We start from the raw sequence: 57,137 nt of genomic DNA, 5'->3' as shown, positions 1-57,137 counted from the left end.
CAGCGCCCAGCGCAGGCCTTCGGAGCCGTGGGTCCGGGCAAAGTAGTCCGACAGAATGCCGGTTACCAGCGGCCCCAGGCCCACGCCCAGCAAGGTCATGAAAAGATTGAGAAGTGCCGAGGCGACGCTGCGTTCGGCTGCAGTCACCATCTGGCTGACGGCGCTGTATGAGAGCGTGGCAAACCAGCTCGCAAAAAAGCCGAACAGCAGGGCAAATGCCATGGCATAGGGGACCTTGATGCCGGCAACCGTCCAGAAGTCGGATACGGGCCAGAAAAACACGGCGACGCCTGCAGGCACGGCGCACAAGGTGCCCATGGCAGCCAGGCGCAGCTGCCAGCGCGAGTCGCGCTGGGTCAATCTGTCGCTGAGCCAGCCGCAGAACATGGCGCCGAACACGGCACCCAGGCCGCTGGCCAGGCCGAACACCAGGCCGGCGTGAGAGATGCTCATGCCGTGAATGCGCATGAAAAAGCTCGGCGCCCAGACACCGTAGCCATAACCTGCAATACCGGCCACGCCGCATGCGATGCAGATATAGCGCAGCGACGCCATGCCCAGCAGGCGCCTGAGCTGGCGAAACATGGATTCGCGCGGAGCGCTGTCTTGAGCGGCGGGCTTGATGCTTTCATAGGCGCCACGTGCCGGCTCCTTGACAAAGAAATACACCAGCAGCGCAAGAATCACGCCCGGAATGCCAAAGGCGAGAAACACGGAGCGCCAGCCGTAATGCTGGGCCACCATGCCGCCTATGACCAGTCCCAGCAGCGTTCCCAGGTTGGGGCCCATCATGAAAAGACTGATGGCAAACGAACGCATCTTGGGAGGATACAGGTCCGAGACTATGGACACCGAGGGCGCCATGCCGCCGGCTTCGCCCACGGCCACACTCATGCGGGCCAGCAGCATGTGCCAGTACTGGGTGGCCACGCCGCAGGCAGCGGTGGCAAGGCTCCAGATCCCGCAGCACAGGGCCACGATGTTGCGGCGGTTGCGGGTGTCGGCCAGACGCCCCACAGGCACACCCAGCATGGCATAGATCAGACCGAAGGCCAGCCCCGTGAGCAAACCCATCTCGGTATCGGAGGCGCCGAATTCCTGTTTGACGGGCTCCAGCAAAATAGACAGAACCTGTCGGTCAATGAAGGAGAAAATATAGACCAGCGCCAGCAGGGCGAGGCTGAGATGAGTGCGCCAGCTGACGGCGGGAGGCGGGGTTTGATGGGTGTGCATGCGCTGCATCGTGCGAGGGGCCTAGGGTTATGCCATCGTCTTTTTGGACGACGACCACGAAATCCGGAGGTCTGAGCATGTGCCTTCCGTTCATGGCTTTCAAGAGAAATATCGAGGAGACAAAATGACCCAGACGAATTCGTCCATCGGCATTCGCCAGCTGCTGGACATGCAAAAACAGGCCTTTATCGAAGAGGCTGCGGTCGGCGCCGATGTGCGCATGCAGCGCATTCAGCAAGTCATCGACATGCTGGTGGAGCACAAGGAGGAACTTTGCCAGGCCATGGGCGAAGACTTTGGTGGCCGCCCCGCCGTGTTCTCGCTGGCCAATGACATTCTTGGCTCGCTCTCCTCGCTCAAGCATGCACGCGATCACCTCAGGGACTGGCTGGGTGACTCCGAACGCCCCAGCGTCAAACCCTTTGACATGTTTGGCGCCACGGCCTGGGTCAAATACCAGCCCAAGGGCGTGATCGGCATCATCGGCACCTGGAATGCACCTCTGTTCACCTTGCTGTCGCCGCTGGCCTGCGCGTTCGCGGCGGGCAACCGGGCCGTGCTCAAGCCCTCCGAAATTGCGCCGCGTACGGCCCAGGTGCTGGCCGAGGCCGTGGCCAAGCGCTTTGATCCCCAGGTGCTGGCCGTGGTGCAGGGAGGCCCCGAAGTGGCTGCGGCATTTGCCGAGCAGCCCTGGAATCATATGGTCTTCACGGGCTCCACCAGCGTGGGCAAGCTCATCATGGCTGCCGCCGCCAGAAACCTGGTGCCCGTGACGCTGGAGCTGGGTGGCAAGTCTCCCGTGCTGGTGGGTGATTCCGCCGACATCGCCAATGCGGCCGAACGCATCGCCGTAGGCAAATCGCTCAACTCCGGCCAGCTTTGCGTGTCACCCGATGTGGTCTGGGTCCATGAATCGCGCCTGCAGGCGCTGGCCGATGGCATTGCCTCGCAATACCAGGCGCTGTATCCCTCGGTGACAGGCAACGCAGACATGACGCCCGTGATCAACGAGCGCCACCACGCTCGTGTGAAAGCCTATGTCGATGATGCCAAGGCGCGCGGTCTGACCGTGCTGGAAGTCGGCGCCGCGCAAGCCGGCGCAGACCGCCGCCTGCCGCTGGCGCTGGTCGTCAACCCGCCAGCCGAAGCCGAAATCTCTCAGCACGAAATCTTTGGCCCGGCCGTGGTACTGCGCAGCTTCCTGAACATCCGCGACGCCGTGGCCGCGATCAATGCCGGTGAGCGCCCGCTGGCCCTGTACTACTTCGGCAGCGACGAGACGGAGCAGAACTGGGTGCTGGACAACACGCTGTCCGGCGGTGTCTCCATCAATGATGTGGTCATGCATCCGGCGCTGGAGGATGCGCCGTTTGGCGGCGTGGGCGCTTCGGGCATGGGCCACTATCATGGCCGCGAGGGTTTTCTCGAGTTCAGCCATGCCCGCTCCGTCTACAAGGCCGGCAACCACGACCCGCGCCGCGAGTGGGGCATGCTGCCGCCCTACAACCCGCAGTTCGAACAGATGCTGCAGGCCGCAGTCACCCCCTGAGCCGCTGTGCTTCGCTGAGGAAGACGACAGCCTCGCTGCGGGGCAGCTTTGGCCCTTGCTCGCTGTCCCTGATCTGGACTTTGCCTGATTCGCGGCTCTGCCCTGGTGCAGCGCTATCCATTTCAAGGGCTCAATTCTTGCGTGTTGACGCAAGCTGCAGGGGCTGGCCATGGGGCTTGTCCCATGGTCTGTTTGGCTGATGCCCTGAAAGCGTTTCGTACAGAGCATGGGCGGGTCTGAACGCAATCATAGGAAGAGACATGAACGAGATTTTTCGCCAGTTTTCGCTGGAGGGGAAGGTGGCCGTGGTGACCGGCGCGGGCAAGGGTATCGGTCGTGCATGCGCTGTCACGCTGGCGAAGGCCGGTGCCGATGTGGCGCTGTTTGCGCGCACCGAGGCGGATCTGCAGGCCGTCAAGGCCGAAATTGAAGCGCTGGGCCGCCGCGCCATTGCCGTGCAGGGCGATGTGAACAAAGAGGAAGATCTGGACAAGCTCATCGTCCGCACTGTGGAGGAGCTGGGCAAGATCAATGTGCTCATCAACAATGTGGGCGGTGGCGGCCCCAACGACCCGCGCAAGGTGGCGGGCAAGGCCGTGGGCGACATGCTGGCCTTCAATGTGGTGCCTGCATACACGCTGATCCAGAAGGCGGCTGCGGCCATGGAAGCTGCGGGCGGCGGAGCCGTGGTCAATATCTCGTCGACGGCGGCACGCTACTCGCAAAAGTACTTCAGCGCCTATGGTGCAGCCAAGGCCGCTCTCAACCAGATGACATGCTGCCTGGCGCAGGACTTCGGTCCCTGGGTGCGTATCAACGCCATCGAGCCCGGCACCATCATGACCGATGCACTGGCACCGTTTCTCACGCCGGATCGCAAGGAGCGCATGGAGAAAACCACACCCATGGCACGCATGGGCCAGCCCGAAGACATTGCCAATGCCGCGCTGTTTCTGGCCAGCCCCGCATCGAGCTGGGTGACTGGCAAAGTGCTGGGGGTGGACGGAGGTGTGGAAGCTCCCAACTTCTGAGTCTGATGGCATCGCTCAGGCGGGGCCGACCGCTTCGCGCAGAAAAAGGGAGCTTGGGCTCCCTTTTTTATGCACGCCTGACGATGTCGCTTGAGCCGAGCCGCAGCATGAGTCGAGCCTTTGCGTTTCCGGTCAAGAGCAATTGCAAGGTCTGCAAGCTGCTGCCCTCCGGATGACGTGGCTGCTGTGCGACGGCGCTCTGGTGTGGCTTCAGCTTGTCGTCGCCTGAGGGCCGGCCTCGGTCATGCCCTGGAGCGGATTTGCTCCTGCATCAGGTCCACGAAGGCTTTGACCTTTGCCGGTCGGAATCGTGCAGTCGGGAACACGGCATGAACGCCCCCCGATGGCAGCGACCAACTGGGCAGCACCTGTATCAGCGCGCCGCTCTTCAAATCATCGGCCACGGCGAAGTCGGGCAGTACCGACAAGCCCGCCCCATGACGCACGGCTTCGCGCACGGCCAGTGTCGCATCAAGCGAGATCGCAGGGTGTACCGTCACGCTCTGGCACTCCAGCTCGCTGCGCGAGAAGCTCCAGTTGCAGGGTTCACGCAAGGCCGTGTTCGCGACAAAGGGCAGCTCGCTGATGTGCTGTGGCTGTTTGAGCTGCGTCACTTGCCGGCGCAATGAGGGAGCGGCGACCAGCAATTGCCTGAAGCTCCCGATCTGACGGGCCTGCACATTCAAGTGGGAAAGCCAGCCGACGCGGATTGCCAGCTCGACCTGCCCCGACATCAGATCAAGCGGCTGGTCGCTGAACACTGCGTCCACCTTGCATTGGGGATAGTGCCGCGTGAACTCGGTGATGGCTGGCACCACTGCCGTGATGCCATAGTCCAGCGGGGCGGTCAGACGCAAGGTTCCCGAAGGCTCGGCCGCCACTTCCCCCAGCTCGTCGAAAGCATCGCCCGCTTCCTTGAGGATGGATGCGCAGCGTTGATAAAAGATCCGGCCTGCATCGGTGGGAACGACCTTGCGGGTGGTGCGGGTCAGAAGCGTCGTGTGGAATTCGCGCTCCAGCCTTGCGACCTGCTGGCTGACCACGGCCTTGGTGATGCCCAGCCGGTCCGCAGCAGCCGTGAAACTGCCGGTTTCCACCACGGCCGCGAAGTAGGCCAGGCGCTTGAGATTGGCAAGCCTGCCGGCGACGGATTCTTCTAAATTGTTTGCCATTGACATACAGTTTATCTATTCGATCAGGCTTTTTCTGTCAATGCTTTGTTCCTACGATCACGGTATTGAAGCAACGGAGCCCTCGGTGACCAAGACCCTGCATTACGTATTCGACCCTCTGTGCGGCTGGTGCTACGGTGCCGCCGCAGCGGTGGCGGCTCTGGGTAAAGTGCCTGAGGTCGAACTGCGGCTGCTGCCCAGCGGCCTTTTCGCAGGCGCGGGTGCACGTCTCATGGACGATGGCTTTGCCGCCTATGCCTGGAGCAACGATCAGCGCATCGAGCGTCTGACGGGCCAGCGCTTTAGCGAGCGCTACCGCAGCCATGTGCTGTCGGATCGTCAGCAACTGTTCGACAGCGGCCCGGCCACTCTGGCGCTGAGCGCTGTCAGTCTGTTCACCCCAGAGCGTGAGCTTGACGCCCTTGAGGCCATTCAGCATGCCCGCTACGTCAATGGCGAGGACATCACGCAACCGGACACGTTGAGGGCCGTTCTGCAGGCCCTGGGGCTGGAGCAGGCTGCTGCAAGCCTGCTCCGGTCCGATGGCGAACTGCTGGCTGCCAATCGCGCCCGCATCGAAGGCGCAAAGGCGCTGCAGAGCCAGCTTGGCGCGCGTGGCGTTCCAAGCTTCATCCTGGAAACCAATGGCCAGCGCCAATTGCTGAACTCCAGTGCCGCTTACTCCAGCCCGCAGGCCTTTGCCGAGCAACTCAGCGCGGCCTGAACCTTTCGCGTCTGACCCCTGCCATTCTTGAAATTCACTGAAGGACCATCATGATGAATCGCCGAGACTTTGTTCAAACCGCCGCCGCTGCCGGCATCGCCACGGGCCTGGCTGGTTGCGCCGCAGCTGTGAGCGGCCATTCCAGGCTGCAATGGAAGCACTTTCCCGCAGGCGACAAGGGCTTTTTCCGTGCGCCCGTGCTGCTATCGGGCGACAGGGAGGCCATGCTCATCGACGGCGGCTTTTCCCTGCCGGACGGCCGTGCCGTGGCCGAAGTCATCAAGGCATCGGGCAAGCAGCTGACCACCATCTACGTTAGCCAGAGCGACCCGGACTATTACTTCAGCCTGGGCCCGATCAAGGCAGCCTTCCCCGCTGCCAGGGTGCTGGCCGCCTCCGACACCATTGCCGCCATCCGCGCCAACGTGCAAAAGAAGATAGCTACCTGGGCGCCCCAGCTCAAGGAGAACGGTCCGCAGAAGCTCGTCGACATCGTCTTTCCTGAAGCCTATGACGGCCCTGCGCTGATGCTGGAAGGCAACACCATCGAAATCGTCAAGGCACAAGGACTGGAGAACCGCCGCTACCTGTGGGTTCCCTCGCTGAATGCGGTCTTCGGTGGTGTGCTGGTCTTCTCGGGACTGCACGTGTGGACGGCCGATACCCCGACGCCTGCCTCCCGCGCCGCCTGGGTAAAGAACCTGGAAGCAATCGCCGCGCGCAATCCGTCCGTGGTCGTTCCGGGCCACCTGGGCGCCCATGGAGCGCTGGATGTTTCGGCCGTGAACTATACCCGCGAGTATCTGCTGGCCTTCGAGCAGGAGCTGGCCAAGGCGGCCAACGGCGACGCGCTGATTGCAGCCATGAACAGGCGCTACCCTGACGCCGGCCTGGCCGCCGCGCTGCAGATCGGCGCCAAGGTGGCCATGGGTGAGATGAAGTGGGGCTGAAGCCCGGGACGCACACCATGACCACCAATCTGGATATCGTCCGCGCGACCTACGAAGGTTCGTCCGAAGAGAACGCCAGGAATCTGCTGGCGGCACTGGCGCCCGATGCCAGATGGACCGAGGCCGCCGGCTTTCCCTATGCTGGCACTTATGTCGGCCCGCAGCAGATCGTCGCGGGCGTGTTCCAGCGGCTGGCGACGGAGTGGGACGGCTACAGCGCCAAGGTCCATACCTATCTGGCCGATGGCGATCGTGTGGCAGCCTTTGGCGTCTATTCGGGAACCTACCGCAAGACGGGCAAGGCGATGACGGCGAGCTTCGCTCACCTGTACCGGCTTAACGACGGCAGGATCACGAGCATGGAGCAGTATGTGGACAGCCACCTGGTGCAGCAGGCGTTGCTGGCCTGAGCGCGACGGAGTCCTGTCATGAGCGAAGTCAATGCCAAGTTGCAAGCCATTCTGTTGCTGATGCAGGCCGGGCAATGGAATGCCGCGCACGATGCCGTGCAGCGGCATGAAGGCCTGCTCGCAGCCTGGCTGCACGGGCTGCTGCATCTGCAGGAAGGCGATCTGGAGGACGCCGAGAACTGGTATGAGCGGGCCGGCCTGCGCTTCAGGCAGCGCGGCACACTGCAGCAGGAGCTGGCCCGGTTCGAAGCGGCGCTGCGCGCTCGGTCCGGCGCGTGAACCCGAGGCCGGCCGTCCGAGAGCCGGCCTTTTGGCGGCAGAGCTGGAAGCCTCATCCCAGTGCCTGCCTCGCAAGATGCGCAACGGCCAGCTGCCTGTTGGCCCTGGTGCGCTCTCCGTCCTCCAGGAACCAGGCTGCCGACAAAGCGGCGTGAGCCATAACCCATTTGAGTAAACGCCGACGTTCCAGCCCCGTGACATTGATGACTACTGCAAGCTGCCGCGCGAAGCGCCCCGGGTCGGTGCAAGTCTCCAGGTCGGGGTTGCACAGCACGCTAACGTAGTCGTAGTACCGCTCACCTGTGACGCGCTTTGGATCTATCGCCAGCCATCCACGTCTGTCGAAATCGAGTATGTTGCCATGGTGCGCATCGCCATGCAGGACGACAGGCTCGCGCTGCTCATTCAGCAACTCAGCTGCCACCGTTGCGCATTCGGCCATCAAGCCGCCTTCCTGCTGCGCCATCAACGCGAGTGACCTAAAAAAATCCGTCAGCGTCAGCAGTTCTTCAGGTGGTGCGGAGGATCTCTTTGAATGCAGTTGCTCGATGGTGTGGCAGATACAGCTTGTCGCTGCATCATCTTCGCCTTCTCTAGCCATGTGCAGCAAATGCTTGGAGCCGGTTGCGCGCTCCATCAGTAGCGCTCCTGAATCTTGGTCGCAAGCATAGACTCGCGCTGCTCCATTGCCGTCCCACCATTGAAGCACTCTGCCGCCGATGCGCTCGTCAAGGTTTCGCGTGATCTTGATCATCGCTGGAAGATCTGCCAAGTTCCTTGCAAGGATGACTGGCAGAAGGTCACTTGTATGAGTTGTGAAGGGGTCACCAGCCGCCTTCGCACTCCAGCGGTGGAGATGGATATCAAACAGGTCGAGGTTGGGCATCTGGCTGATTTTCGAGCTAACTCATGCAATCCGAAGGTGTGGTGCGGTATCCAATGTCCGCTGACGACTGTGGCTTCAACTGCTCAATGCAGCTCCTTGACCGGGGCTCCGGAGTGTCGGGCATGCCTATCAAGGCTGGCTGGGTGGTGTGCTCAATTTCTCCGGCATTACTTTCTTCCGGTGCTCAAGCCAGCTTCCGCAAGCAGCCAAGGCCATGCTACGGACATTGGTTGCCCTGAAAGGTCCCCTCGACTTCTGAGCAAGGGTCTTGTCCAGAGGTTTAGTCCTCGCTCTCACGCGGGTAGCCTGCGTCTGCCCAGCGCTGTGCAGAGGCACGGGTGAGACTATGGTCCGGCCGGACTCGTACCCTGGCCAATTCGCTGCCGTCCGCCGCGGTGGCAGTGAGAGTCGCCGTGGGATTGTCCTCATCGGGCTCAATATCGAGAGCTACCGTCACGCGCAATCCGCGCACTTCAATCTGTATGGCTTTGTGCAACAGCGCCGCCTGGTGCTGCTCATGGCGACGTATCACTTCGCTGGCAGTCTTTACCAGCGTGTTGAAGGCCGACACGTCAAGAGGCTTGGGATTCTTCTTGTCGCGCCCCATGGTCCATGGGCCGACCAGAGCGGGTTCCGCCTGGCCGTCTTGGGTCATTGACACTGCCCAGCCATCGTCGTCTTCATTCTTGATGACGCGGGCTTCCCAGCCCTTGTGGTGCCAAAGGCGGTCTTCGAAGATGGATACGTCTTCTGGTTCGAGTTCTGCTGGCATGTCTGGACTTTTCCTGGAGCTATCAAGTCCAAAGTCTACTGTTTCTTTATACAGTTTGTGAGGCTGGGTTTATCTCAAGCTTGGGCGCTGTGGGCCATGCCTGCCCTGACCAGGTCGATGCGGAGGCCGGCATTGGGCAAGACCGTCCAGGTTGAAAGCAGCGGCTGCATTCGAGCATCGAGTCAACCCAAAGCCACCATCAATTGACGAACCTCATTCGTCCATTTGGAGTGAGAGACTACAGTTCATGGCTATACACGATGAAACCGCTATGTTTGGCTAATTTGTCGTAGAGCGCTCGGCCGGCTTCATTGGTTGCTTGTGTTTGCCAATAGACGCGATTTGAGCCAGCCAGTATTGCTTGCTTATAGACGCTGCTGATCAGGGCCTTGCCAACTCCAAGCTGACGCCTTTTCGGGGCCGTGAAAAGATCCTGCAGATAGCAGACCGGACCAAGTCTCGTAGTACTACGGTGAAATATGTAATGAGCTAGGCCAACCACTTCTCCTGCATCTTCAGCGACCAGCGCAAATACAGGTTCGATGGGATTGAAGAATCGCTCCCAGGTCTTTTGGGTAATTTCCTTCGCCAGTCCGGTAGCTCCGGACCTTCCATAGAAAGCGTTATAGCCATCCCAGAGCGAAAGCCAGGCTTCAAAGTCATGTGGTTGGACTTCTCTTACTACTACAGTTGTTGCAGCGTCACTTTTAGACATGGGAAAGACTTTTCATAGTACGAGCCGTGAGTAAATTGAACGGTCTGCACCGAAGTGTAAGGTCTGCTCGTGGCCGCTAGGCCACCGTCCCGGCAGGATCCAGGGCGGACATGCATGCACACATCAGCGTGCATCAATTCTCTGAGGCTGATGACCCTGGGCAACGATTCGCAGCCATGGCCAACGCGCTTGGTAAGACTCGGCCTTTTGTTGGAAAAGCTCACGATGCGGCGTCAATGGATTGAGTGCCAAAACTCCGTCATAGATCAGATCCAGGCTGTTCGGTGCATAGAGGCCGCCTGGGCGAAGACCCACGCAGGTAGCTGGGATCAGGAACCGGTCTATTCCCTCGCAAGAGCTTCGCAGTGCCTCATATGGGCGACCGAAATATGACTCGTACCACAGGTGAACCCGAGCTTGGTTCGTGACTTCAATCCTGATGCCAAGGTCGTGTAAAACGCGATCGGCATGTGCTTGCATCTTCTGCTCCGCAGCGTCAGTGGTGCTCGATGGATCAAAGTAGAAGAGATCGTAGTCTTTGATGGAATCCTCTGGATTCCGCTGCGCCTGCAAATTCCAAACTGTCTGAAATAAGCAGCCTGCAACAAGCCAGCCGTCTGGAAGATTCAAATCATCCCAGCGTTCAAGAATCGTACGATTGTTGCTATTTTGGAGGACATCCGCAACGAAGCGCTCAGGCGTAGGCATCGGGACAGTCAATCCTTGGTGGAGCAAAAGTGAGAGGCAGGTTCGAGCCTATTTTGCTTCGGTTGCGAAAACCCGCTTCCGGCCAAAGGAAGCCTCTCGCTCCGGCTGGCTGCATGCCGGCAATCGGCAAAGGGCCTGGTGCTGCCGAAATACTGTGATGCCAATGGAAAACCGCCTGTGCGCTCCATGCACGCAGGCGGTTTCAGCTATCAAGGAGTATCTTCAGACTTCGCGCCCGGCCTGATGGCCTGAATGCATGGCGCCTTCGATATAGCCCAGATCCTGGCAGTCGCCGATACGGCGCACGGGAGTCCGGGTAAGGGATTGCAGCTGGTCGGCAACGGCGGAGTCGGCCTCGGCTCCAATGGCCAGCACCACGGAGTCGGCTGGCGTGCGGTATTCCTCGCCTTTTTTGTCCGTCCAGACGACTTCCTTGCGCTCGATGCGCGTGACGTTGGACTGCATCAGCAGCTTGCCGTGCTTCTTCACGGCGTCGTACACGCGCCAGCGGCGCACGATGGCCAGTTCGGTACCGGGATGGGTGCCAGGGTCCAGCACGGTGACTTCGCGGCCGCGATCGAGCAGGAACTCGGCCAGTTCCAGGCCGACCAGGCCTGCGCCGATGATGACCACGCGCTTGCCCAGGGGCATCCACAGCTTGGACAGGTTCTGGATCGCTGCCGTGCTGTCCGTCACCTTGAACATGCCGCCGGCCTTGAACAGCGCGCGCTCGGCCAGATTCAGCTTGGCCTTGGCAATTTCTTCGGCGCGATCGCCCGTCATCAGACGGCGCAGTTCGTCGCCGCTCCAGACATGGCTTTGCTGCGCGCCTTCGATGGCGGGCGCGGCACGCCTGGCGCCGGTGCCCACCAGAATTTCGTCAGGCTGCAGCTCGGCCAGCAGCCCGGCATCGACTGTGGTGTTCAAGCGCAGCTGGATGTTCGGGTGGTCCATCTGCCGCACCAGATAGTCGAGCAGGCGGCCGTTCTCGGGATAGGCCAGTGCGGCAAAGAACAGCGTGCCGCCCAGGCGGTCGCTGCGCTCGACCAGCGTCACGCGATGGCCGCGCAGGGCGGCGACGCGGGCGGCTTCCATACCCGAAGGGCCGCCACCGACGATCAGTACATGCTTGGGCTTTTCGGCAAAGGTGATGGTCTTGGTCGCCTCGTGGCCGGTCTGTGCGTTGACCGCGCACTTGATGCCCTTGTTGATGAAAATCTCGCTCACGCAGGCATAGCAATAAATGCAGGGGCGCACGCTCTGGGCGGCGTTGGCTTGCAGTTTGTTGGCCAGGTCGGGGTCGGCCAGCAGCTTGCGGCCCATGGCCACAAAGTCAATCTCGCCATTGCTGATGGCGGCGGCGGCGGCATCCAGCTCCCAGCGGCCGGCCGAGATGATGGGAATGCCGACGGCCTTTTTGATGCCGGTGGCAAATTCGCGATAGGCATTCTGCTTTTGCGGAATCGGTGCATCGGTGAAGGCCGTGCCTGTGGGCAGGCGCGCATAGGCCGAGACGTTGATGGCATCCACGCCCAGCTCTTCGCAGAGCTTGGCGGTCTTGAGCGCCTCGTCCATGGTGATGCCGCCGGGCGTGTGCATTTCTTCTGCGTCGATGCGGACCCAGATGGGGAAGTCAGCGCCGACGCGCTCGCGCACGGCAGTCAGCACCTCGCGCAGCAGGCGGCTGCGGTTTTCATAGCTGCCGCCGTATTCATCGCTGCGGCTGTTGAAAAAGGGAGAGAGGAAGTTGGCGATCATGTAGTTGTGCGCGCAGTGCACTTCCACAGCATCGAAGTTGGCCTGCTTGGCGCGCAGGGCGGCCGCAGCAAACCATTCCACCATCTGTGCAATATCGGCCTTGTCCATCACGCGGTAGCGGTCGGGGTAGGGGCCAACCCCCACAAAGGTCGAGAACTCCTTGGGCGTGACGGTGCGCATGGCTTCGGCCACAGGGCCGTCGGGCGGAATCGAGGACACCCACATCTCGCGCCCGTGGGTGCGGTCATTGGCAGCGACCTTGCCGCTGTGATTGATCTGGATGGCGACTTTGCCGCCGTGCGAGTGAACGCGGCGCGTGACTTCAGCCAGACCGGGGATGAAGCTGTCGTTGGAGATGCCCAGTTGGTGCGGCTCGCTGGTGCCGGTGGGCCAGGAGATGGCGGCCGTGCCCATGATGATGAGGCCGGTGCCGCCCTTGGCACGCTCTTCGTAATAGTCCTGGGCGCGTTCGCCGCAGATACCGTCGGTGCCGCCGTAGTTCTCGCCCATGGGGGCCATGATGATGCGGTTCTTCAGCTCCATGGTGCCGATACGGCCCGGCTCCAGCATTGATGCGTGGGGATTGCTCATTTTGTTTCGCTGTCTCCTATAGTTTTCGGCCGAGTTCGGCCCCTTCTTCGATGGCGCGCGCTGCATCAATTTTGTGGGCATTGCGCGCGCCCCCAATCACTGTGTGCGCAATGTTTTGTGCTTGAAGTCTTGATGACCAGGGGTCATGTGATTCCTGGCCGGCGCAGACCACGATGTTGTCCACGCTCAGGCAGCGCTGCTCGCCGCGTATGCGCAGGTGCAGGCCGTTGTCGTCGATGTGGATGTACTCCACATCGTTGAACATGCGTGCGCTTTTGTTCTTGAGCCGGGCGCGGCGAATCCAGCCCGTGGTGGTTGGCAGGCTGCTGCCCATGGCCGCCTTGCTGCGCTGAAGCAGCCAGATCTGACGCGGCGAATCGGCTTTCTCGCTGGCCTTGATGCCGCCGCGTTGCTCGCGTTCGGGGTCGATACCCCATTCGCGGCCAAAGGCGGCCACGCTGCCGTCGTCGGCCTTGTGATGGGTCAGCAATTCGGCCATGTCAAAGCTCAGCGGCCCCGCGCCCACGATGGCCACGCGTTCGCCGACAAAGCGGGGGCTGCGCAAGGCCTCGATATAGTCCACCACCTTGGAGCTGTTCTCGCCCTCGATGCCGCTGCGTCGCGGTGTCACTCCCGTGGCCACGACCACGTGATCAAAGACGCTCAGGGTTTTGATGTCCGGTGTGGTGTTGAGTCGCAGTTCTATGCCCAGGCGCTGGATTTCATGCTCGAAGTAGCGCAGCGTCTCGCCCAGCTCCTGCTTGCCGGGCACCTTCTGCGCCAGAAAGAACTGGCCGCCGATGCGGATGCCGGGCTCGAACAGCGTCACCTTGTGGCCTCGGTCGGCCGCCTCGCGCGCGCAGGCCAGTCCTGCAGGTCCAGCACCGAGTACGGCGATCTTGCGCGGAACTGCGGCTTTTTCCTGCGGCCATTCCCATTCGCGGCAGGCTCTGGGGTTGACCAGGCAGCTCACCTGCTGGCGCGTGAAGATGCGATCCAGACAGGACTGATTGCAGGCAATGCAGGTGTTGATGGCGCTGCTCTGGCCCGCCTGCGCCTTGCGCACAAAGGCCGGGTCGGCCAGAAAGGGGCGAGCCATGGCCACCATGTCGGCATGACCCTGGGCAATCAGGTCATCGGCCACTTCGGGGGTGTTGATGCGGTTGCTGGCCGCCACGGGGACACTGACTGCCTGCCTGAGTTGTTCGGCAGCCCAGCTGAATGCAGCGCGCGGCACCATCATGGCGATGGTGGGAATGCGCGCCTCATGCCAGCCCACGCTGGTGTTGAACAAGTCCACGCCAGCGGCTTCCAGCTGGCGGGCCAGGTCCAGCACTTCCTTCCAGTGGCTGCCATGCTCGACCAGGTCCATCAGAGACAGGCGAAAGCTGATGACGAAGTTCTCGGGCACAGCCGCGCGTATGCCCTGCACGATGCGCAGCGCAAAGCGGCTGCGACCGGCGGCATCGCCGCCCCATTCGTCGGTGCGGAAGTTGGTCAGCGGCGCCAGAAACTGGTTGATCAGATAGCCCTCGCCGCCCATGACTTCCACGCCGTCATAGCCGGCTTCGCGGGCCAGGCAGGCGCAGCGCACATAGTCGGCAATGATCTGCTCGATCTGGGTCGCGCTGAGTTCGCGCGAGCTGCGGTTGCTGAGCCTGGACAGCACGCTGCTGGGCGAGACGCCGCCGCTGCCGTGATCGTAGCGGCCCACATGCAGTACCTGCATGAGAATATGGCTGCCTTCGGCATGCACGGCGTCGGTGATGAGGCGGTGCCGGGCCGCCTGCTCTGGCGTGCACAGCGTGGAGAACTCGGCATGCTCGGGCATTCCCAGTGCGTACTCGTTGACGCCGAAGCCCCCGGTGACTATGAGCTGCAGCCCTTCCCGTGCACGTTCGGTGTAGAAGACCGCCAGCTTTTCAAAACCCTGCGCCTGATCCTCCAGTCCGGTATGCATGGAGCCCATCAGAATCCGGTTCTTGAGGGTGATATGGCCGATGGTGATGGGCTGGAAGAGATGGGGGTACATGGCTGAATTTCCTCACGCGCAGATGTTGTGCCAGTGTAGGAAGGGCCACGGTAAATTTTCCCTAGGGGAATTACATCGTCCGTTTGCATGTAGTCTGGTTGTTCATGATGGGCTTTGATGTGCGCCATCACCACACAGACAAAAGGAAACAAGACATGTCCATCATCGTGATGAGCGGCTGCGCCACCGGCATTGGTGCCGCTACGCGCAAGGTCCTGGAAGCGGCCGGTCACCAGATCGTAGGCATCGATATACGCGATGCGGAAGTGATTGCCGATCTCTCGACGGCCGAAGGTCGAAAGCAGGCGATTGCCGATGTACTGGCGAAGTGCAGCAAGGGCATGGACGGCCTGGTGCTGTGCGCCGGCCTGGGACCGCAGACCAAGGTGCTCGGCAATGTGGTTTCGGTCAATTATTTTGGCGCGACCGAGCTGATGGATGCTTTTCTGCCGCTGCTGAAACAGGGCCGGCAGCCCGCAGCCGTCGTCATCTCGTCCGTGGCTTCCGCTCATCTGGCTTTTGACAAGAACCCACTGGCACCGGCACTGGAGGCCGGCGAGGAAGCCAAGGCCCGTGCCATTGTCGAACAAGCGGGAGAGCAGGGCGGCAATCTGGCCTATGCGGGCAGCAAGAATGCCTTGACGGTGGCTGTGCGCAAACGCACCGCAGCCTGGGGCCAGGCCGGCGTGCGTCTGAATACCATCGCCCCCGGCGCGACCGAGACTCCCTTGCTGCAGGCGGGCCTGCAGGATCCTCGCTATGGCGAATCCATTGCCAAGTTTGTGCCTCCCATGGGCCGCCGAGCCGAGCCGTCCGAGATGGCGTCGGTCATCGCCTTTTTGATGAGCCCGGCCGCAAGCTATGTGCATGGCGCGCAGATCGTCATTGATGGCGGCATTGATGCTGTGATGCGTCCGACACAGTTCTGACATCTCCTGAGGCGCTTTGCCTTGGTGCTCCTGCGCCTTTCCTCTCTCTGCAGGAGGGCAACGACGGCCTCGCCGCAAGGCGGTTTTTTTGCTTGCTGCCCCCGTTTGGGCATTGCCGGTTTTCAACGGCACTTGCTAAAAGGATGATTTGAGATGAATACTCCAGAACATATGACAGCCGTGGTGCAGCACTATGTGGCTGCGCTCAATGCCGGCGATCTGGACGGCATCGTCGCGCTGTTTGCCGATGACGCCACGGTGGAAGACCCCGTGGGCTCCGAACCCAGGCGTGGCACGGCTGCGATTCGTGCGTTTTACGCCAACTCGCTCAAGCTGCCGCTAGCGGTGGAGCTGACGCAGGAGGTGCGCGCGGTTGCCGACGAGGCGGCCTTCGCTTTCACCGTCAGCTTCGAGTATCAGGGCCGCAAGACCGTGATTGCGCCCATCGATCACTTTCGCTTCAATGGCGCGGGCAAGGTGGTGAGCATGCGCGCCTTGTTTGGCGAGAAGAATATTCACGCCGCCATCTGATGAGAGTCAGGCGCTTGACTGCTTCGGATATGGAAGCTGTCTTCGCCTGATTTAAAAGGATTACAAGACTCTTTGAATCTGAAATCCATTGATATACAGCGGGAGATGCTATTGATTTTGTTGTTCAAGGCGGTGCAGCGAATGCCCCAGCCTGAGCCGGCTTACAGATGGAAGTGCCCGGCTGCCTCGGGCTGGTAGAGCACTTTCTCGATCCGGATATGGCAGGTGCGATCGAGAATCCGCCAGTCGATGCGGTCTCCTTCCCGACAGCCCAGAATGGCCGTGCCCACGCCCGAGAAAACCGAGAGCCTTCCTGCACTGTCATCGGCATCCTCGGGGTAGACCAGAGCCACTTCGACGGCCATCTCATCGAGGCGCAGCAAGGCTTTGGAGTTCATCGTGACCACATTGCGCTGCACCTGCCGGGCATCGACGACGACGGCACGCTCGATTTCATGCTCCAGATCGACCGCTTGCGACTCCCATTCCAGGGCGAGCAGATCTCTGAGGCGTGCCTGATCCACGGCGGTGATGCAAATGCCGCCCGCCGCTCCCGGCAGCCCGGCGCGCAAGCGCTGGAGGTAGCGCTGCGCCGTCATCGCATAGGACTTGAGTGCAGGCGTTTCACTCTCCAGCACAAAGCCGTTGTGCGCAAAGGCTTTGAGCGAGCGCGTGTTGTCGGCATGGATCCTCGCAATCAGTCTTTCGGCACGCATGTCGAAAAAGGCCAGCTTCATGCCCTCGTGCAAGGCGCTGGCGCCGAGCTTGCGCCCCCAGTTGTCGCGCTTGCCGATGACCAGCACGATTTCGCAGTCCGGTCCATTGCGGATCAGGCGCACGAAGCCCACGGGCAGGTCGTCGCGGTCGTAGGCCATGAAGAAGCGGCCGCCCTGATTGAAGAGATGGGTGAGTATGGGCAGCTGAACCCGGTCGATGAGCTGCTCTATGTGACGCGAGACATGGCGCGAATCGCTGAGGTGGCGCACGACGTCTTCGTCGCTCAGCCAGTCCATCAGATTCAGTGCATTGGCTCGCGTGATTTCCGGGCACAGGGATATGAAAGGCTTGCTCATCTTCAACACCGTCGGTTGCAAGAATGAAAGCCTTTCATGGCCACGGCGCGGGCCATGACGGTTCTTTCGACACAGTCGCCGATTCTAGGCAAGCAGATTCTGCTGCGCAGGCGCAGCGCTGATCTCGCATCTCTTTGCTCGGTCTATGGCGAGCCTGCCTCGCAGCCGGAGAAGCCATGGCACCGGCGCCGCAGGGCCGCAACGGCCGACGCCTGCAATGCTCCGTATTCAGAAGCTGCTTGCGCTTTACTGAATTTGGATTTTGATTGTTTTATATCTGAAATCGATAATATACATGCGCTTTATGCTCTTATTTAGATAGCGATTGAGGTATTGAATACTGCGATCCGGCCTGGATCGGCACACGCAGTCCAGCCAGGCCGGCCTTTCAGGGATTGGCGTATTTGAGATGGATGATCGGGTAGGCGCGGCCTTGCCCGTCGAGCGGGGAGCGGCCCGTGCGCTTGAAGCCCAGGCGTTCGTAAAAGCCCACTGCCTGCGCATTCTGCTCGTTCACATCGGTGCTCATCTCGGGATGCAGTGCCAGGCCGTGGCGCACCAGCGCCGCACCGAGGCCCCGGTGCCGGAAGGCAGGGTCCACAAACAGTGCCTCCATATGGCCCTGGTCCATGAGCATGAAGGCCAGGGGATGGTCCTGCTCGTCGACAGCAAACCACAGCGGGGCGTCTGGCAGAAAGCCGCACACCATCTCATCAATCTCGGCGCGATCCTGCGGGCTCAGAAAGTCATGCGTGGCATCAACGGCATGGCGCCAGATCTCGATCGCTCGTGCCCCTTCGTCAGGGCGGGAAGCTCGAATGGAAGTCATCGCCGGATTATGCATATGCACCATGCCCGCTCCGGGGTCAGGCATCAAGAGCGGTCCATGCCTGTCAGATGGGGCGCCAGTACCTCGGTGATCCAGTTCAGGAAGGCGGTGACCCGTGGCGCGATATGCCTGCGATGCGGGTACAGCAGGGACACCGGCATGGGCGCCGCCCTGAAGTCGCGCATGACCTCGACCAGCAGGCCCTGATCCAGCAGATGGCGCGCACCCCGGACGGGTGCCTGAATCAGGCCCAGGCCGGCAAGACAGGCGGTCTGGTAGGCATCCGTGCCGTTGACCACCAGGGCGCTGCGCACGGGATGTAGAGCGATCTCCTTGCCGCGCTGGTACTCCCAGCCCGCGCCATGCCGCCCGAGCTGGTTCGCATAGTGAATGATGCGGTGCCGTGACAGATCGGCCAGTGTTGCGGGCGTGCCGTGGCGCTCCAGATAGGCGGGACTGGCCAGATTGCACATCTCCATTGCACCGATGGTGCGGGCGATCAGGTCGGTATCCGCCAGCGGGCCGATGCGCACCACACAGTCAAAGCCTTCCTGCACCACATCCACGCGGCGGTCGCTGGTGCTGATGCCTACTTCCAGCAAAGGGTGGGCCGAGAGGAATTCGGGCAGTTTCGGAATGACGACATCCCGGGCCAGAGAGTTGGGCATATCGATGCGCAGACTGCCTCGCAGCCCGCTGGCGGCAGGCTGGAACATGGCTTGCAGCTGTTCCAGGTCGGCCATGAGTTCCTTGCTGCGTTCAAGGAACTGCTCGCCATCGGCGCTCAGCCGGACATGCCGCGTGGTGCGTTGCAGCAGACGGGTTCCCAGCTGCTTTTCCAGCTGCTGCACCACGGTAGACACACGGCTTTTGGTCAGCCCGAGCTGCTCTGCGGCCAGGGTGAAGCTGGAGAGCTCGGCAACGCGGGTGAACACATGAAGCGCATTGAAATCCATGGCCGGATTGTACTTTTAAAGTGAACAGTGCGATCTTTTTCAAAGTGTTTATTCATGAATGGAGAACACCTAAAGTCCTGGCTTGTTGACATCCTCCATGAGACCGACATGCAAGCATCTGCACCCCGTATCGCATTGATCACCGGCGCAAGCCGTGGCCTGGGCCGTAGCGAAGCCCTCAAGCTGGCCGAGCTCGGCGTTCAGCTGATCATCACTTACAAGGACAGCGAAAGCGATGCGCAGGAGCTGGTATCCCGCATCGAGGCACAGGGCAGTCGCGCCGTGGCGCTGCGCCTGGACGTTGGTGAAAGCAAGAGCTTTGCCGCATTTGCCGACAGCGTCAGGCGCGTGCTGGCCGATACCTGGCAGCGCGAACAGTTGGACTATCTGGTGAACAATGCCGGTATCGGCCTGGTGGCGCCGTTTGCCGAAACTACGGAAGAGCAGTTCGATCTGCTCGTCGATATTCACCTCAAGGGCACGTTCTTTCTGACGCAGAAACTGCTGCCCCTGATCCGGGACGGCGGACGCATCATCAATACCTCGTCCGGGCTGGCACGCTTCAGCCTCCCCGGCTACGCCGCCTATGCGGTGATGAAGGGCGGCATTGAGGTGATGACGCGCTATCTGGCCAAGGAGCTTGGCGCACGCGGCATCGCCGTGAACACCATTGCACCCGGCGCCATAGAGACGGATTTCGGTGGCGGCGTGGTGCGCGACAACGCGCAGCTCAACGCCCATATCAGCGGCCTGACCGCCATGGGCCGGGCGGGGCGCCCCGACGATGTGGGTGCCGCGGTTGCCGCATTGCTTGCCGATGGCAACAACTGGGTCACGGGCCAGCGCATTGAAGTCTCTGGTGGCATGATGCTCTGAGCGTATGCCGGGCAACTCCATTCGGAACGCGGCCTTGCCCGGCAGCGCCGGGGCGGTCAAGGCATATGGGATGCATGCAGACACGCAGCGGCAGATATTCGATGCCTGCGGACCAGGTGTTGGGGATAGGGGATTTGGAGACTGAGTCGTGCCCGAGAACTATCTGGGAAGCTGTTTATGTGCAAGAGTCGGCTATCGGCTGCTGTCGCCGCCCAGGGCCGTGACCCACTGCCATTGCGGGCAGTGCCGCAAAAGCCATGGCTCCGCGTTCGCGAGCTATGGCGCCGTGCCGCGCAAGGATTTGTGCATAGTCTCCGGGCAAAGCGACATCAAATCCTATGCATCGTCGGCTTCCGTGCACAGGCAGTTTTGCCAGCACTGCGGTTCATCCCTGTTCTGGTCCAGACAGGCCGGTGACTGGGCCGACTGGATATGTATCGCACTGGGCACGCTGGACTCGCCTTTTTCGGCGCTCAAGCAAAAGCATGCGCATCTGGAGTCGCAGCCTTTGTGGTCAAGCTTTGCCGGTGGCTGCATGCGCAATGACTGAGGGCCGCCTTAGCCCCTCGGGCTGCTGCACCGGCCTCGTGCAAGGCGATGTTGATGCGTTCACTCCCCCTTGAACACCGGCTGGCGTTTCTCAATAAACGCATTCATGCCTTCCTTCTGGTCGCGGGTCGCAAACAGGATCTGGTTGGCCTTGCGCTCCAGCATCAGGGCGGCATCGAGCGATGCGTCCATGCCGGCAATCACCACTTCCTTGATCTGTTCCACGGCCAGTGGCGGCATATTGGCAATCAGCTTCGCCATTTTCAGCGCCTCAGGGATTACCTGATCGTCTGCACAGACTAGGCTGACCAGACCCATGGCGTAGGCTTCTTCGGCGCTGACGGGTTTGCCCGTCAGCAGAATGCGCATGGCCTGGAACTTGCCCACGGCGCGCACCAGCCGCTGGGTGCCGCCGATGCCGGGCATGATGCCGATGCGAATCTCGGGCTGGGCAAAGCTGGCACCCCGGCCGGCAATGATGATGTCGCAATGCATGGCCAGCTCGGCCCCGCCGCCAAAGGCATAGCCGCAGACCGCCGCAATGATGGGCTTGGGGCACTTCTCAATGGGGGCCCAGACGCGCTCTGTGTGGCGCTTCATGATTTCTATGGGGCCGCAGGAATTCATGCTCTTGATGTCCCCGCCTGCCGCAAACACCTTGTCGCCGCCGGTCAGAACGATGCAGCGCACGCTGGCGTCTGCGCTCAGCTCGGCGAAGGTCCTGGACAGTGCAGCCTGCAGAGAAAGACTCAGCGCGTTCGTTGCCTCGGGGCGGTTGAGTTGAACGATTGCCACGCCATGGTCCTGATGCCGAACCAGTAGCTCTCGCTGCGCGGTGTCCATGTTTTCAATAGCGGAAAGCGATGCCGACATAGGAATTCCCAAGGAGTTGAACAGGGACGATGGTCGTTTTCAAGGGATGGACCAACATCGTCCTTTTGGACGTATCTGCTGCTGGTGCCGAAACCTAAATTGGCAGGCATGGATACGAACAAAAGCTTTCAAGACAAGGTGGTGCTGGTCACTGGCGGCACCAAGGGCATCGGCAAGGGCATTGCCCAGGCGTTTCTCGCGGCAGGTGCCACGGTGGTGGTGTGCGGCCGTCAGCAACCTGAAGCGTTGCCAAGCATCAATGGCAGCAGCGCAGACTTCGTTGCATGCGATGTGCGCGAGGCCCAGGCCGTCAAGGACATGGTCGATGAGGTGCAGCGCCGCCATGGTCGTCTGGACGTTCTCGTCAACAACGCCGGTGGCGCTCCCCATGTGGATGCGGCCACGGTGTCTCCGCGCTTTCACGAAAGCGTGCTGCGCCTGAATCTGTTTTCGACCCTGCATGCCTCGCAGGCCGCCAATGCCGTGATGCAGCAGCAGGACGGCGGTGGCGTGATTGTCTGCATCGGCAGCATCAGCGCGCTGCGTCCTTCCCCCGGTACGGCGGCCTATGGAGCGGCCAAGGCTGCAGTGCTGAGCCTGGTCAGTTCTCTGGCCGTGGAGTGGGCGCCCAAGGTGCGTGTGGTGGCGGTCAGCCCCGGCCTGGTGCGCACCGAACAGTCGCACCTGCATTTCGGGGATGAGGCGGGAATTGCCTCTGTCGCCGGGACCATTCCTGCGGGTCGTCTGGCCGAGCCGCAGGACATTGCCAATGCCTGTCTGTATGTGGCTTCCGAAAACGCTTCTTACATGAGCGGCACCAATCTGCTGCTGCATGGCGGTGGTGAGCGCCCCGCATTTCTGAGCGCATCGAACTCGGAATCCGTGCAACAAAAACACTGAATTTCAAAGGAGACAATCTTGACCGATCAAGACTGGATGGCAGGGGTCCGCGCATACGTGGGCAAGCAATACGGGCGTGTCTATGCCTGGGACAAAGTCAACAGCCCCATGATTCGTCAGTGGAGCGAGCTGATGGGGGTGGCCGTAAAGACTAACAAGGATGGCAAGACCATTGCACCTCCCGCGATGCTGCAGGTCTGGTGCATGGAAGGGCCGGTGCAGAACAACTACCCGCCAGGCTCCACGACAGAGAATCCTTATGAAGTTCTGAAGCTGATCGAAGCGCACGACTTTCCTTCCACCGTGGCGGTGAATTCCGAGCTGAGCTTCGAGCGCGATGTGCTCGAAGGTGAAGACCTGTACTACACGACATGCCTGGAAGCCATCAGCGAAGAGAAGACCACGGCCCTGGGCACGGGTTACTTTGTCACGCAGATCATGGAGTACTTCTCGATCAAGGCAGCGAACGGCGAAGACGAGAAGGTCGGCCAGTTGATGTTCCGCGTCTTCAAGTTCCGTCCCGCCAATGCGCAAAAGGCCGATCCCGCGCAGGCTGCCGTCCCGAAGATCAAGCGACCCGCACCAGGCGTGAGCGATGACAACCGTTTCTTCTGGGAAGGCCTGAAGGAAGGCAAGCTCCTGATTCAGCGCTGCAAGAGCTGCGGCGATCTGCACCATCCACCGGGTCCCGTCTGCCCCAAGTGCCATTCGTTCGACTGGGACACGGTGGAGGCCAGCGGCAAGGGCACGGTGTACTCGTTCGTGGTCATGCACTACCCCGAAGTACCGCCTTTCGACCACCCCAATCCCATCGGTCTGGTGGAGTTGCAGGAGGGCGTGCGTCTGATTGCCCAGCTGGTCGGCGTCAAGCCCGGAGAGGTGCAGATCGGTCAAAAGGTGCAGGTTGAGTTCAACACCTTCGACGGTGATCTGACTCTGGCCCAGTTCCGTCCCGTGGGCTGATGCGAGGAGACCGTCATGGACTTTCAACTCAGTGAAGACCAACGTGCATTCGCAGACATGGCGCAAAGCCTGTTTGCAGACTATTGCACCGACGACAAGCTGCGCGAGCACGATGCCTCGGGCCAGCCTTTCATGCAGGATCTGTGGCAGCAGTGCGTGGCTGCGGGCCTGCACAGCATCCTGGTGCCGGAAGCTGCAGGCGGCCTGGGTCTGGGAATGAGCGAGATGCTGGCCGTGCTGGAGCAGCAAGGCCGTGCGCTGGCGCAGGTTCCGCTGTGGCAGCAGCAGGTCGCTGCGGCCGCGATTGCCAGGTTTGCCGAGGGACAGGACGCAGTCGTTCAGTCAGCCATGGAGGGCGAGTTGCTGGCTCTGTCCCTGCAGGCAGCCGTGGCTACACGCGGGCCGGCGCTTGAGCTGCAGGGTGAGCGACTCAAAGGCCAGCTGCAAGCCGTGCCACTGGGCGAACAGGCCAGGGTGGCTCTGGTGGCCGCGGCGGCGGGCGATGAGATCAAGCTGGTGCTGGTGAGCCTGCAGGCGGATGGTGTCAGCCGCGTGGCCGGCATGCGCGAAGACTACTGTGCGGTGGCCGACATCAGCTTTCGCAACACGCCGGTGCTGGCCGTGCTGGGCGGCCGTGCGCTGGACTGGGTCAACGAAATGGCAATCGCCTGCCTGGCCAGCCTGCAGCAGGGCGTGACACAGGAGCAGCTGCGTCGCACCGTGGAGTATGTGAGCGAGCGCAAGCAGTTCGACCGTCCCATCGGTACTTTCCAGCTGGTACAGGGCCAGATGGCCGACGGCTACATCCTCATGCAGGCCCAGCGCGGCGCGCTGAGCCAGCTGGTCTGGCGTCTGGATGCCGGCCTGCCCTGCGTGCCGCAGGCCCACGCGGTGCGCGCCCAGTCCAACGAGCTGGGCCTGAAGGTGGGCCGCGTTGCACAGCATGTGCATGGCGGCATGGGCGTGGATGTGACCTATCACATTCACCGCTTCATGTTCTGGTGTCGTGCACTGGCTGCCGAGCTCGGCAGCGCCGAGCAGCACCTGCAAGCGCTGGGCCAGTGGCTCGCAGACAACGACACGCTCGGCTGGAAGTACGACCTGCCCGAAGACCGCTAAGGAGACAACAACATGGCAAACCAATCTATTCGCTTCGAGTCGGTGAACGTGGGTGACGAACTGCAGCCCGTCAGCGTGCCCATCACCGTGCCGCTGATTGCCGGCGGCGCCATCGCCACACGTGACTATTTCCCCGGACATCATGACCGCGACGCCGCGCGAGAGCTGGGCTCGCCCCATATCTTCATGAACATCCTGACCACCAACGGTCTGGTGCAGAGCTTTGTCGAGAGCTGGGCTGGCGACGAGGCGCGCCTCATGGATCTGAAGATTCGCCTGGGGGCTCCCAATTACCCCGGCGACACCATGAAGTTCACGGGCTCCGTGACCGAGAAGAACGAGGCCACGCGCAGCGTTCAGATCATGCTCAAGGGCAGCAATTCCATGGGCTCTCACGTCAGCGGCACCGTGCAAGTGGCCCTGGCCTAAGAACAACAAGCGGAGACATTCCTGTGAACGATATGAATATTTCCGGTCGCGCCGCCATTGTGGGCCTGGGTGCAACAGAATTTTCCAAGAACTCGGGCCGTACCGAGCTGCGTCTGGCCATGGAAGCCACGCTGGCTGCGCTGAGCGATGCCGGCATAGACCCCAAGGAGGTGGACGGCTTTTCCTCGTACTCCGTGGACAAGGTCCCCGAGTATGAAATCGCCCGCCTGCTCGGGGCTCGCAATGTGAGCTTTTTCTCGCAGGTTCCGCATGGTGGTGGTGCGGCCTGCGGCCCCGTGCTGCATGCGGCCATGGCCGTGGCCACGGGCATTGCCAAGACCGTCGTGGTCTACCGCGCCATGAATGAGCGCAGCTGGTATCGCTTTGGTACCGGCAGCTATGGTTTTGGTAGCGCGCCATTCTTTGACAATGTGAACTATGGCTGGTACATGCCCCACGGCTTTCACACGCCGGCATCCTGGGTGGGCATGTTTGCCCGCCGCTATATGCATGCCTTCGGTGCGACCAGCGAGGACTTCGGCCGTGTGGCCGTGGCCGTGCGCGACTTTGCCGCCACCAATCCCAACGCATTCTTCTACGGCAAGCCCATCACACTGGAGGAGCACCAGGCCAGCCGCTGGATCTGCGAGCCGCTGCACCTGCTGGACTGCTGTCAGGAGTCCGACGGGGCCGTGGCCATGGTCATCACATCGAGCGACCGTGCCCGTGAGATGAAGGCCAAGCCGGTCTACATCAAGGCGGCGGCCCAGGGTATCTCTGACGGTCAGCAGTCCATGACCTCGTTTTACCGCGAGGACATCACCGGCCTGCCTGAAATGGGGCATGTCGCCAGTCAGCTGTGGCAGCAAAGCCGCCTGACTCCCAAGGATGTGCAAAGCGCAGTGCTGTACGACCATTTTTCGCCCTTTGTGCTGCCTCAGCTCGAGGAGTTTGGTTTCGTCAAGCGCGGCGAGGCCAAGGATTTCATTCGCGCAGGCGAGCATGCACGCGGCGGCTCCATGCCCATCAACACCCATGGCGGCCAGCTGGGCGAAGCCTATATCCATGGCATGAACGGCATTGCCGAAGCCGTGCGCCAGATTCGCGGCAGCTCCGTCAATCAGGTCAAGGACGTGCACAACATGGTGGTGACCGCCGGTACAGGCGTACCCACCAGCGGCCTGATTCTGGGCGATGAGGCCTGATGGCAAGGGAGACATTCATGTTCATTGACCTGACTCCCGAGCAGCATGCGCTGCGCCTGAAGTGCCGTGACTACTTTCAGGCGTTGATGACGCCCGAGCTCAAGGCCCGCATGCGCGGTGCCGAGGGCGGCGACGAGTACCGCGAACTGATCCGCAAGATGGGGCGCGATGGCTGGCTGGCCATAGGCTGGCCCAAGGAATTCGGCGGCCAGGGCCTGTCGGCCACCGAGCAGCTGATCTTTTTTGAAGAAGCCAATATTGCCGGAGCTCCCCTGCCTTTCGTCACCATCAGCACCGTCGGCCCCGCGCTGATGGAGCATGGCACCGAGACGCAGAAGCAGGAGTTTCTGCCCGGCATGGCCAGCGGCGACATCATTTTCGCCATTGGCTACTCCGAGCCCGGTGCTGGCTCCGACCTCGCTATGCTCAAGACACAGGCTCAGCTGCAGGGCGATCTTCAGACCGGGCATTTCGTGGTCAACGGCCAGAAGCTGTGGACTTCGGGCATCGAATCTGCCGACTATGTGTGGCTGGCCGCACGTACCAACCAGGAACTGGCTCGCCACAAGGGTATTTCCATCATGGTGGTGGATACCAGGGACAAGGGCTTTTCGCATACGCTGATTCAGACCGTGGGCAACTACACGGCAGCCACGTACTTCGACAACGTTGAAGTGCCGGCAGCACGTTTGATCGGCGAGCTCAATGGGGGCTGGAAGCTGATCACTGCACAGCTCAACCACGAGCGCCTGGGTCTGGGGGCCTGGTCGGACAAGGTGTTTGCTCCCTTCGTCAAGGTGCTGCAATGGGCCAAGGCCAAGGATGAGCAGGGCCGTCGCGCTGTCGATCAGGCCTGGGTGCGACGCAGTCTTGCGGAGTGCTATGCCCGCCTTGAAGCCATGCGACTGACCAACTTCCGCATCGCGGCCAGTCTGGAAGCCGGTGCCATGGACGTGAGCCTGGCATCTGCCACCAAGGTCTATGGCTCGGAAGGCGTGGTCGAGGTGCTGCATCGATTGATGGACATCGTGGGCAGCAGCGCTCTGGTGCGTGGTGGCTCGGCGGCTTCCTATCTGATGGGCGAGCTGGAGTATGAGCTGCGCGCCTCCACCATCAACACCTTCGGTGGCGGCACGAACGAGATTCAGCGCGAGCTGATTGCCCAGTTCGGCCTCGGCATGCCGCGCCCCCAGCGCTGATCGAAGACATCTCACACATAACAAATACCAAGGAGACATGTGATGAGCGACACGACTGTGGTGTCGCGCGAGCAGACCCAGCTCAAGCTGGATCGTCGCGCGCCCATTGCGGCCAAGTACCTGGCCGATACGCCCTACACCATGGCTGATCGTCTGGAGGACTGTGCGCGAGATTTCGGCGAGCGCATTTTTCTGATCGAAGGCGATGTGCGCTACACCTATGCGCAATTCAACCAGCGCGCCAATCAAGTGGCACGTGCGTTGCACGAGCAGGGTGTGAGAAAGGGCGATGTGGTGGCCATGGCCATCGAGAATCGCCCAGCCTTTTTCTTTGCCTGGTTTGGCGTGGCCAAGCTGGGTGCCGTGGTGGCCTTCATCAACACCCATGTGATGGGCAAGCCTCTGACGCATGCACTGGAGGTGACCAACGCCAGCCATGTGATCGTGGGCGAGGAGTGTGCAGAGCGCTTTGCGCAGACCGAAGGGCTGAACACCGCGCTGAGCTACTGGCACTGGCAGGATGAGGACAGGCCCGCGGCAGCGGAAGTCCTGTCGCAATTCGGACCGGATCTGCAGGCACTGGCCATGAGCCAGGACGGCTCCCCCGTACCGCTTGCATGGCGCGAGGGCGTGGTGGCCGGCGATACGGCGCAGTACATATTTACCTCCGGCACCACCGGCCTGCCGAAGGCCGCGGTCATCAGCCATGCACGCTGGCTGATGGCGGGGGACTCCATGCAGCTGCTGTGGGAGATCACCCAGGATGACTGCTTCTACTGCTTTTTGCCGCTCTACCACGGCGCGGCTTCCATGTCGCTGACGGCAACCGCCATGGCTGCAGGAGCGCGCATCGTGGTGCGCCGCAAGTTCAGCCGCAGCGAGTTCTGGCGCGATATCCGCGCACATGGCATTACCTTTTGCCAGTATGTGGGGGAGATCTGCCGCTTCCTGCTCAGCGTGCCCGCGACGGACAGCGACCGGGAGCACAGCTTGCGCAAGATGGCCGGAACCGGTCTCACGCCGGAGATCTGGCAGCAATGGACATCGCGCTTTGGCGCCGTGTTCCAGATCTATGAAGGCTGGGGAGGCACGGAGTCCAACACCAATACCATCAATCTGGACAATCGCATCGGCTCCTGCGGCCGCGTTCCCTTCTGGGAAAAAACCAATTTGCGCTTGGTTCGCTACGACCAGGAAAAAGGCGATTACATCCGAGATGAAAACGGCTTCTTGCAATTGGCCGGCGTGAACGAGCCCGGCGAGGCCATCGGCATGGTCATCCAGTATCCCGGTGTGGTTGCTGGGCGCTTTGAAGGCTATACCAGCGAGGAGGCCTCCGAAAAGAAGCTGCTGCGCAATGTCTTCCAGCAGGGCGATGTGTGGTGGACATCGGGCGACCTGCTGCGCTGCGACGAAGACGGCTACTGCTGGTTTGTGGACCGTATCGGCGATACCTTCCGCTGGAAGAGCGAGAACGTCTCGACCATGGAAGTCAGCGACGCACTCGGAGACTACCAGGGGCTGGATGCGATTACCGTCTATGGTGTGCAGGTTCCCGGTCACGGTGGCCGTGCGGGCATGGCAGCGTTGGTGATGCATGAGGGAGCCCAATTCGATCCCAAGGCCTTCTGGAAGATGGCCATCGTTCGTCTGCCGCGCTATGCGGCACCACTGTTCGTGCGTCTGATGGATACGCCGGACATGACCGGCAACTACAAGCTGCGCAAGGTGGATCTGCAAAAGCAGGGCTATGACAGCGCTCAGACTGGCGACCCGCTGTTTATACGCAATGACAAGCTGCAGACCTATGTGCCGCTGACCGCTGCAACGCTTGAAGAGGCTCTGCGTGGATAGCGCCGTCGCGCAGGAGCGCGTACGGGCCAAGCCCGCAGATGTGCTGCGTTATCCCTTTGCGGCGCCTGCAGCCGATGGCAGCCATGTGGAGATCGTCCCCGGTCTGCTGTGGCTGCGCATGCCCATGCCCATGGCTCTGGACCATATCAATGTCTATCTGCTCAGGGACGGCGACGGCTGGGCGGTGGTCGATACGGGGCTGGGAATTCCCGGCACCTTCGAGCTGTGGGAGAAGATCTTCACGGAGAAATTGGCCAGCCAGCCGCTGACCCGTGTGATCTGCACCCATTGTCACTATGACCATGCGGGTGCGGCATGGTGGTTGCAGGAGCGCTTTGGCGTGCCGCTGCTCATGAGCTATGGCGAGTTCATGATGCTGCGCTCGCTGATGGGGCCGCCGCCCGATCCTCTGCCCGAGGCGCATCGCGATTTCTATGCGCGTGCCGGGGTGAGCAGCGAAGAGCTGGACGACATGCTGGCTGCCATGCGCAAGGATCCGTTCATGCCCAGGCAGCCCAGCCATTACCAGCGCATTCATCCGGGTGAGGTGCTGCAGATCGGGGAGCGTCGGTGGCGCATTGTGCTGGGCGAGGGGCACTCGCCCGAGCATGCCTGTCTGTATTGCGAGGAAGACGGCATTCTGCTGGCCGGTGATCAGGTGCTGCCGCGCATCACCTCGAATGTGATGGTCAGCCCCATCGAGCCCGAAGGCAATCCGCTCAAACTCTGGATCGATTCGCTGCATCGTTTGCGTGAGCTGCCGGCCGAGACCTTGGTGCTTCCATCGCACCAGGGCGTTTTCTACGGCCTGCATGAGCGCCTGGTGCAGGTGCTCGAGCACCATGCCGAGCAGTTTGCACTGCTGACCGGACATCTGGGCCAGGTAGGACGGGCAACGGCTGCCGAGCTGGTGCCCGTGCTCTTTCCCAGGCTGCGCAGCCCCGTGGATCGCCTGATGGCCCTAGGGGAAACGATAGCCCATTTGAACCTGCTTCACCAGGATGGAACGCTGCTGCGTACCCCGGGTGAGGGCAAGATTGCATATTTCTCGTTGGCCTGAGGTAAGGAAGCCATGACGGAACTCGAAACATTCAAACAAGAAGTGGCGCAGTGGCTGGAGGAGAACTGTCCTGCGAGCATGCGCCGGCCCATTGTTTCAGAGGAGATGGTCTGGGGCAGCTCCAAGCTGCAGTTTCTGAACGAGGATCAGAAGCTGTGGTTCGAGCGCATGCGCGACCGTGGCTGGTTTGCACCGTCATGGCCGCGTGAATACGGCGGCGGTGGACTCTCCCCGAGGGAAGCCCGTATCCTGGACACGGAGATGGCCCGTCTTGGCTGCCGTCAGCCCCAGTACAACCTGGGCGTGTGGATGCTGGGGCCGGTTCTGGTGGAGGTGGGGACGCATGAGCAAAAGCTTGAGCATCTGGTTCCCATGATGCGCGGCGAGCAGCGCTGGTGTCAGGGCTTTTCGGAGCCCAATGCCGGTTCGGATCTGGCCAGCCTCAAGACCTCGGCCAGGCGCGTGACGGACGAGCAGGGCGAGGCCTATATCGTCAACGGGGGCAAGATCTGGACCTCGGACGGAGACAAGGGCGACTGGATGTATGCGCTGGTGCGCACCAGCAGCGAAGGCAAGAAGCAAGACGGCATCAGCTTTTTGCTGATCGACATGAAGAGTCCCGGCGTCACGGTCAAGCCCATAGAGCTGATCAGCGGCAAGTCCAGTTTCTGTCAGGTCTTCTTCGACGATGTGCGGGTGCCTGTGCGACAGCTTGTGGGCAAGGAAGGCGAAGGCTGGTCGCTGGCCAAAAAGCTGCTCCAGCATGAGCGTGCAGCCATGTCCAAGTTCACGGAAGGTGGTGCGCCGTCGCACGATGCACTCAAGACCGCCTTGCCCTACATGGTGGACGAGCAGGGGCGGATCAGCGATGGTGTGCTGCGCGAGAAGCTGGCAGGACTGCTGATGGATGCACAGTCTTTCGCCCTGACCCATCGTCGGGTGACCGAGAAGGCTCTGGCGCGTCAGGACGTTGCAGGCCCCTCCAGCATCATGAAGCTGGTGCAGACCGAGCAGGAAGTTGCCAAGTACGAACTGCTGGAGCAGGTGCTGGGCCTGCGCGGTCTGGGCTGGGAGGCTGGCGATGATTTCACAGCCGATGAGATCGATATAGGTCGTGCATGGCTGCGCTCCAAGAGCTACACGATTGCAGGCGGAAGTTCGGAAGTGCAACTGAACATCATTGCCAAGCGAGTGCTGGAATTGCCTTGACCCCCTGAGCCGCTGTGCGGCGACAGCCTCGCTGCGGGGGGAGGGGCTGTCTGGGCCCTTGCTTGCCGTCTCTGAGCTGGGCAGTGGTGGTCGCGCAGGCTGAGGATAACGAATTGAAATGGAGACAAGAATATGACCATGCTTTTGTCGCAAGAGCAGGAATTGCTCAAGGACAGTGCTGTTGCCTTTCTCGCGCAGGAAGCACCCGTGGCCCAGCAGCGCCGTCTGCGGGATGACAAGGTGGAACAGGGCTTTGATACACAACTGTGGCAGCAGATGGTGGAGATGGGGTGGCCCGTGGCGGTGCTGCCCGAGTCGCATGACGGGCTGGCTGCGGGCTATCTGGGCATGGGCGCCGTGTTTGAAGCCATCGGCCGAAACCTGTCGGCACAGCCGCTGCTGAGCCAGGCCGTGATCGCACCTGAGCTGCTGATTCGCGCCGGCTCCGAAGCCCAGCAGGCGCAGTGGCTGCCCCTGCTGGGCAGCGGGCAGGCCAGGCTGGCACTGGCTCTGGATGAAAAGTCCGGCCAGCATCTTTCAGCCAGATTGAGCACGGTAGCCGAGCAGACCAGCACGGGCTGGTGCCTGAGCGGTGAGAAAGCCTTTGTGATGGATGGCGTGGGCGCCAATGGCTTTATGGTGCTGGCGGCGTCTGGCGAAGGTGCTCCCGGTTTGTGGCTGGTGCCAGCTGATGCACAAGGCGTCAGCATCAAACCCATGTGCATGATTGACAGCCGTAACATGGCCCGCGTGCAGTTCGATAAGGTGGAGCTGAGCGCTGATATGGCGTTGGTGGCCCGGCCCGCTGCTCAGGTGCTTGATGAAGTGCTGGACCGAGCCCGTGCCTGCCTGGCCGCAGAGTCTCTGGGTCTGATGCGTGAGGTGTTTGATCGTACGGTTAGCTATCTGAAGGAGCGCGTTCAGTTCGACGTACAGATCGGCTCATTCCAGGCGTTGCAGCACCGTGCTGCACGTCTGTATGTGGAGCTTGAGCTGCTGGAGAGCTGTGTGCTGGCAGCTTTCGAGGCCATTGATTCAGGTTTGGAAGCCAAGGTGCCCGAGCTGGTCAGCGCAGCCAAGGCCAAGGCATCTGACTTGTGCGAGAAGCTGTGCAACGAGGCGATCCAGTTGCATGGCGGCATCGGGGTGACCGATGAACTGGATATTGGCCTGTTCTTCAAGCGGGCACGTGTCTTGCAACGCCTGCTGGGCGACGGTGGTTATCACCGCAACCGCTTTGCACAACTGAAAGGTTTCTGAGATGAGCGATGCCTTGGTTTCTATGGGTGAAAAGATCAGGAACATTCGTGCGCAGCTGACTTCGCAGGGCGCACCTTTTGAAGTGCAGCAGGTCACGCTGTCCGATGGGCGCAGCGTGGCAGCCTATCGCAATGCCTTTCAGAATCTGGCACAGGTAATTGACGCCGGCCGGGTTCATGGTGCGGCCGAGTTCATGGTCTATGGCGAGGATCGATGGACATTTGACAGGTTCTTTGCAGCAGCCGATGCACTGGCCAGTCGTTTGCAGAAGCAGTGCGGTATCAAGCCCGGCGACCGGGTGGCGATTGCCATGCGCAACCGTCCCGAATGGGCCGTGGCTTTTGCTGCCATTGCCTTGCTTGGCGCAGTGCCGGTGCCTTTGAACAGCTTTGGCCTGAGCAGCGAGCTGATGGCCAATCTGGAGGACACCCGGCCGGTGATGCTGATCTGTGACGCGGACCGCCATGCTCGCATCAGCCAGGCCATTGCGCAGACGGCCATCAAGGTGGTGGTGGTGGATGGCGAGGGGGGCGATATCAGCTGGTCGGAGTTGACCGCAGGCGGTCATGATGGCTTTGTGTCGCCGCAGCTGAGTGCCGATGAGCCTGCGCTGATTCTGTTCACTTCGGGCGCCACCAGCCGAGCCAAAGGCGTGGAATCCACCCATCGCGCCGTTTGCCAGGGCATCTTCAATATTGACTTCATCGGTGCAGTGGCAGCCATGACTTCGCCGGACGCCATCGCCGCCATCATGGCGCGACAGCTGCAGCCCACGATCTTGTCGGCAGTTCCTCTGTTTCATGTCAGCGGCCTGCATGCCCAGCTGCTGGTCAGCCTGCGCCATGGTCGCCGCCTGATCTTCGTGCACCGCTGGGAGCCAGAGAAGGCTGCCGAGCTGATTCGCAAGGAAAAGGTCACGCAGTTCAATGGTGCGCCCAGCATGGTGCAGCAGCTCATTGGACTGCCCGGCTTCGAGCAGCCTGAAAGCTCTGGCAATCTCTCCGGTGTGGGCTTTGGCGGAGCGGGCCTGCACCCGCGCCTGATCGATGAGGTGTTGGCCAAGTTCAAGGGGCGCATGTCAGGCATTGGATTTGGACTGACCGAATCCAATGGCGTCTGCGCAGGCAGCTCGGGGCGCATGTTCGAGGCGCATCCGCGCAGCTCGGGGGTGCTGTCGCCCATCATCGAGGTACGAATCGCAGACCTGGATGGCACAGCCTTGCCTATCGGTGAGCCCGGTGAGGTCTGGCTGCGTGGCGTGACCCTGATGGAGCGCTATTGCGGTGATGCAGAGGCCACAGCCAAAGCCATGCAGGGCGGCTGGTTCCACACCGGAGACATAGGAGTTCTGGACGATGAAGGCTTTTTGACCATCGTCGATCGCATCAAGGACGTGATCAACCGCAGCGGTGAAAAGATTGCTGCGGCGGAGGTCGAGGCCTGTCTGCTGCAGCATGAGGCACTGGAGGAGGCTGCTGTGTTCTCCATGCCGCATGAGGTAACGGGCGAGCAGGTCGTTGCCGTGGTGGTCGGGAAGACCGGGAGTCAGGTGACTCCCGAGCTGCTTCGCGAGTTCGTGGCACAGCGGCTGGCGAGCTACAAGGTTCCCAGTCGGATCGTTGTTCGTGCCGAGCCTTTGCCTCGCAATCCCGCAGGCAAGATGCTCAAGGCATCGATTCGCAAGGAGTGCGCTCACCTGCTGACCTGATTCACGGAATTGGGTGGTCCTGGGACTTTCCCGATCACGCTCCGAAAGCCTGCTGCTGCTTCGTGCACCAGCAGGCTTTTTTCATTCGGGGCGGCGCTTCAGGTGACCCATGTGGACTAGGTCGCTAGGGTCTGTCAGTAGTCAACTCAGACGATGGTTGAAGAGACCTGCTGGCGCAGTATGCAACTGCCTGCAAACGGCAAAACCAATGGGGTGATGCGAGGCAATGTACCTCGTTTGTAGCACCCGCCAAAAATAAGTTCTAGAACCTAGGAGACAGAGATGAAGTTTGTGACAGCCAAGACTCCACTCGCAGCGGCAGTGGGTTTGATGGTGGCGACGTCGGTATGGGCGAAGGTGCCGGCGAACGAGGCAGAACAGCTGGGCAAGGAATTGACATGCGTGGGTGCCATCAAGGCCGGCAACAAGGAAGGCACGATTCCAGAGTTCACAGGCAAATGGGTCGGTGCCCCTGCAGGCGTGGCTCATGTGCAATCCAGCGGCAAGCACCCCGTGGATATCTATGCCGATGAAAAACCACTGTTCGTGATCACTGCAGAGAACATGGAGAAGTATGGCGACAAGCTCAGTGCTGGTCAGAAAGCCATGTTCCAGAAGTATTCCAAGACCATGCAGATGCCGGTCTACAAGGGGCATCGCGATTTCCGCTACACCGATGAGGTCTGCGCAGTGTTGAAGAAGAATGCACTGGAGTCCGAGGTCGTCGATAACGGCATGGGAATCAAGGGCAGCTTTGGTGCGATCAACTTCCCGATTCCCAAGACCGGGCAGGAAGTGATCTGGAACAACCTGCTGCCCACGCGTGCCTACACCGAGGCCATCACGCGTGACATGGCGAATGTGCTGTCAGACGGCAGCATGAGCTTTGGCCGTATGCAGAACCTGAACCTGGACATGGTCAACAAGCCTGAAATGCTTGGCAAGCCGGTCGAGGGCGTGATGGCCTATACCCGCACCAGAACGCTGGCTCCCGAGCGTGAAAAGGGCGGTGTGACCCACTCGGTGGAGCCCGTCAATTTCGGCAAGGACAAGCGCCTGGCCTGGAGCTATGACCCCGGTACACGCCGCGTGCGCCAGGTGCCCGAGTATGGCTTTGATCAGCCCATGGCTGGCACCGGCGGCAAGATGACCATCGACTCGGATCGTCTCTTCAATGGCTCGCCAGAGCGCTACAACTGGAAGCTGCTGGGCAAGAAGGAGATGTATATCCCCGCCAATAACTACAAGATCCATCAGCCCACGGTGAAGTATGCCGACCTGCTCAAGCCCGGTCATGCCAACCCCGACTTCATGCGCTACGAGTTGCGCAGAGTCTGGGCGGTGGAAGGCACGCTGAAGGACGGTTTCCGGCATGTCTATGGCAAGCGTGTGCTGTTCGTGGACGAGGACACCGGCCAGGCCGTGGCCGCGGACATGTACGACGCGCGTGGCCAGTTGTGGCAGCACGCCTTCATCAACTACTACTACTCCTTTGACATCAAGGCCTGGCATGCAGGCACGTCCTTCTATCACGACCTGAATTCCGGCGGCTACATGGGCTACAACCTTTTTCAGGAGCGTCCCCAGGGCCCCATCCTGAACAAGGGTGATCTCGTGCCCGCCATGTTCACACCAGAAGCCGCACGCAACGCGGGCAACTAAGTTTTATCAACGAGCGACTCATTATGAAAAACAATATGAAGAAACTCACGCCCATCGCAGTGGCGGCGCTGCTGTCCTTGGGTATGGGAGCAGTTCAGGCGGGGGAGACTGTCGAGCTGGGAGATGGCCTCAAGTTCGACTGGCGTCTGAACGTGAGCTATGGCCTGGGTGTTCGTCTGGATAACCCGTCTCCGGTGCTGAACACGGACGGCAACAACAATTTCAAGAAAGGTGCTCTGACGGCGAACCGACTGGGTGCCGTCTGGGAAAGCAAGCTGTCAAAAGGTGACAGCGGCTTTGTGCTGAATGCCAGCACCTTTTATGACGATGTATATCACCAGCGCAACGACAACAAGGGACCGATCAGCACGGCAGGTCCCGTCAATGAGTTCAACTCTGCTGCCAAACGCTATGGTGGCGGCTATTCGCGCCTTCTGGATACCTACGCCTACACCAGCTTCAACATGGGCGAGGCCCGCGCCACGGTACGCCTGGGCAAGCAGGTGGTGAACTGGGGCGAGTCCATGTACTTTGCCAATATCGCTGCGGCCCAGGGACCCAGCGATGCAGCAAAGGCAGCTTCGCCTGGCGCTGAGGTCAAGGAAATCCTTCTGCCGGAAGATCAGATCTCGGCTTCGCTGGAAGTCAGTCCCAAACTCTCGCTGCTGGGCCACTACCAGTTCGGCTTCCATGAAACGCTGCTGCCGGCTCCCGGCATGTACACCAGCACCAGCAATGCCCTGGGTCCCGGCGCCTCCTGTCTTGGCGTCTACAACGGTGCGACCTGTCGCGGCCTGCGACGCGGTACCGACATCCGGCCCAGCAGCTCGGGTCAGTGGGGTATCGGCGGTCGCTACCGCGTCACCGACGAGACGGAAGTCGGTCTGTACTACCTGAACTACAACGACCGCACTCCATCGCTGGTCGTGAACATGAATGGTGCGATACCTACCGGCTATCAGGTTCGCTATTTCGACGACATCAAGATGCTGGGAACGACGGTCAGCACGACCTTCGGCAAGTTCTCTGCATTTGGTGAAGCGAGCTATCGAAAAGGTACGCCGGTGCTCAACGGCAATGGTGTGGCGGTGCGTGGCGATGTGGTGCAGGGCAACGTCGGCGGTATCTTCAATATCGGCCGCACCGGTATCGCGGACGACATGTCCCTGGCTGCCGAAATTTCCGGCTCTCGCGTGATCAGTGTGGCCGATGGCAGCTCTACCGATAACCTGAGCTTCAAGACCCGTAATTCCCTGGTGGCCGGTGCGACCCTGACGCTGGGCTACCCCGGCATCTTCGAAGGCTGGGATCTGAGCATCCCCATCAGCTACCAGTCGCAACTGCGCGGCCGTTCTCTGGTCGGCACCTTCGGCGGCGGCCAGAGCGACAGCCGGTTGAGCATTGGCGCGACGTTTGTGCGCAAGAGCAATTTCTCGATCAACGTGGCCTACATCAACTACCTGGGCAATCCTTCTGCCGATTCCCTGCGTGCACGCCCGCTGGCCGACCGCGACCAGCTGTCTGTTACCGCCAAGTACTCGTTCTGAACCACACCAACGAGCCAACACCACAAAAGCCCGGCTCTCCGGGCTTTTGTGTTTGAAAGAGGTCTGAGTACATGCAAATAACGACCGGAAAATGGATCACCCCTTTGAGGGCCATGGCGCTGGGATTGATGAGCAGTGCCGCATCGGGGCAGTATCTGCTGGACGCCTTGCCTCCTTTGCCCAAGGTGGCTCCCTTGATGGCCCCCACGGAGCTGCATGGTGATACACAGGGCGATATCCGCTTCAAGTCCAGCAGTCCGTACGACCTCGATGTGCTGCTCAGTCAGCCTGCCAAGGCAGAGGCAACCATGGGTATGGGAAAGCTGTTCCTGCCCAAGGGGGCCAGCGAAAAGAAGCAGGTGCCGGCCATGGTTGTCCTGCCAGGTGGCGCTGGGGCCATTCCCGGGCGCGAGAGCGAAACGGCCCAGATGCTGGCCGACAACGGCATAGCTGCGCTGTTGGTCGATAACTTCAAGCCGCGTGGCATCAGCGAAGACATGCCTTATGCGCTCAAGATCATGGGTACCTCCGAGTTCGATGCCGTGGCCGATGCCTATGCCGCCCTCAAGGCCTTGAACAAGCACCCGGCCATCGATGGCTGGCGTATCGGGGTGATGGGATTTTCCAAAGGCGGAATTGCGGCACGCATGAGCCTGGATGCGCGCATTCGCGACAAGCTGGCGCCTTTCATTCAGCCCTTTGCCTTGCATGTGGACTTTTACGGGCCTTGCTATGCGCTGCTGCAGTCACGCAAAACCACGGGTTCGCCTCTGCTCAGCTTCAGAGCGGGGGAGGATGCATCGAATGATCTGGTGGCCTGTGCGCAGCAGGAAAAAATCCTGCGTGAGGCGGGCTCCGAAGTCAGTACCGTGGTTTATGCCAGAGCAGGCCATGATTGGGAAAGCGACAAGCCACGAGAGATGACGAATCGCCCCTACCTGTCCGGCTGCACGATAGAGTTCAATGACAAGGACTTCCCCGTCCTCAACGGCCAGCCGCTGATTCCCGCCGGGGCTCAGTCGGATCGCCAGACCCGCTACAGAATTCGGGTGCAAAGCGGCAAGGCTCTGGGGGACTGCGTCAAGGTGGGCTATATCGCCGGACGTGATGAAACCGCACGCAGTCTGGCCGGCAAGCAGTTGCTGCAGTTTCTCAAGGTGAAGTTCGAGCAGTAGACAGGACTCGGCGGAAAAGCAGAAGGCCAGCAAATGCTGGCCTTTTTCACCTGTCAAATTTGCCCAAAGTTCGTTTTTTGATGGAACGTAGGCTTTTGTCAATTGAATCGTCCGGAAACAGAGAAGCCGCGCGGCGTGGCCGCGCGGCTTGATTGATGGAGTGTGGCTGCTCAGGTGCCGGGCTGCAGCACGGAGCGCTCACCGATCTCAAGCAACATGGTCATGCTGCGCTTCTGGATGCGCCAGCCTTCGGGCAGCCTTACCCATTCGTCTTCATAGAAACCGATGGCGTCGTAGCGCAGATGACTGCGCTCGCCCAGTCCCTGATGCGCGGCTCGCACCTGAATCCTGCTGCGCGGGCGCTGCGGGTCGGCTGCATCGACTTCCAGATTGCCCAGCAGATGCTGGGTGGGGCCGCAGCCGTCAAGGTGGGTGCTGATCATGCGGCGGATCTTGGCAACCCCTTCGCAGATGTAGCTGCCACCGTAGACCGTGGTGCAGTCAGGTGTGAACACCTGCCGCAGCAAGTCCCAGTTGCGGGTGTCGCAGGCCGTGGCGTAGCGGGTCAGGGTCTGGGCCAGAGCATGTTCAAGAAGAACCTGCTCCAGCGTGCTTGCGGCGGTCTGCATCACACTTTGCCGTTCACGGATGACTGGGGCTCGGGTTTGAGCATGCCGCCCGCGTGGCTGATGCCGCCTGCGCTGCCTGTCGCATGGGCGTGTCTGGGCTGCCGGTGCAGGCGCTTGACGCGTGCCCTGGCTTCCGCCGCGCCCACATTCAGCCAATAGGCCATGGCAGGCAGCAGGAAGATCGCGCCCAGCATGTTCACCAGGAACATGAAGGCCAGCAAGATGCCCATGTCGGCCTGGAACTTCAGTGCCGAGAACGCCCAGGTGCCCACGCCTATGGACATGGTCAGCGCCGTGAAGATGGCGGCGTTGCCGCGCTGGCGCATGGCTTCATAGAAGGCCTCGCGCAGCGTGATGTCTCGCTCGCGCAGCTCATGCTGCATGCTCTCGAACAGATAGATGCCGTAGTCCACGCCCACACCCACGCCCAGCGCCACCACGGGCAGAGTGGGGACCTTGAGACCTATGCCCAGCATGGCCATCAAGGCATTGCAGAGTATGGAGACGATGGCCAGGGGCACGACGATGCACAGCACGGCGCGCCAGCTGCGGAAAGTCAGCCAGCACAGCAGCGTGATGGCGCCGAAGATGGAGCCCAGCATCTGCACTTCGGCATGTTCCACGGCCTCGTTGGTTGCGACCGCCACGCCGGCGTTGCCGCCAGCCAGCAGGAACTTGACGTTGGGCGTCTTGTCTGCGGCGATGAAATCACGCACTTCATTGACGACATGGGTCAGCGTGGCGCCTTCGTGGTCCTTGAGGAAGAGCTGCAGATTGATGACCTTGCAGCCCTCTGTGTTCAGGCCCAGATCGGGAGATAGTGCCTTGGCGCCCGAACGCAACGCGGCTTCGGTGCGCTGCAGAGCTGCCCAACGGGGGTTGCCCTCGTTGTTGCTGGAGGCCGCGATCTTGGCCAGACCGGAGACGGTGGAGACAGATTGCACGCCGTCAACCCGGCGCATGCGCGATTCAAAGCGCTCCACGGCGTTCATCACCTGCCAGTTAAGGCAGCCTTCGTCGAGCTTGGAGGTTTCGACGAAGACGGACAGCACGTCCATGCCTATGGAATAGCTGCCGATGATGGTGTCGTTATCACGGTTGTAGCGCGACTCGGCGCGCAACTCGGGAGCGCCCGTGCCCACATCACCTGTCAGCAGATTGCGCGATTCGTAGGTGCCGGCGGCCAGCAGCAGCAGCGATACCACCAGAGTCAGCATGGCGGGCTTGCCTTCGGCCAGTGCCGACAGCTTCCACCAGATGGGGTTACGGCCATTGGCTGAGGAGGAGGGGGCTTGCATGGCCTTTTTTTCCAGGCGCAGATTGGCCAGCACCGCGGGCAGGAACACCTTGTTGGTGATGATCATCAGCAGCACGCCCATGCAGGCGGTCACGCCCAACTCGTGCACGATGGGGATGTCGATCAGCATGATGACCATGAAGCCCAGAGCATTGGTCAGCAGCGCCAGAGCTCCGGGAATGGCCAGCTTGCGAATCGCGTTCTCGGCAGCCAGCCTGGAGCTTAGGCCGGCGCGCACATCATGCTTCCAGGCTCCCGTCATCTGCACCGCATGGGATACACCGATGGAGAAGATCAGAAAGGGAACCAGGATCGACATGGGGTCGATGCCGTAGCCGATCAGCGGCAAAATGCCCAGCAGCCAGATCACGGGCAGCAGTGCCACGGCCAAGCCGACCACCGTGATGTTGGTTGACTTGGTGTAGAGGCGCAGCATGATGGCCGTGATGACAAAGGCGATGGCAAAAAAGGTCATCACCGTGGTCAGGCCGTCCATCACATCGCCCAGCACCTTGGAAAAACCAATGATGTGGATGGAGATGTCCTTGCCTTCGAACTTGCTGCGGATCTCTTCCAGGCGCTGCGCAACCTTGTGATAGTCGAGTTTTTCTCCGGTCTTTGGGTCGACCTCGAGCAGGTCGGCGCGCACCATGGCGGACTTCAGATCGTTGCTGACCAGCGAGCCGATCTGACCGGACTTGGCCACGTTGGAGCGTACCTGGGCCAGGCCTTGTTCGTTGGCCTCGAAGCGCGAAGGAATCAGCACCTCGCCCACGTAGCCGTCCTCGGTGATCTCGATGTATTTCACGTTCGGTGTGAACAGCGAATACACCTGGCCGCGGTTGACGCCGGGCGTGAAGAAGACCTCGTCCGTCACGCCACGCAGGGCTTCGAGAAATTCCTTGTTATAGATATCGCCTTGCCGGCCCTTCCATTCCACGCTCACCAGAATGCGGTTGGCTCCGGAGAAGGTGGCTGAATGCTTGAGAAATGCCGTCATGTACTCATGACGCATGGGGATCAACTTGTTGAAGCCCGGATCCAGGTGCGTGCGCATGGCCGAGACAGCCAGCAGTGCCGTGGCAATCAGCGTCAGCACGACTATGGACTTGCTCCACGAGATCAGCCAGCGTGCCGTGGATGCAATAAACCGGTCCAGCCGGCTGGTGGGTTCGCTCAGAGTCATTGAGTCGCTCCTGGGGCAGCCTGAGCGTTTGCCTTGGCTTGTTGTGGTGGGGGAAAGGGTTGCAGGCCTGCGTCGCTGGACATCCATCCGCTGTCGGGGCCGGTAAGCACAATGTCGGTCAGGGTGGCGCGGCCCTTGGCGCGTTGCAGGCTGAAGCTCTTGCCGCCGTCCTTGCTCAGGCCGAGCATGCTGCCCTGTCCTACCAGGATGATGGCTCCGTCCTTTTCCTGGGCATGGCCAAAGAAGGAGACCGGAGCCTGAATCGTCGACTTGACCCATTGCGCGCCCGGCGCGGCCTGCACAAAGGCGTTGCCGCGCATGCCATAGATCAGCCAGCCGCCGTCGCGTGTAGCCATGGCGTTGTAGAAAGATCCGTTGTAGAACCCGGGCTCGATCTGCCAGCTTGCGCCGGAGTCCTCGGACTTGATGACCAGGCCGCGCTCGCCCACTATCAGCCAGTGCTTGCCATCTTCGGAGCTGGCAATGCGGTTCATGTGCTTGTCCTCCACCTCTGAGGGCAGGGGCAACTGCTCCCAGGTCTGACCGTTATCCCTGGAGGTGATGGCACGGCCGAAGGCGCCGACACTGATCCAGTCGCCCGAAGGAAGGCGCGCGATCGACATCAGAGGCTCTCCGTTTTCCTCGGAGAAAGCGACCTCCTCCCAGGTGCTGCCTCCGTCCTTGGTACGCAGAATCCAGCCTTCGTGCCCCACGGCAAAGCCGGTCTTTCTGTCGGGCGCAAAAGCCATGCTGACGATGAGCGCCTGACGCTGCTCCTTGATCTGTGCCTGCTGCCAGTGAGCACCCTTGTCGTCCGAGTACAGGATTTCACCGAGTGCGCCGGCTGTCAGCAGACGATCGCCCGCCTGCGTGATGGTGTTGAAGTGACTGCGCTCGATGCCAATGGTGGTAGGGGCCAGGGGGGGCGGTGTGCGGGGTGCAAAGGCGAGCGCTGAGGCAAAGGCCACCAATGCTGCTGCGCCTATACCGACGGCTGTTTTCACGTTGTCTCCTTATTGATTCGTACACGCTGTGCATGTATTGCAAACACGGGTGCAGGTTCTTGATTTGGAGCTTCTGCAACATCGTCCGAATGGACGTTTGCCTGGAGAATTAGGGGTATGTACGGGGCCGGCTTTTTAGTCTCTACAGACGATGGATTCGGTCTGCTTCATTTACACAATGAATGCACACTTTCTTGGTAAGGGAGACATATGGGTTTGCAAGGAAAAGCGGCGCTGGTTGGCGTCGCGCAGTACAAGCCGGAGAAGTACGCAACGGCGCCGCGCATGTTCCATCTGGAACAGGTGGCCGACCTGACGCTGCAGGCTCTGGAGGACGCCGGCATGGAGCTGTCCGAGGTGGACGGTCTGATCACCAGCGCTCCGCACTTTCATGAAGCCAGCTGTTTTGTGCCCGCCATGGCCGGCGAATACCTGGGTGTGCGCCTGAACTTTGCCGAAGTCGTGGACCTGGGGGGAGCCAGTTCCGTGGCCATGGTCTGGCGCGCGGCGGCGGCGATCGAGCTGGGGCTGTGCAACACCGTGGTCTGCGTGCTGCCGTCGCGCATGGCACCGATCTCCGAACATGACGACCACATCAAGGAAGTCATGAAGGCCAGCCGCTTCGGCGGCCACAGCACTCGCTTTGGAGCGCCCGAGGCCGAGATGGACCTGCCCTATGGCCATATGGCGCAGAACACCGGCTATGCCATGATTGCCCAGCGCTATGGCGCGGTCCATGGCTACGACGCGGCCGCTCTGGCACGCATCAGCGTGGACCAGCGCTTCAATGCCTGCCACAACCCCGACGCCATGTTCTACGGTCAGCCCATCACGGTGGATGACGTGCTGAATTCGCGCATGGTGGCCGACCCTTTGCATGTGCTGGAAATCGTGCTGCCGGCTGCGGGCGGCGGCGCCATGATCGTCACGCGCGCCGATCGCGCCAAAACCACCAGACACCGCCCCGTCAGCATCGTCGGCTGCGGCGAGCATGTGAGCAGCAAGTCGCCCACCTATATGGCCGACATGCTGCAGACCCCCATCGGCCCGGCTTCTGCCAAGGCTTTCGAAATGGCGGGCATGCGTCCCTCAGACATGCATATGGCGCAGATCTATGACTGCTACACGATCACCGTGATGCTGACGCTGGAAGACGCGGGTTTTTGCGAGAAGGGCAAAGGCATGGACTTTCTGCGCAACAACGACTTCACCTTCAAGGGCAACTTCCCCATGAATACCCATGGCGGCCAGCTGAGCTTCGGTCAGTCCGGCACGGCGGGCGGCATGTCCCAGGTGATTGAAGCGGTGCACCAGATTCAGGGGCGTGCCGGCGACAGGCAGCTGGGTCGCAACGATCTGGCCTATGTGTCCGGCACCGGTGGCGTGATGAGCGAGCAGGGCGCCTTGATCCTGCGGGGAGCATAAGAACATGGCTTGGAACAAACCTCTGCCCCATCCCACGGAAATTTCTGCGCCGTACTGGGAAGGTCTCAAGGCCCACGAAGTGCGCATTCAGCAATGTGATCGTGGACATTCGCTGTTTTTTCCGCGGACCCATTGCCCCACTTGCGGATCGCGCTCCTTGAAGTGGAGCAAAGTGTCGGGCGAAGGCACGCTTTACAGCTTCACCATCGCGCGCATTCCCACCATGCCCGAATTCACGGACGAGATGCCCCAGGCCCTGGCCGTGGTCGAACTCCGTGAAGGCGTGCGCATCAACACCACCATGGTCGGCGTGGATCCCGAGGCGCTCAAGGTGGGCATGGAGGTGCGTCCCGTGTTTGACGAGCGCCCCGGCGAGGTCACCCTGCTGCGTTTTACCGCCCACGCGGGCAGCCACCCGACCGTCATCAAGGCCGACGCCGAGGCCGCAGTTGCGGTTGCCGTGGTGGAGGAGGCTGCCGCAGCCAAGCGCAGGATTTCCGTCAAGGACATCGAGGCCATGAAGTCGCTGGTGTCCGAGGAGTACAGCCCCTGGTCCAACGAGTTCACTGTAAGCCAGGAAGTCATCAACGAGTTTGCCAGGCTCTCCGGCGACGACTACTGGATTCACACCGACCCCGTGCAGGCGCGCGAGAAAAGCCCGTTCGGCACCACCATCGCCCACGGCGCTCTGGTGCAGGTGCTGGCCAGTCAGCTCAGGATTCCGCTGGACTACGAGGTGGTGGACTTCAACAACATGGTCAACTATGGTTCGGACCGCCTGCGCTTCCCGACCCCCGTGCCCTCCGGCTGCAAGATCCGTGCGCGGGCTCGCATCAAGGCTGTGGAGCAGGTCAAGAGCGGCGTGCAGGCCACGATGGAGCTCAACATCCATGTGGTCGGCCAGGATCGTCCTGCAGTCATCAACGATCTGGTGATTCTCTACATGTAATCGCCGTTGACCGCCCGGTGAAGGCGGGTGTTTCAGTTTCTTCAAGGGTTGGGGCTTTGCGCAAGCAAAGCCCTTTTTTTGCGACCGTTCACAGATGGGATCCTGGCTCTGTTGGAATGCGAGAAATATCAGTCAAATTGGCTTTATACCTATGTCTGAAAATCGCTGGCAGCTATCAAATTATTGAAACTCTGCCTGGCAGGAGTCAAAGCCATGCGGCGGCGCCATCGGGTCGGCGATCTGGGGTTGCCACCTAAGTAAATACCTGCTCATCAAAATGGACGATGTTGCGTTTTCCGTGCTGGCCATACTGCAAACCAGAAAGGCCATAGAGCCTGTAAAGGAGACAAGCATGAAAACCTCTTTTCGCTGGATGAATGCGCTTCGCGCAGTGTCGCTGGCCGCTGCCGCACTGGCGCTGTACCTGCCTGCCATGAATCTGCCGCAGGGTACCGCTGTGGCAGGGCAGGCGGAGTCTGAGGTCAAGCTGCCCGCTGGCATCGTGCTGGCCAGTGCCCAGACCTCCTGGAACGCAGTTTTTGCATCGGGCTATTGAACCCTGGGCTGAAAGCTCTGCCGGTCGGGCCCTCTCGTTTTCCCTTGATCGGTCCTGAAATCGGCGGCCTGATGGCAGCGAGTTGCCGTTGCATCGGCATCGCCTCCAGTCCGCCTCGGAGGGGCGGATACGGCCTTGTTAAGCCATGGACTCTTGCCGCTTTCAAAGCATCTACATGACTTTGATCTCCAGATAATTTCTGTACTGTAAAGTACATGTAAATGAGACTGATTCTTGATTATGATGCGCACGCTTTTGCACAGCACACAGGTTGTAGCCAATTGATGCCGTAGTCCCTGCTGCGGACGATACCCGCCAAGCCGAATTAAAACTCCGTATAACGAGGCATTCATGGCATTGAGGTATTCGCCGCTGGCAGCGGCATTGGGGCTGGCTTTTTCCGGTGCAGCGTGGGCGCAGCAAGCTTCAGAGGTGGTGCTGGACGAAGTACAGGTCCGCAGCGATCGCCAGCCCGATTCAGGCTACAACCCACCCACGGCAACGAGCGCCACCAAGATCGAGGCACTGTTGCGTGATATTCCTCAGACCGTGAATGTGGTGCCTCAGAGCCTGCTGCGCGATCAGGTCGCTCAATCCATGCAGGATGCTCTCAAGGCCGTGCCCGGCGTGGGATTTTCTCATGGTGACGGTCAGCGCGACCAGGTCACCATTCGCGGCTTCTCGGCGATTGCCGACCAGTTCGTGGACGGCTTGCGCGATGATGCGCTGTATTTCCGCGATCTGTCCAATATCGAGCAGATCGAAGTGCTCAAGGGCCCGGCATCGGTGTTGTACGGACGTGGCTCGTCGGGTGGCTTGATCAACCGCATCACCAAGAAGCCCGGCGTCAATCTCAGTGAAGTGGGCTTGACTCTGGGACGCTGGAACCAGCGCCGTGGCGAGTTCGACCTGGCGCGTGCGCCGCAGGGCAGTGCGGTCTCCTATCGCCTGACCGGAGCCATAGAGCGCGCCGACAGCTACCGAGACCAGCAGTTTCTCGATCGCAAGGCGCTTGCGGCATCGGTGCTGATCAAGCCCAGCTCGGACACCAGCGTGCTGCTGCAGGCCGACTATCTGAAGGACAGCCGCCTCACGGACTTCGGTATCCCCGCGTACCAGGGCCGGCCTGTCAATGTGTCGCCCGGCACCTATTACGGCGCGGCCAATGCCAGGGACGTGGATGTCAGCCGTGCCGAAGTGGCATCGCTGGGGGCCACGCTGAATCACCGTATCAGCGACAGCCTGTCCTTGCGCAATGCCTTGCGCTACTACGATTATTCGCTGGATAGAAACAACACTCTCGTGGGCTCGGTCAACGAGAAGGCGATGACGGCATCGCTGACACGCGGCAATGTGCAGCGTGACGAGAGCGGATTTTCAACCAGACCGAGCTGACCCAGAAGCTCGAATTCGCAGGGGTGAAGCACCAATTGCTGTACGGCTTTGAATTCGGCCGACAGAGCAAGGATCTGCTGTCATACAGCCGAGCCAATGTGGCAACGGTCTCTCTGTTCAATCCGGTGCTGCCGACTTTGCCGCTGCGTATCGACGGCAAGCCTGCGGCGGACAATCACAGCGTCTTCAAGGTGGCCAGCGCCTACCTGCAGGATCTGGTCACCATCAGTCCTCAGTGGAAGGCACTGGCTGGTGTGCGTTACGACCGCTTCCAGCAGGAAACGCATGAGCGCCAGCCAGGCAAGCCGGATCTGGGCCGCACGGACACTGCCTGGAGTCCGCGTGTTGGGCTGGTTTATCAGCCCTCGTCGGCGTGGTCCTACTATGCATCGTGGAGCAAGTCCTTCCAGCCCTCTGGCGAAACCTTTGCGTTGGCAGCCAACAATGCACAGTTGGCACCAGAGAAAACGACCAGCCAGGAAGTCGGAGTCAAATGGGATCTGCCGGACGGCAAGGCTTCGATCACGGCCTCGCTATTCAAGCTCGAGCGCACCAATATCAAGAGCGTCGATCCCACAAGCAACACCGTGGTGCCTCTGGGCGTGCAGCGCACCAACGGGCTGGAGCTGACGTTTGCCGGAGAGATTGCACCGAGCTGGCAGGTCTGGGCCGGCTATGCATTCCTTGATGGCGAGATGACCACATCGCCTGCCGTCGATTCCGGCCAGCCGGTCCAGGGCAAACGCCCCACGCTGACGCCCAGGCAAAGCGCCAACTTATGGGTGACCAAGGCACTGGGCCACGGCTTCGGTCTGGGCGGGGGGCTGAACTATGTCGGCGCCCGGTTCGCCAATCCCGGCAATACCGTGACCTTGCCAGGCTACACCACGGTGGATGCCATGGCCTACTACCGCATGGGCCCCTGGGATGTGCAGCTCAAGCTCAACAATCTGCTGAATCGTCGCTACATTGTGGCCGGTCATGGCAGCTCGCCCAACCTCAACCTGCCGGGCGCACCGCGCTCGGCCCAGGTGGTGGCGCGCTATCGCTTCTAGAAATAGGTGCCATGTGGCCAGGCCGATTGGCCTGGACCAGAGCCGCTGCCAGGGGCCTCGGTGTGAATGGATAGAGGTTTGACGCTCACGACGATGCCGCAAAAAAAGGGTTCAACGGCCGCCCCAAGCAGCCGCTGAACCCGATACAAAGTGGCAAAGAGAATGTGAAGTCAGGCGATCAGGCAGCTACGGCCACCTTCTGTGCCAGCTTTTGGCGCTCGCGCACCATGGTCAGGGCCGTGTCTTCGATCATGTCTTCCTGGCCACCCACCATGCCGCGGCGGCCCAGCTCCAGCAGCAGCTCGCGCGCGGGGATGCCGTACTTGGCTTCGGCACGCTTGGCAAACAGCAGGAAGCTGCCATAGACGCCTGCGTAGCCCAGGGTCAGTGCGTCGCGGTCGATGCGGATGGGAAAGTCCATCAACGGCACGACCAGGTCTTCGGCCACGTCCTGGATCTTGAACACGTCCACGCCGGTTTCAATCCCCATGCGCGCGCACACGGCTACCAGCACTTCCATAGGCGTGTTGCCCGCACCGGCGCCCAGGCCGGCAGCCGCAGCGTCGATGCGGTTGGCACCGACTTCCACTGCAGCCAGAGAGTTGGCGATGCCCATGGCCAGGTTGTGGTGGCCATGGAAACCCAGTTCGGTCTCGGGCTTCAGAGCCTGGCGCACGGCGGACAGACGCTCTTTCACGTCGTCCGGCAGCATATAGCCGGCCGAGTCCGTGATGTAGATACAGTTGGCGCCGTAGCTTTCCATCAGCTTGGCCTGCTTGACCAGGCCTCCGGCACTGTTCATATGCGCCATCATCAAAAAGCCCACGGTATCCATGCCCATCTTGCGGGCCATGGCGATGTGCTGCTCGGAGACATCGGCCTCGGTGCAATGCGTGGCCACGCGGATGGTGGAGACGCCCAGCTCGTGGGCCATCTTCAGGTGATCGACAGTGCCGATGCCGGGCAGCAAGAGAGCCGAGACCTTGGCCTGCTTCATCAGCGGAATGACGGTGGACAGGTACTCCTCGTCCGTATGTGCAGGAAAGCCGTAGTTGACCGAGCTGCCGCCCAGGCCGTCGCCATGGGTCACTTCAATCAGGGGCACGCCGGCGGCATCCAGTCCCGTGGCCACGGACTTCATCTGTTCCAGGGTCATCTGGTGGCGCTTGGGGTGCATGCCGTCACGCAGCGTCATGTCGTGAACGGTGATCTTCTTACCTTTGAGGGACATGTTCTTCTCCTGGATCAGACAGCAACAGCGGCTTCGGCCAACTCGAAACGGCCGGCGAGGATTTCTTCGGCAAACATCTCGGCCGTGCGCGCCGCAGCGGCGGTCATGATGTCCAGATTGCCCGCGTACTTGGGCAGGTAGTCGCCCAGGCCTTCGACTTCCATATAGATGGAGACGCGGTTGCCGTCGATCACGGGACCGTTGACCAGCTTGTAGCCGGGCACGTATTTCTGCACTTCCTTGATCATGGCGTGCACCGAGGCTTCGATCTCGGCAGGCTTGGGCGTATCCACCGTCAGGCAGTGGATGGTGTCGCGCATGATCAGCGGCGGCTCGGCGGGGTTGATGACGATGATGGCCTTGCCCTTTTGCGCGCCGCCAATCTTTTCCACGGCACCCGATGTGGTGCGCGTGAACTCGTCAATGTTCTTGCGCGTGCCGGGGCCGACCGAGCGGCTCGATACCGTGGCCACGATTTCGCCATAGCTCACGGCCTGCACGCGCGAAACCGCCGCCACCATGGGGATGGTGGCCTGGCCGCCGCAGGTGACCATGTTCACGTTCATGGCCTTTTCTGCAACCTTCTCGGCCAGATTCACGCTGGGAACGCAATAGGGACCGATGGCAGCGGGCGTCAGGTCGATCATCAGCACGCCCAGCTCGTTGAGCTTGCGGCTGTTTTCGGCGTGGACATAGGCGCTGGTAGCGTCAAAGGCGATCTGGATGCCGTCTTCCTTGACGAAGGGCAGCAGGCCGTCCACACCGTCGGCAGTGGTCTTGATGCCCATCTCGCGGGCACGCTTGAGACCATCGGACTCAGGGTCGATGCCGACCATCCACACAGGCTCCAGTATGGGGGAACGCTGCAGTTTCATGAGCAGATCGGTACCGATATTGCCGGGGCCGATCAGTGCGCACTTGATCTTTTTTTGCGTCATGGTTTCTTACTCGGTGAATTGAATGGAACAAGTACCCATGCCTTCGATGACCATGTCGAAACGGTCGCCGGCGGCGGCGGGCACCAGGGGGGCGAGAGAGCCAGAGAGAATCACTTCACCGGCTTTGAAAGGAATGCCAAAAGCGCCCAATGTGTTGGCCAGCCAGGCTACGGCTTCAGCAGGGTGGCCCTGCACGGCACTGCCCAGGCCAGAGCCTGCTGGCTGGCCGTTCCGTCGCATCTCCATGGCGGCAGCGGCCAGATCCAGCGAAGCCGGATCTGTATGCTGCTTGCCGATCACGAAGACGCCGCAGGAAGCGTTGTCGGCCACGGTGTCCTGGATCTTGATCTTCCAGTCCTTGATGCGCGAATCGACGATCTCGAAGCAGGGGGCGACCCACTCGGTGGCGGCCAGCACGTCTTCCTTGGTCACCCCCGGGCCTTGCAGATCCTTCTTGAGCATGAAGGCGATCTCGCCCTCGGCGCGGGGCTGGATCAGGCCGGATGCCTTGAGCGAGACGGCTGCGCCGTCTTCAAACTGCATGCTGTCTGTGAGAAAGCCGAAGTCGGGCTGGTGCACATTCAGCATGTCCTGCACGGGCTTGGAGGTCACGCCTATCTTCTTGCCGATCACACGTTCGCCCGATGCTTCGCGCAGGCGCAGCATGTGCAGGGAGATGTGATAGGCGTCTTCCACCGTCATTTCGGGGTGGCTGTCGGTCAGCGGTGCCAGTGTCCTGGCGGTGCGCAGCGCGTCATACAGGCGCCGACCCTGGGTTTCGGTGAATGACAGATCAAGTTCGGTGGTGCTCATGGATTCAACCGTTTTTCATGAAGTCTATGCAGGTGCGGTTGAACATCTCGCGATGCTCGACCTGCACCCAGTGGCCGCACTGGTTGACCAGCACCACGCGACAGTTCTTGATGCCCTTGGCCAGCTTGTCGGCACCGCCCACGGGGTTGAAGGCGTCCTGCATGCCCCAGAACCCCAGCACATTGCACCTGAGTTCAGGCAGCTGCTCGGTCATATTGGGGATGTACAGGCGCTGGCGCGAGGCCTCGGTCTGGGTCAACGCAATCGGGGCGCGTTCATTGATGATTTCGTCCGTCAGCAGCGACTGGTCCACCACCTGCATGCTCATGACGGCGCGCATGGCTTCGGGGCCGGTCTTGCCCGACTTGTAGACATTGAACATATTGGCAATGCCGGGCATGGCCATATAGGCTTCAAACTCTTCCACGCCACCGGGTGCCATGAGGATCAGGCTCTTGACGTCCTCGGGGTACTTGAGCGCATAGCCCAGCGCCACCGCACCGCCCAGCGAGTTGCCCAGCAGGGTGATGTTTTTCAGGCCCAACTGCTCCACCAGTCCCTTGACGCCGGCGATGAAGAAATCCATGTCGTACTGCCTGGGCTCCTCGGTCTTGGACGAGAGGCCGTAACCGAGCAGGTCGGGAACGATGGAGCGAAAGCCGGCCGCAGCAAACTCGGGGTAGTTGCCCTTGAAGTTGCTGTAGCCGCTGGCACCAGTGCCGGCGCCGTGCAAAAAGATCACGGGATCGCCAGAGCCTTGCTCATGGTAGTGAACGCGCTGAGGTTGACCGGCCACATTGCCGATGTCCACATACTTGCCTTCTGGGATGGAAAATTGGCTCATCTCTGTTCTTTATGCTTGGAGTGGATAGACGAAGGCTGTCTCCTGCCTTCGGGTGAGGAATCTTGGATGACGAGGCTTATCAAGCCCTGGCTTGCCAAAGCTTGGGCAGGCCGGGATCGGTGGCGGCAATCGCCTTTTTGAGCAGATTGCGCAGCGTGGCTGCTTCCATCTCGCCAAGGCTTGCTATCAAATCGGTTTCCACGGCTTTGGCTGCGGCCAGCACACGCAAGATGGCTTCGTTGCCCAGGGGCGTGAGCTGCAGCGACTCGGCGCGCTCGCGGCTTTCTTCCACCCAGCCCTTGCTGATCAGCGACTGCAGGGCCACGGCTCCGATGTCGGTGCCGGTGTAGGCCATGTGAGACGCAATTTCGGCAGGCGACTGAGGCTGTTGGATGCTCAGCAGCGAGAGCACGTAAAAATCGGCATCGGTCATGCCGTAAGCCGCCATGGGCTTGCGCAAGCCGCTCAGGAATTGAAAGTGCGCGCGGCCCATCAAATATCCGATCAGGTTTTCCGAGTAGGCGGTATTGGTGTCTGCGGCCGGTTCGCTGGCCACGGCGTTGGCCTTGCGTGAAGCCAGGGCGTAACCGCCGGTCACGTAGAGCAGGGGAGGGTGTGGGTTGGCGTCGTAGTCGGTCACCTCGCCCACAAAGATGATGTGGTCGCCGCCGTCGTACTGAAATGCCGTCTTGCACCTGAAGCGCGCGCTGCAGTCCTGCAGCAGCGGGGCATGGGCCGCCTCGGAGTCCAGCGGCAGGCCGGAGAACTTGTCTTCGCCAGCACGGGCAAAGCGGTTCGACAGGGCCTCTTGCTCGTTGGAGAGGATGTGCACATTCCAGGTGTCGGCGTTCTGGAACACAGGCAGGCTGCGGGCGTTCTTGGCCAGGCTCCACAAAACCATGGGGGGCTCCAGCGAAACCGAGTTGAAGCTGTTGGCCGTGATTCCTACAGGCTCGCCATTCTCTGCACGGGTGGTGACGATGGTGACCCCGGTGCCAAACATGCCCAGGGCGCGGCGAAAGTCTTTGGGGTCGAAGGTTGCTGCAGTGCTTTGCATGGGGTGAATGTCTCCTTGGTGCAAGAGTGCTGCGAACAGGGCTTTTATGAATCCTTCACATGGACTAGCAGCGCAAAACAGGGCTTGGTGTTTGTCCTAGGCTCCGTGTTTTTGCTGTGCGGGATCAGGCTTTGGAGAAGTCCGCAAACGCCTGCTTCATCGTTAGTCTGATCGGACGATGAACGGAAAATTGCATGGTGAGAGCATTTCTGTCATAGGCGAAAAGGCCTTGCCCACCACACCACAAGCCGTCCGGTGGAGCGGCAACTGGAGACCTGAATGAACACAATGACAGATAACTACCTCACCCCTGATGCGCTGGCCGTGATCGAGCGTGCCAAGGCCCTGGCGCCCAAGCTGGCGGCGCGCGCGCAGCAGGCGGATCGCGAAGGAAAGATCAGCGACGAAACCGTTCAGGAGATGGCTGAGGCGGGTCTGTTCCGTGTGCTGCAGCCCAAGCGCTGGGGTGGCTATGAAATGGATCCCCGTGTGTTCTACAGCGTGCAGATGGAGCTGGCCAAGGGCTGCATGTCCACGGCCTGGATTTACGGGGTGGTCGGCGTTCACCCCTGGCAGCTGGCGCTCTTCCCCGACCAGGCCCAGCAGGATGTGTGGGGCAAGGATAACGGCGTGCGCATCGCCTCGACCTATATGCCTACTGGCAAGGCCGAGCCCGTGGAAGGCGGATTCAGGTTCAACGGTCGCTGGAGCTTTTCCACCGGCTCCAAGCATTGCGACTGGCTGTTTCTCGGCGGTCTGCTGCCCAAGCGTGATGGCACGCCTGGCCTGGAGCATGTGACTTTTCTGGTGCCCAAGGCGGACTACCGCATTGAGGACAACTGGGATGTGCTGGGCCTGCGCGGCACAGGCAGTCATGACATCGTGGTGGAAAACGCGTTTGTCCCGGCACATCGCATCCAGTACACCAACGACCACAGCGATGTGGGCTGCCCCGGCCGCACCGAAAACACCAGCTGGCTGTTCCGCATCCCCTTTACCCATGTGTTCCAGCGTGCGGTGTCCACCGCCTGCCTGGGCGCGCTGGAAAGCGCCATCGCGTCGTTCACCGAACGCGCGACGGCGCACGTTGGAAAGCATGGCAACAGGATGGCCGAGGACGTGAACGCCCAGACGGCCGTGACCGAAGCCACGATTGCGCTGGACCAGCTCAAGATGGTGCTGTTCCGCAATTACGCACGCATTGTGGATGCGGCCAAGACTGGTATTCAGCTGACGCTGGAAGAGCGTCTGCTGCAGCGTGCTCAGGCGTCATACGTTCCCAAGCTGACGGGCTTTCATGCCAATGAGCTGATGCGTGCCTGCGCAGCCAGCGGTACTTTCAAGAACAATCCCATCGAGCGCATCTTCCGCGACATCCATCAGGGACGTACACACATCGCGAACAACACGGATGCCTATGTGCGCGCCTATGGCTCGCATGTGCTGGGCATTCCCAACCAGGAGCCCTTTGTCTGATTGAATTCAGGCCAGGCTGCGGCAGCGCTCTCACAATGGAGGCTGCCGCCAGCGTGTATTTGCGACAGTCCATCCATAGAACAAAAGATTGACGGAGACAAGGTATGGCAGAACAAGAATATGACCTGATCGTCGTGGGGTCGGGGGCAGGTGCCATGTTGGGCGCCATTCGCGCGCAGGAGCAGGGCCTCAAGACTCTGGTGGTGGAGAAGACAGAGCTGTTTGGCGGCACTTCGGCCCTGTCGGGGGGCGGCATCTGGATCCCGCTCAATTACGATCAGAAGACCGCTGGCATCAAGGACGATCTGGAAACCGCATTTGGCTATATGAAGCGCTGTGTGCGCGGCATGGCGACGGACGACCGCGTGCTGGCCTATGTGGAAACCGCCAGCAAGATGGCCGAGTACCTGCGCCAGATCGGCATCCCTTATCGCGCCATGGCCAAGTATGCGGATTACTACCCCCATATCGAAGGCTCCAGGCCCGGCGGCCGCACCATGGATCCGGTTGACTTCAATGCCGCCAGGCTGGGTCTGGCGGCGCTGGAAACCATGCGCCCCGGCCCTCCCGGCAACCAGTTGTTCGGCCGCATGAGCATCAGTGCCTTCGAGGCGCATTCCATGCTCTCGCGCGAGCTCAAGTCGCGCTTCACCATCCTGGGCATCATGCTCAAGTATTTTCTGGACTACCCCTGGCGCAACAAGACCAGGCGCGATCGTCGCATGACGGGCGGCCAGGCGCTGGTGGCAGGCCTGCTGACTGCTGCCAACAAGGTCGGTGTCGAGATGTGGCGCAACTCTCCGCTCAGGGAGCTGGTGCAGGATGCATCGGGCCGTGTGACGGGTGTCATCGTTGAAAGGAATGGTCAGCGCCAGCAGATCAACGCCAGACGTGGCGTGTTGTTGGGTGCTGGTGGCTTTGAGCGCAATCAGGAGATGCGCGACCAGTATCTGAACAAGCCCACCAAGGCAGAGTGGACGGCCACCCCAGTGGGAGGCAATACCGGCGATGCTCACCGGGCCGGTCAGGCCGTGGGCGCGCAGCTGGCGCTGATGGACTGGTCCTGGGGCGTGCCCACCATGGATGTTCCCAAGGAGCCGGCCTTTCGCGGCATTTTCGTGGAGCGCTCGCTGCCGGGGTGCATGGTGGTCAACAGCAGGGGGCAGCGCTTTCTCAACGAGTCCGGCCCTTATCCGGAGTTTCAGCAGGCCATGCTGGCCGAACATGCCAAGGGCAATGGCGGCGTGCCTGCATGGATTGTGTTCGACGCCAGCTTCCGCGCGCAAAACCCCATGGGGCCGCTGATGCCTGGCTCGGCCGTGCCGGACAGCAAGGTGCGCAAGAGCTGGCTGAACAATGTCTACTGGAAGGGCGAGACGCTGGAGGATCTGGCGCGCCAGATCGGCGTGGACGCCGCTGGCCTGCAGGACAGTGCACGCCGCATGACCGAATACGCCAGAGCTGGCAAAGATCTGGACTTTGACCGGGGCGGCAATGTGTTTGACCGCTACTACGGCGATCCGCGTCTCAAGAATCCCAACCTCGGCCCCATCGAGAAAGGTCCGTTCTACGCCATGCGCCTGTGGCCCGGCGAGATCGGCACCAAGGGGGGGCTGCTTACCGATAGAGAGGGGCGTGTGCTCGACACGCAAGGCAGGATCATCGAGGGGCTGTACTGCGTGGGCAACAACTCCGCCTCCGTCATGGGGCCGGCCTACGCCGGCGCTGGCTCCACCCTGGGGCCTGCCATGACTTTTGCCTTTCGCGCCGTGGCCGACATGCTAGGCAAACCCTTGCCGCTTGAGAACCCGCATCTGCTGGGCAAGACGGTTTGATCAGGAGGCGCGGAAATGTCCAATTTCAAAAAGCATGTCAGCACCATCAATCCTGTGGGTGCAGTCTTGGATGTGCGGTCGGCCGATGAGGTTCAGTGGTCCGATGCCAGCGATGTGGTGGTGGTCGGCTGGGGAGGCGCAGGTGCCAGTGCAGCGATTGAGGCGCGCGAGCAGGGGGCCGAAGTTCTGGTGATAGACCGCTTCAGCGGCGGCGGTGCCAGTGTGCTGTCGGGTGGTGTGGTCTATGCCGGTGGCGGTACCAGGTACCAGAAGGAGGCGGGCTTCGAGGACTCACCCGAAGCCATGACTGCCTACCTCAAGCATGAGGTCAATGGTGTGGTCAGTGACGAGACACTGGCTCGCTTCAGCCGCGACAGCGTGGCCAACCTGAATTGGCTGGAAAAGCAGGGCGCTACCTTTGCGTCGACCATGCCTGCGTACAAGACCTCCTATCCGACCGATGGCCTGTATCTGTACTACTCGGGCAACGAGGTGGTGCCCGCCTACGGCAACCCGCAACTGGTCAAGAAGCCTGCTCCGCGCGGTCATCGCGTGGTGGCCAAGGGGCAGTCGGGAGCGACGTTCTTTGCCGCGCTGCAAAAATCCACATTGGCGCACGGAGCCCGCACATTGACGCAGGCCCGCGTCCAGCGCCTGGTGCGCGAAAAGGACAGTGGCCGTGTATTGGGCGTGGAGGTGATGGTGTTGCCCGAAGGCGATCCACGTACCGA

50 protein-coding genes and 1 pseudogene (2 of these 51 running past the window's edge) are annotated in these 57,137 nt (G+C 61.2%); 31 read left to right on the top strand and 20 right to left on the bottom strand.

What is annotated here, in order from left to right; all coding sequences use genetic code 11:
* Positions 1-1,233 carry the 5' portion of an MFS transporter gene (locus tag EIC84_RS19045; RefSeq protein ID WP_231879603.1) on the bottom strand. Its footprint begins 102 nt before the window's first position, so 1,233 of the gene's 1,335 nt are visible here — the first part of the coding sequence; it begins with the start codon at positions 1,231-1,233; its stop codon lies beyond the left edge, outside the window.
* A 124-nt stretch (positions 1,234-1,357) separates the two neighbouring features.
* On the opposite strand from EIC84_RS19045, the gene EIC84_RS19040 reads away from it, so the two are divergent.
* A complete protein-coding gene (locus EIC84_RS19040) occupies positions 1,358-2,782 on the top strand; it encodes a coniferyl aldehyde dehydrogenase (protein ID WP_004341256.1) in 1,425 nt (474 codons plus the stop codon).
* Between the two features lie 260 nt (positions 2,783-3,042).
* A complete protein-coding gene (locus EIC84_RS19035) occupies positions 3,043-3,813 on the top strand; it encodes an SDR family NAD(P)-dependent oxidoreductase (protein WP_004341254.1) in 771 nt (256 codons plus the stop codon).
* A 242-nt stretch (positions 3,814-4,055) separates the two neighbouring features.
* Here EIC84_RS19035 and EIC84_RS19030 read toward each other — a convergent pair whose 3' ends face one another.
* Positions 4,056-4,991 carry a LysR family transcriptional regulator gene (locus tag EIC84_RS19030; protein WP_034363655.1) on the bottom strand — a complete coding sequence of 312 codons (936 nt, stop codon included), beginning with the start codon at positions 4,989-4,991 and terminating at the stop codon, positions 4,056-4,058.
* A 79-nt stretch (positions 4,992-5,070) separates the two neighbouring features.
* Here EIC84_RS19030 and EIC84_RS19025 point away from each other — a divergent pair, with 79 nt between their 5' ends.
* From EIC84_RS19025 to EIC84_RS19010, 4 genes are read left to right on the top strand one after another with little or no spacing between them, the layout of a single operon-like run.
* Positions 5,071-5,709, top strand: coding sequence for a DsbA family protein (locus EIC84_RS19025; RefSeq protein ID WP_004341251.1), 639 nt, complete (start codon positions 5,071-5,073; stop codon positions 5,707-5,709).
* A 50-nt stretch (positions 5,710-5,759) separates the two neighbouring features.
* The gene (locus EIC84_RS19020; protein WP_004341249.1) at positions 5,760-6,659 is read left to right on the top strand and encodes an MBL fold metallo-hydrolase; all 900 of its coding nucleotides are present in this window, start codon (positions 5,760-5,762) and stop codon (positions 6,657-6,659) included.
* A gap of 17 nt (positions 6,660-6,676) precedes the next feature.
* Positions 6,677-7,069, top strand: coding sequence for a nuclear transport factor 2 family protein (locus EIC84_RS19015; RefSeq protein ID WP_004341247.1), 393 nt, complete (start codon positions 6,677-6,679; stop codon positions 7,067-7,069).
* A gap of 18 nt (positions 7,070-7,087) precedes the next feature.
* On the top strand, positions 7,088-7,348 hold the full coding sequence (locus EIC84_RS19010; RefSeq protein ID WP_004341245.1) for a hypothetical protein: 261 nt from the start codon (positions 7,088-7,090) through the stop codon (positions 7,346-7,348).
* A 52-nt stretch (positions 7,349-7,400) separates the two neighbouring features.
* On the opposite strand, the gene EIC84_RS19005 is transcribed toward EIC84_RS19010, so the two are convergent.
* The 6 genes from EIC84_RS19005 to EIC84_RS18980 all read right to left on the bottom strand — a co-directional run bounded on the left by EIC84_RS19005 (position 7,401) and on the right by EIC84_RS18980 (position 14,810).
* Positions 7,401-8,234: an aminoglycoside phosphotransferase family protein gene (locus EIC84_RS19005; protein ID WP_004341244.1), complete on the bottom strand. Its 834-nt coding sequence runs from the start codon at positions 8,232-8,234 to the stop codon at positions 7,401-7,403.
* A gap of 280 nt (positions 8,235-8,514) precedes the next feature.
* A complete protein-coding gene (locus EIC84_RS19000) occupies positions 8,515-9,006 on the bottom strand; it encodes a hypothetical protein (protein WP_004341242.1) in 492 nt (163 codons plus the stop codon).
* Positions 9,007-9,244: 238 nt separating this feature from the next.
* The gene (locus EIC84_RS18995) at positions 9,245-9,721 is read right to left on the bottom strand and encodes a GNAT family N-acetyltransferase (protein WP_004341241.1); all 477 of its coding nucleotides are present in this window, start codon (positions 9,719-9,721) and stop codon (positions 9,245-9,247) included.
* A gap of 123 nt (positions 9,722-9,844) precedes the next feature.
* Complete coding sequence (locus EIC84_RS18990) at positions 9,845-10,429, bottom strand: nucleotidyltransferase family protein (RefSeq protein WP_004341240.1); 585 nt, start codon at positions 10,427-10,429, stop codon at positions 9,845-9,847.
* 222 nt (positions 10,430-10,651) lie between these two features.
* Positions 10,652-12,778: an NAD(P)/FAD-dependent oxidoreductase gene (locus tag EIC84_RS18985; RefSeq protein WP_004341238.1), complete on the bottom strand. Its 2,127-nt coding sequence runs from the start codon at positions 12,776-12,778 to the stop codon at positions 10,652-10,654.
* Between the two features lie 16 nt (positions 12,779-12,794).
* Entirely contained in the window at positions 12,795-14,810 is a 2,016-nt protein-coding gene (locus tag EIC84_RS18980; RefSeq protein WP_004341237.1) for an NADPH-dependent 2,4-dienoyl-CoA reductase, read from the bottom strand.
* 155 nt (positions 14,811-14,965) lie between these two features.
* Between EIC84_RS18980 and EIC84_RS18975 the strand changes: the two genes are divergently transcribed.
* Positions 14,966-15,739 (top strand): 3-alpha-hydroxysteroid 3-dehydrogenase, encoded by a 774-nt coding sequence (locus EIC84_RS18975; RefSeq protein ID WP_004341235.1) that lies wholly within the window; start codon positions 14,966-14,968, stop codon positions 15,737-15,739.
* Between the two features lie 153 nt (positions 15,740-15,892).
* Complete coding sequence (locus EIC84_RS18970) at positions 15,893-16,270, top strand: steroid Delta-isomerase (RefSeq protein WP_034363650.1); 378 nt, start codon at positions 15,893-15,895, stop codon at positions 16,268-16,270.
* Positions 16,271-16,431: 161 nt separating this feature from the next.
* On the opposite strand, the gene EIC84_RS18965 is transcribed toward EIC84_RS18970, so the two are convergent.
* The 3 genes from EIC84_RS18965 to EIC84_RS18955 form a co-directional block, all read right to left on the bottom strand.
* A complete protein-coding gene (locus EIC84_RS18965) occupies positions 16,432-17,343 on the bottom strand; it encodes a bifunctional GNAT family N-acetyltransferase/nucleoside diphosphate kinase regulator (RefSeq protein WP_034363646.1) in 912 nt (303 codons plus the stop codon).
* Between the two features lie 388 nt (positions 17,344-17,731).
* Positions 17,732-18,172: an acetyltransferase gene (locus EIC84_RS18960; RefSeq protein ID WP_004341229.1), complete on the bottom strand. Its 441-nt coding sequence runs from the start codon at positions 18,170-18,172 to the stop codon at positions 17,732-17,734.
* 44 nt (positions 18,173-18,216) lie between these two features.
* On the bottom strand, positions 18,217-19,128 hold the full coding sequence (locus EIC84_RS18955) for a LysR family transcriptional regulator (RefSeq protein ID WP_004341227.1): 912 nt from the start codon (positions 19,126-19,128) through the stop codon (positions 18,217-18,219).
* Positions 19,129-19,236: 108 nt separating this feature from the next.
* On the opposite strand from EIC84_RS18955, the gene EIC84_RS18950 reads away from it, so the two are divergent.
* Positions 19,237-20,004, top strand: coding sequence for an SDR family NAD(P)-dependent oxidoreductase (locus EIC84_RS18950; RefSeq protein ID WP_004341225.1), 768 nt, complete (start codon positions 19,237-19,239; stop codon positions 20,002-20,004).
* Between the two features lie 148 nt (positions 20,005-20,152).
* Entirely contained in the window at positions 20,153-20,554 is a 402-nt protein-coding gene (locus tag EIC84_RS18945; RefSeq protein WP_004341223.1) for a GFA family protein, read from the top strand.
* A gap of 59 nt (positions 20,555-20,613) precedes the next feature.
* On the opposite strand, the gene EIC84_RS18940 is transcribed toward EIC84_RS18945, so the two are convergent.
* Entirely contained in the window at positions 20,614-21,426 is an 813-nt protein-coding gene (locus EIC84_RS18940) for an enoyl-CoA hydratase (RefSeq protein WP_004341222.1), read from the bottom strand.
* A gap of 108 nt (positions 21,427-21,534) precedes the next feature.
* Between EIC84_RS18940 and EIC84_RS18935 the strand changes: the two genes are divergently transcribed.
* From EIC84_RS18935 to EIC84_RS18870, 14 genes are all read left to right on the top strand, one after another.
* Positions 21,535-22,326, top strand: a complete 792-nt coding sequence (locus EIC84_RS18935; protein ID WP_034360305.1) for an SDR family oxidoreductase — start codon at positions 21,535-21,537, stop codon at positions 22,324-22,326.
* A gap of 18 nt (positions 22,327-22,344) precedes the next feature.
* The gene (locus EIC84_RS18930; RefSeq protein WP_004341220.1) at positions 22,345-23,289 is read left to right on the top strand and encodes a Zn-ribbon domain-containing OB-fold protein; all 945 of its coding nucleotides are present in this window, start codon (positions 22,345-22,347) and stop codon (positions 23,287-23,289) included.
* Positions 23,290-23,304: 15 nt separating this feature from the next.
* Positions 23,305-24,408 (top strand): acyl-CoA dehydrogenase family protein, encoded by a 1,104-nt coding sequence (locus tag EIC84_RS18925; RefSeq protein ID WP_004341219.1) that lies wholly within the window; start codon positions 23,305-23,307, stop codon positions 24,406-24,408.
* 12 nt (positions 24,409-24,420) lie between these two features.
* On the top strand, positions 24,421-24,837 hold the full coding sequence (locus EIC84_RS18920; RefSeq protein ID WP_004341218.1) for a MaoC family dehydratase: 417 nt from the start codon (positions 24,421-24,423) through the stop codon (positions 24,835-24,837).
* Between the two features lie 32 nt (positions 24,838-24,869).
* Positions 24,870-26,042, top strand: coding sequence for a lipid-transfer protein (locus tag EIC84_RS18915; RefSeq protein ID WP_034363643.1), 1,173 nt, complete (start codon positions 24,870-24,872; stop codon positions 26,040-26,042).
* A 17-nt stretch (positions 26,043-26,059) separates the two neighbouring features.
* On the top strand, positions 26,060-27,241 hold the full coding sequence (locus tag EIC84_RS18910; protein ID WP_004341216.1) for an acyl-CoA dehydrogenase family protein: 1,182 nt from the start codon (positions 26,060-26,062) through the stop codon (positions 27,239-27,241).
* A 42-nt stretch (positions 27,242-27,283) separates the two neighbouring features.
* The gene (locus EIC84_RS18905; protein ID WP_004341215.1) at positions 27,284-29,095 is read left to right on the top strand and encodes a long-chain-acyl-CoA synthetase; all 1,812 of its coding nucleotides are present in this window, start codon (positions 27,284-27,286) and stop codon (positions 29,093-29,095) included.
* A complete protein-coding gene (locus EIC84_RS18900; protein WP_004341214.1) occupies positions 29,088-30,155 on the top strand; it encodes an MBL fold metallo-hydrolase in 1,068 nt (355 codons plus the stop codon). Before EIC84_RS18905 ends, EIC84_RS18900 begins: the two co-directional genes overlap by 8 nt.
* A 12-nt stretch (positions 30,156-30,167) precedes the next feature.
* Positions 30,168-31,364, top strand: a complete 1,197-nt coding sequence (locus tag EIC84_RS18895; RefSeq protein WP_004341213.1) for an acyl-CoA dehydrogenase family protein — start codon at positions 30,168-30,170, stop codon at positions 31,362-31,364.
* Between the two features lie 132 nt (positions 31,365-31,496).
* The gene (locus tag EIC84_RS18890; protein ID WP_004341212.1) at positions 31,497-32,624 is read left to right on the top strand and encodes an acyl-CoA dehydrogenase family protein; all 1,128 of its coding nucleotides are present in this window, start codon (positions 31,497-31,499) and stop codon (positions 32,622-32,624) included.
* Between the two features lies 1 nt (position 32,625).
* Positions 32,626-34,332 carry a class I adenylate-forming enzyme family protein gene (locus EIC84_RS18885; protein ID WP_004341211.1) on the top strand — a complete coding sequence of 569 codons (1,707 nt, stop codon included), beginning with the start codon at positions 32,626-32,628 and terminating at the stop codon, positions 34,330-34,332.
* 282 nt (positions 34,333-34,614) lie between these two features.
* On the top strand, positions 34,615-35,994 hold the full coding sequence (locus EIC84_RS18880) for a DUF1329 domain-containing protein (RefSeq protein WP_004341210.1): 1,380 nt from the start codon (positions 34,615-34,617) through the stop codon (positions 35,992-35,994).
* 35 nt (positions 35,995-36,029) lie between these two features.
* Positions 36,030-37,541: a DUF1302 domain-containing protein gene (locus EIC84_RS18875; RefSeq protein ID WP_004341209.1), complete on the top strand. Its 1,512-nt coding sequence runs from the start codon at positions 36,030-36,032 to the stop codon at positions 37,539-37,541.
* 71 nt (positions 37,542-37,612) lie between these two features.
* On the top strand, positions 37,613-38,716 hold the full coding sequence (locus tag EIC84_RS18870) for a dienelactone hydrolase family protein (protein WP_229228232.1): 1,104 nt from the start codon (positions 37,613-37,615) through the stop codon (positions 38,714-38,716).
* 170 nt (positions 38,717-38,886) lie between these two features.
* Here the strand turns inward: EIC84_RS18870 and EIC84_RS18865 are convergent, their stop codons facing one another.
* The 3 genes from EIC84_RS18865 to EIC84_RS18855 are packed head-to-tail and all read right to left on the bottom strand — an operon-like array spanning position 38,887 to position 42,832.
* Entirely contained in the window at positions 38,887-39,345 is a 459-nt protein-coding gene (locus tag EIC84_RS18865) for a nuclear transport factor 2 family protein (protein ID WP_004341204.1), read from the bottom strand.
* On the bottom strand, positions 39,345-41,828 hold the full coding sequence (locus tag EIC84_RS18860) for an RND family transporter (protein ID WP_034363638.1): 2,484 nt from the start codon (positions 41,826-41,828) through the stop codon (positions 39,345-39,347). Before EIC84_RS18860 ends, EIC84_RS18865 begins: the two co-directional genes overlap by 1 nt.
* A complete protein-coding gene (locus tag EIC84_RS18855; RefSeq protein WP_134737338.1) occupies positions 41,825-42,832 on the bottom strand; it encodes a YCF48-related protein in 1,008 nt (335 codons plus the stop codon). The genes EIC84_RS18860 and EIC84_RS18855 overlap by 4 nt, the downstream gene beginning before the upstream one ends.
* Before the next feature lie 210 nt (positions 42,833-43,042).
* Here EIC84_RS18855 and EIC84_RS18850 point away from each other — a divergent pair, with 210 nt between their 5' ends.
* The 4 genes and pseudogenes from EIC84_RS18850 (at position 43,043) to EIC84_RS18835 (ending at position 48,212) form a co-directional block, all read left to right on the top strand.
* Positions 43,043-44,257, top strand: coding sequence for a thiolase family protein (locus EIC84_RS18850; RefSeq protein WP_004341195.1), 1,215 nt, complete (start codon positions 43,043-43,045; stop codon positions 44,255-44,257).
* Between the two features lie 4 nt (positions 44,258-44,261).
* On the top strand, positions 44,262-45,206 hold the full coding sequence (locus EIC84_RS18845) for an OB-fold domain-containing protein (RefSeq protein ID WP_034363635.1): 945 nt from the start codon (positions 44,262-44,264) through the stop codon (positions 45,204-45,206).
* A 352-nt stretch (positions 45,207-45,558) separates the two neighbouring features.
* The gene (locus EIC84_RS18840; RefSeq protein ID WP_004341187.1) at positions 45,559-45,762 is read left to right on the top strand and encodes a hypothetical protein; all 204 of its coding nucleotides are present in this window, start codon (positions 45,559-45,561) and stop codon (positions 45,760-45,762) included.
* 351 nt (positions 45,763-46,113) lie between these two features.
* A pseudogene (locus EIC84_RS18835) lies at positions 46,114-48,212 on the top strand (TonB-dependent receptor).
* A 178-nt stretch (positions 48,213-48,390) separates the two neighbouring features.
* Here the strand turns inward: EIC84_RS18835 and tesG are convergent.
* From tesG to EIC84_RS18810, 5 genes are all read right to left on the bottom strand, one after another.
* On the bottom strand, positions 48,391-49,443 hold the full coding sequence (tesG, locus tag EIC84_RS18830; protein WP_004341182.1) for a 4-hydroxy-2-oxovalerate aldolase TesG: 1,053 nt from the start codon (positions 49,441-49,443) through the stop codon (positions 48,391-48,393).
* Positions 49,444-49,457: 14 nt separating this feature from the next.
* Positions 49,458-50,381 carry an acetaldehyde dehydrogenase TesF gene (gene tesF / locus EIC84_RS18825; protein WP_004341179.1) on the bottom strand — a complete coding sequence of 308 codons (924 nt, stop codon included), beginning with the start codon at positions 50,379-50,381 and terminating at the stop codon, positions 49,458-49,460.
* A gap of 6 nt (positions 50,382-50,387) precedes the next feature.
* Positions 50,388-51,194, bottom strand: a complete 807-nt coding sequence (tesE, locus tag EIC84_RS18820) for a 2-hydroxyhexa-2,4-dienoate hydratase TesE (protein WP_003071347.1) — start codon at positions 51,192-51,194, stop codon at positions 50,388-50,390.
* Positions 51,195-51,198: 4 nt separating this feature from the next.
* A complete protein-coding gene (locus tag EIC84_RS18815) occupies positions 51,199-52,038 on the bottom strand; it encodes an alpha/beta fold hydrolase (RefSeq protein WP_003071344.1) in 840 nt (279 codons plus the stop codon).
* A 79-nt stretch (positions 52,039-52,117) separates the two neighbouring features.
* The gene (locus EIC84_RS18810; protein ID WP_003071341.1) at positions 52,118-53,095 is read right to left on the bottom strand and encodes a flavin reductase; all 978 of its coding nucleotides are present in this window, start codon (positions 53,093-53,095) and stop codon (positions 52,118-52,120) included.
* 288 nt (positions 53,096-53,383) lie between these two features.
* Here EIC84_RS18810 and EIC84_RS18805 point away from each other — a divergent pair, with 288 nt between their 5' ends.
* The 3 genes from EIC84_RS18805 to EIC84_RS18795 all read left to right on the top strand — a co-directional run.
* Positions 53,384-54,571, top strand: coding sequence for an acyl-CoA dehydrogenase family protein (locus tag EIC84_RS18805; protein WP_003071339.1), 1,188 nt, complete (start codon positions 53,384-53,386; stop codon positions 54,569-54,571).
* Positions 54,572-54,675: 104 nt separating this feature from the next.
* Positions 54,676-56,406 carry an FAD-dependent oxidoreductase gene (locus EIC84_RS18800; protein ID WP_003071335.1) on the top strand — a complete coding sequence of 577 codons (1,731 nt, stop codon included), beginning with the start codon at positions 54,676-54,678 and terminating at the stop codon, positions 56,404-56,406.
* A 15-nt stretch (positions 56,407-56,421) separates the two neighbouring features.
* On the top strand, positions 56,422-57,137 hold the 5' end (the start) of the coding sequence (locus tag EIC84_RS18795; protein WP_003071332.1) for an FAD-binding protein. Its footprint extends 1,021 nt past the window's final position; only the first 716 of its 1,737 coding nucleotides appear in the window; it begins with the start codon at positions 56,422-56,424; its stop codon lies beyond the right edge, outside the window.

The organism is Comamonas sp. A23, from assembly GCF_004522605.1.
In the GTDB taxonomy this organism is placed as follows: Bacteria; Pseudomonadota; Gammaproteobacteria; order Burkholderiales; family Burkholderiaceae_C; genus Comamonas; species Comamonas thiooxydans.
This window is presented reverse-complemented; position numbering and strand designations above follow the sequence as displayed.

What these genes read in the sequence shown, in the direction of transcription:
- EIC84_RS19040 (WP_004341256.1), top strand. Translation starts at nt 1,358, where the DNA reads ATGACCCAGACGAATTCGTCCATCGGCATTCGCCAGCTGCTGGACATG.
- EIC84_RS19035 (WP_004341254.1), top strand. Translation starts at nt 3,043, where the DNA reads ATGAACGAGATTTTTCGCCAGTTTTCGCTGGAGGGGAAGGTGGCCGTG.
- EIC84_RS19030 (WP_034363655.1), bottom strand. Translation starts at nt 4,991, where the DNA reads ATGTCAATGGCAAACAATTTAGAAGAATCCGTCGCCGGCAGGCTTGCC.
- EIC84_RS19020 (WP_004341249.1), top strand. Translation starts at nt 5,760, where the DNA reads ATGATGAATCGCCGAGACTTTGTTCAAACCGCCGCCGCTGCCGGCATC.
- EIC84_RS19015 (WP_004341247.1), top strand. Translation starts at nt 6,677, where the DNA reads ATGACCACCAATCTGGATATCGTCCGCGCGACCTACGAAGGTTCGTCC.
- EIC84_RS19010 (WP_004341245.1), top strand. Translation starts at nt 7,088, where the DNA reads ATGAGCGAAGTCAATGCCAAGTTGCAAGCCATTCTGTTGCTGATGCAG.
- EIC84_RS19005 (WP_004341244.1), bottom strand. Translation starts at nt 8,234, where the DNA reads ATGCCCAACCTCGACCTGTTTGATATCCATCTCCACCGCTGGAGTGCG.
- EIC84_RS19000 (WP_004341242.1), bottom strand. Translation starts at nt 9,006, where the DNA reads ATGCCAGCAGAACTCGAACCAGAAGACGTATCCATCTTCGAAGACCGC.
- EIC84_RS18995 (WP_004341241.1), bottom strand. Translation starts at nt 9,721, where the DNA reads ATGTCTAAAAGTGACGCTGCAACAACTGTAGTAGTAAGAGAAGTCCAA.
- EIC84_RS18990 (WP_004341240.1), bottom strand. Translation starts at nt 10,429, where the DNA reads ATGCCTACGCCTGAGCGCTTCGTTGCGGATGTCCTCCAAAATAGCAAC.
- EIC84_RS18985 (WP_004341238.1), bottom strand. Translation starts at nt 12,778, where the DNA reads ATGAGCAATCCCCACGCATCAATGCTGGAGCCGGGCCGTATCGGCACC.
- EIC84_RS18980 (WP_004341237.1), bottom strand. Translation starts at nt 14,810, where the DNA reads ATGTACCCCCATCTCTTCCAGCCCATCACCATCGGCCATATCACCCTC.
- EIC84_RS18975 (WP_004341235.1), top strand. Translation starts at nt 14,966, where the DNA reads ATGTCCATCATCGTGATGAGCGGCTGCGCCACCGGCATTGGTGCCGCT.
- EIC84_RS18970 (WP_034363650.1), top strand. Translation starts at nt 15,893, where the DNA reads ATGAATACTCCAGAACATATGACAGCCGTGGTGCAGCACTATGTGGCT.
- EIC84_RS18965 (WP_034363646.1), bottom strand. Translation starts at nt 17,343, where the DNA reads ATGAGCAAGCCTTTCATATCCCTGTGCCCGGAAATCACGCGAGCCAAT.
- EIC84_RS18960 (WP_004341229.1), bottom strand. Translation starts at nt 18,172, where the DNA reads ATGACTTCCATTCGAGCTTCCCGCCCTGACGAAGGGGCACGAGCGATC.
- EIC84_RS18955 (WP_004341227.1), bottom strand. Translation starts at nt 19,128, where the DNA reads ATGGATTTCAATGCGCTTCATGTGTTCACCCGCGTTGCCGAGCTCTCC.
- EIC84_RS18950 (WP_004341225.1), top strand. Translation starts at nt 19,237, where the DNA reads ATGCAAGCATCTGCACCCCGTATCGCATTGATCACCGGCGCAAGCCGT.
- EIC84_RS18940 (WP_004341222.1), bottom strand. Translation starts at nt 21,426, where the DNA reads ATGTCGGCATCGCTTTCCGCTATTGAAAACATGGACACCGCGCAGCGA.
- EIC84_RS18935 (WP_034360305.1), top strand. Translation starts at nt 21,535, where the DNA reads ATGGATACGAACAAAAGCTTTCAAGACAAGGTGGTGCTGGTCACTGGC.
- EIC84_RS18925 (WP_004341219.1), top strand. Translation starts at nt 23,305, where the DNA reads ATGGACTTTCAACTCAGTGAAGACCAACGTGCATTCGCAGACATGGCG.
- EIC84_RS18920 (WP_004341218.1), top strand. Translation starts at nt 24,421, where the DNA reads ATGGCAAACCAATCTATTCGCTTCGAGTCGGTGAACGTGGGTGACGAA.
- EIC84_RS18915 (WP_034363643.1), top strand. Translation starts at nt 24,870, where the DNA reads ATGAATATTTCCGGTCGCGCCGCCATTGTGGGCCTGGGTGCAACAGAA.
- EIC84_RS18910 (WP_004341216.1), top strand. Translation starts at nt 26,060, where the DNA reads ATGTTCATTGACCTGACTCCCGAGCAGCATGCGCTGCGCCTGAAGTGC.
- EIC84_RS18905 (WP_004341215.1), top strand. Translation starts at nt 27,284, where the DNA reads ATGAGCGACACGACTGTGGTGTCGCGCGAGCAGACCCAGCTCAAGCTG.
- EIC84_RS18895 (WP_004341213.1), top strand. Translation starts at nt 30,168, where the DNA reads ATGACGGAACTCGAAACATTCAAACAAGAAGTGGCGCAGTGGCTGGAG.
- EIC84_RS18890 (WP_004341212.1), top strand. Translation starts at nt 31,497, where the DNA reads ATGACCATGCTTTTGTCGCAAGAGCAGGAATTGCTCAAGGACAGTGCT.
- EIC84_RS18885 (WP_004341211.1), top strand. Translation starts at nt 32,626, where the DNA reads ATGAGCGATGCCTTGGTTTCTATGGGTGAAAAGATCAGGAACATTCGT.
- EIC84_RS18880 (WP_004341210.1), top strand. Translation starts at nt 34,615, where the DNA reads ATGAAGTTTGTGACAGCCAAGACTCCACTCGCAGCGGCAGTGGGTTTG.
- EIC84_RS18875 (WP_004341209.1), top strand. Translation starts at nt 36,030, where the DNA reads ATGAAGAAACTCACGCCCATCGCAGTGGCGGCGCTGCTGTCCTTGGGT.
- EIC84_RS18870 (WP_229228232.1), top strand. Translation starts at nt 37,613, where the DNA reads ATGCAAATAACGACCGGAAAATGGATCACCCCTTTGAGGGCCATGGCG.
- EIC84_RS18865 (WP_004341204.1), bottom strand. Translation starts at nt 39,345, where the DNA reads ATGCAGACCGCCGCAAGCACGCTGGAGCAGGTTCTTCTTGAACATGCT.
- EIC84_RS18860 (WP_034363638.1), bottom strand. Translation starts at nt 41,828, where the DNA reads ATGACTCTGAGCGAACCCACCAGCCGGCTGGACCGGTTTATTGCATCC.
- EIC84_RS18850 (WP_004341195.1), top strand. Translation starts at nt 43,043, where the DNA reads ATGGGTTTGCAAGGAAAAGCGGCGCTGGTTGGCGTCGCGCAGTACAAG.
- EIC84_RS18845 (WP_034363635.1), top strand. Translation starts at nt 44,262, where the DNA reads ATGGCTTGGAACAAACCTCTGCCCCATCCCACGGAAATTTCTGCGCCG.
- EIC84_RS18840 (WP_004341187.1), top strand. Translation starts at nt 45,559, where the DNA reads ATGAAAACCTCTTTTCGCTGGATGAATGCGCTTCGCGCAGTGTCGCTG.
- tesG (WP_004341182.1), bottom strand. Translation starts at nt 49,443, where the DNA reads ATGTCCCTCAAAGGTAAGAAGATCACCGTTCACGACATGACGCTGCGT.
- tesF (WP_004341179.1), bottom strand. Translation starts at nt 50,381, where the DNA reads ATGACGCAAAAAAAGATCAAGTGCGCACTGATCGGCCCCGGCAATATC.
- tesE (WP_003071347.1), bottom strand. Translation starts at nt 51,194, where the DNA reads ATGAGCACCACCGAACTTGATCTGTCATTCACCGAAACCCAGGGTCGG.
- EIC84_RS18815 (WP_003071344.1), bottom strand. Translation starts at nt 52,038, where the DNA reads ATGAGCCAATTTTCCATCCCAGAAGGCAAGTATGTGGACATCGGCAAT.
- EIC84_RS18810 (WP_003071341.1), bottom strand. Translation starts at nt 53,095, where the DNA reads ATGCAAAGCACTGCAGCAACCTTCGACCCCAAAGACTTTCGCCGCGCC.
- EIC84_RS18805 (WP_003071339.1), top strand. Translation starts at nt 53,384, where the DNA reads ATGACAGATAACTACCTCACCCCTGATGCGCTGGCCGTGATCGAGCGT.
- EIC84_RS18800 (WP_003071335.1), top strand. Translation starts at nt 54,676, where the DNA reads ATGGCAGAACAAGAATATGACCTGATCGTCGTGGGGTCGGGGGCAGGT.